This window comes from Alistipes sp. (genome assembly GCF_048465575.1).
Lineage (GTDB): Bacteria > Bacteroidota > Bacteroidia > Bacteroidales > Rikenellaceae > Alistipes.
In genome coordinates this window covers 114,205-170,402 of sequence record NZ_DBFWLG010000013.1, presented here as the reverse complement: position 1 = coordinate 170,402, position 56,198 = coordinate 114,205, and the positions used below count along the sequence as shown (strand labels likewise).

Below are 56,198 nucleotides of genomic sequence, written 5' to 3'. Positions count from 1 at the left end.
GGCTTCGAGCTGTTTGAGCGCGGTGGTGGGGTCCTCGCCAAAGAGCAGCCGGCTGTTGACGTAAGTGCGTTCGACCTTTTCGCCGAAAATGGTCACACTGCCGCTTTCCGAGACCTCTACACCTGGCATTTGGCGCATGATTTCGAGCGCCTTTTCACCCTCCATCGTCTTGACCGCCTTGGGAATGTAGACGATGGTGTCCCCCTTCATTTCGTACATTTTCAGGCGGCTGCGGACCACCACGGCGTCGATCCCCGTAGGGTCTTCGGCCAACCAGACATCGCCCAGATCCCGTTCCGGCGCGTCGGTCTTGAGGTAAACCGTGCGGATGCTGTGGCCCAGGTGGTTGATCTCCATGCGGTTGCTGGGCCCGACACCGCATGTGAACCGGAAGCGGCCCTCCTTGTCGGCGACATACTGCCTGACGGCAGTCCGGTCCAGATATCCCTTACCCACTACCGATATGACGGCAGACGGCAAGGGTTGCCGCGTTAGCGAATCGACGATGCGGCCCCGGAAAACCGTTTCGTAAAAATATTTTCCGGTTACGGGATCTCTTGCCGATTCGATGCCCTCGAATAATATCTGAGCCATAGCCCCCGCGTGGAGGGCTATGGCGAGGAGGATAACAATTAAGATGCGTTTCATCAAGAAAGAAAGTCTCTTCTACAACTTTTCTACAGTTAACTTAACTGTCTGAGAAGCTGTTCCTGCTGCATTAGTCAATACAAATGTGTAATCTCCTTCATCTTCTGGATAAACTACGATAATCCTAAAGGTTACTAATGGATATTTATATAATAGTTCAAACCTATCACTAATATCTATTGGGTCACCATTTTTTAGAACAGACACACTTGGCACTGGATTTCCAGAAATTTCAAAAGTCCATACAGCTTTTTGACCTTCTTTTACTGTTAAATTAGTGGGCTTACGAACGAACTCAGGAGGGGAGGGGCTTCCTACTGTTGCCGATCCGTTTGCTTCAAGGGCTCCTATCGTAAGGAACCCGATTGCCAGCACGAATGCGTAAAATTTTTTCATAAGGCTTATGTTTTAGTGGTTTAACCTTTTGCAAGATAGGAATATTTCTCCGATAAACCAATACTGAATTTCAGACTTTTAGCTTCCATTTCGTCACTTGAATGAGCCTTAGACTTATGGAATGGAATATTCGGTTCACCCAGCGGTTACCTGCGTCGGTTGAACTTGTACTCGAATGCAAAGGTGAAATAGCTGCTGTAAAGGCGTTCTCGTGTGACGGAGACTCCGGTCGGACCTTGGCCGATGCGGATGCCCGTCTGGCGGTTGAGAATGTCGTAGGCGTTGAAAGCGAGTGAGGCGTTGCGGTCCCAGAAGCGGCAGCCGAGGGAGAGGTTGAGCTGGTGGCTGTCGTTGTCGGCGGCGTTGAATGTATCGTTGCGCTCGATCCAGAGGTTGTAGCTTGCCAAAGCGAAAAAACGGTCCACATCCCAGCGCAGGGTGGCTCCGGCGCGCTCCGAGAGGGTGCGGTTGGAATAGCCGTCGGGATTGCGATCCCAGAAAAGATTGGTCTCGCTGTCAAGGGTAATGCGAAATTTCGACGAAAAATTGGTGGTGAATTTGGCTTCGAAATTGGCCGAGTGATTCTGCGAACGCTTGGGTCCCTGCCCCTGGTCTTCCAGGGGGTTTTCAAAATTGTAGGACGCTTCGAATTCGGTGAAACAACGCAGGGGTGCGATGCGCGTTTTGTAGGATGCGAACAGATGAATGGCTGCCTTATTGCCACGGTTTTCGGGTCTTGTGAGCCAGGCTCCCGCCGGGACGAGGTAGTCGTCGTACTCCGCAAGGCGGGTCTCCTTTTCGAAATAGGTACGGGTGAGGATCACGGCGTCGGTGGTCAGGGCGATGCTGCCGGAGATTCTCATTGAACCTTGCTGACCGATCATCCCGTCGTGGGAGATGTTTATTTCGTACTTTTTTTCGGGGTCGAGACCCGGATTTCCGGCCGAAAGGTTCAGCGGGTTGGCATCGTTGAGACGTGATGAGTAATACTGCATTTGCAGGATCGGTTGTGTCTTTTGCAATCCGATTTGAGTTGTTCCTCGTGCATGGTCGTAGTTGTAATTCATGGATGCAAGGAACTGATGGAAAAGCCGGTCGCCGGGAGATGCCCGCAGACGGTCCCGGCGGGAGAGGGACAGGAGCTGGTAGTCGGTGTTTAAGATGAGATAATGTTTGTTGTTTCTCAGTGTATAACCAATCCCTGTATTCACCGAGAGCGTGCGGTCTTTTGCCAGTTCGGATAGGGCCGGGTCGAGTTCTTGTGTGGCAGCGTCGATAACTCTGATTCGCTGGTCGGTTCCCTCATATTTGATTCCGGTGCTGAATCCGATAGTACCTGCCCGCTCGAAATCGAAGCCGTATGAGACCGAACCGCGGGTTTCGATAGTGGGCCCGGGAGCGGCATTGCGGAAAATATGTTGAGTAGCTGTTTCCTTTTCGTTCTCCGTTTGGGTTTCGTTTCGGATGCGGTTGTTTTCGACGTCTCTGTAATCAAAATGAATCGATGCTCCGAAATTCTGGTTTTCATTCACCCGTGTATTCACCTGTCCCGACCATTTGAAACCGGAGCTGTTTCCCCAAGATTCCCCGGTGCGCATCAGATCCAATAACTGAGCATTATCCTGCATCGTCCTCTGGCGGAAGAGATCGGTCCCGGATTGGTTGGAAAACCCTCCTCCGATCGAGGCCGAGAGATTGGTTTTTTTACCGGAAAAGGAATAATTGGCATTGAAAGTATGGCTCCCGCTTTCCCGTTTTGTCCGGGTTGTATCGGCTTGGTGGCGCGAGGTAAAGTATTCGGTAGGGTAGTAATTTCGCTCTGCCGTCTGGTATTGTTCGTTGGTGCTTGTGTTGTAACTGTAAGAGGCTCTGTAGCTATGTATCTGGTTGGCTGTACCCGACACGGAAACGTTAGCATCGGATCGGCGCTTCAGTCCCGGCTGCGGTTTGCCGAAAGTATACCCGGTGAGGTTGCTGCTCTGCCCGCTTAGGGCGATTTGGAGGGCTTGGCTGTAATAACCGGCATCGGCATTTGCATTGTAGCGTGTCGGACGGTTGCTCTCCACGTCCGGCTCGAATCCGGTGCCGGCTTCGGCATGGGAATTGGCCGCGAGGGATTTGGAAAAGTCCTTGAACGTGACGACATTGAGCACTTTGCGCTTGCGGGCGTTTTTGCCGTGGATCGCTGCTTCCTTTTCATCGATCTCGTCGTAGGCCTGGATGGAGGCGACCTCTTCGGCTTCGAGTTGCTTGAGGGCCACGGAGGGGTCTTCCCCGAATAGTAGCCGGCTGTTGACATAGGTACGCGAGACGGGCTCGCCGAAAATCGTTACTCCGCCTGTGTCGAAGACCTCCACACCCGGCATATTGCGCAGGATTTCGAGCGCCTTTTCGCCCTCCATCGTCTTGACGGCCTTGGGAATGTAGACGATGGTGTCCCCTTTCATTTCGTACATCCGGATGCGGCTTTTGACGACCACGGCGTCGATCTGCTTGGGGTCTTCGGCCAGCCAGACGTCGCCCAGATCGCGCTCCGGTGCGTCGGTTTTCAGATAGACCGTGCGGATGCTGTGCCCCAAATGGCTGATCTCCACTCGGTTGTTAGGGCTGACACGACATGTGAACCGGAAACGGCCCTCCTTGTCGGCGAGGTACTGCCGGACGGCGGTCTTGTCGACATAGCCCAAGCCCACCACGGAAATAACGGCTGCGGGCAGCGGCTGCCGTGTCAGCGAGTCGACGACGCGGCCCGTGAAGACGGTTTCGCTGAAATACTTTCCGGTGACAATATCTCTCGTCTGCGCCATAGCCCCCGCGTAGAGGGCTATGGTGAAGAGAAGAAAAAGGATACGCTTCATCAAAAATAATAGTTATCGTTCTCTTTTTCCGTTACTTTTAAGGACACTTTCATGGTTTCCGTCCCAAGATAATTTGTTATTTTAAAAGAATACACACCTGAATCTTCGGGTTGGGCATCATTTATTATAAATGTTATATATCCGAACTCGTTATAGAGGCGATATCTTGTTTGGTTCTCAAAATCTATCTCTGTTTCGTTGAAATAAACCTTAATCTCAGGTACTGGGGTGCCCCTAATTCTAAATGAAAATTGGACTGTTGTACCGGCTTCTACCGTGCCATCTTTAAGTAGTGTGACGAATTTAGGCGGTGCGGGTTCATTTTTGGGTTCGGTACTTTTCGCTTCGATGGCTCCCATCGTGAGGAATCCGATTGCCAGCACGATTGCGTAAAATTTTTTCATAAGGCAAAGGTTTAAGGTGGCAGGTGGTAAGGTAAGTAATGGCGGCTCGATGAAATTAGATCAATTCCAATCTAAGACTTTTAGCTTGACGGTTTTGGATGCCATTCCAACAATATTGGTCAATACAAAAGTATATTCCCCTTCGTCTTCTGGATAAACTTCGATAATTTGGAAAGTTACTATTCTGTTCCTGTAAGAGAGTTTATACTTTGCGTTGAGTTGTATGGCATTTCCATCTTTTAAAACCTGAATAGTTGGCTCTGGATTACCCAAAACTCCAAAAGACCATATAGCAGTTTGGCCCTCTTTCACTGCTAAATCCCTGGGAACAGGATTGAACGCTGGTTGCTTAAACTCTGTGTTAGCGGACCCGTTCACATGGATGGCTCCCATCGTAAGGAAGCCGACTGCCAGCACGATTGCGTAAAACTTTTTCATAAGGCTAAAGGGTTAGAGGCTTAACATATTGCAAGGTAAGTATAATTACTCAATAAAACAATTCTGAAAATGAGGCAATTAACTTGCGGTTTGTAATTTGATTCGACTATTGGCTTGTAAAAATGACACAAATGGTCACTGGCGGATGTTGAAGCGGAATTCGAACGAGACGGTAAAGTAGTTCGACCCCATGCGGGTCCAGTAGTAGCTGACGCTTTGAAGGCTCTGCGAGGAGGTGACCGCCGCGTAACGGTTCAGAAGGTCGTAGGCGTTCAGCGCGATGCGGCCTCGCTCTTTGAGGATGCGGTAACCGAGCGAGAGGTTCAACAGGTGGCTGTCCGTATCGCCCAATGTGGGGGAGGCGATATGCAGCCACGTATAATCCGTTGCGAAGAAGAGTCCGGGGGTGATGTCCCACTGGAGGTTGGCCTTCACGTGCTGGTTTAACAGACGGCTCCGAATGCCCAGGCCGCGCTCCCATTGGGCCGAGGTGACGCTATGCAGTCCGATGCGCAGTTGGGGCGAGAAGTTGGTCGTAAGCCCCACCTCCAGGTCGGCGGCATGGTTGTGAGCACGGCCCGAGCGGTCGTAAAGGAGGGTTTGCGGGTTGGCGTAACGGTAGCCGCCCTCGGCGGTGAAGAAAAGCCGCAGGGGAGCGATGCGCGTCTTGTATTTGACCGAAGCGTGTGCACTCAGGTATTTGGGACCGTTCTCGGGCGTTCGGAGCGTCGAGCCGGCAGGTGCTTCGAAATCGTCGTAGCGGGGCAGCGGGGTCGCCTGCTCGAAATAGGTGCGGCGGTAGATGACCGGATCGTCGTGCAGGGTGCATCCGAGGCTTGCGCCGAACGAGGTGGAGCGGTGTATCTGCTCGAATTCCAGACGCAGGTCGTGGGTTTTCTCGGGTCTGAGCAACGGATTTCCGGCCTTGAGATTCAGCGGAGCGGTGTCGTCGATGCGCGAGGAGAAATCCTGGGCCCACAGCGGCTTGTACATTGTGGAAGCATAGACGTCGAAGCTGGACCGTGCCTGCCTGAGAGTGTATCTCAGGGCGCCCGTAAGGTGATGGAAGAGCCTGTCGTAGGCTATGTTGCGTTGCCGATCGGCGTAGTCGCGCTGCTCGAGGACGTATTCGAACATGGCCGAGAGTTGATGGCGACCGTGCTGGAGGAAATAGCTCGCTTTGGGGCTCCAGGTGGTCGTGTTGTCGAGGGCATTCTCCGAGCGGGCCGCATCCACCGCACCGGTCAGCCGATCGGTGACGAGCCTGCGTTTGGTCCAACCCGTGTAGTTCGCTGCGGCGCTGAACGAAAGGTTTCCGGCATCGCCCAGAGAAAAACCGTAGCTCAACTCTCCCCAGAAATTTCGGTCGGGAGCGGGTGCGAACGTAGACTGATCCAGTAAGGTGGTGCCCTCTTCGCTCCTCCGGCTTTCGTAGCTGAGGCCACGGGATTGGCGGTCGGTGTACGAGAGCCCGCCGAAGAGGCTCAGCCTGTTGTCGTTCGGGAGTGTCCGGGAGGCGGACAACTGCCATCGAATCGTATGCGAATCCGATTTGCTGCGGCTGCTGCGCCGGGTGGCCGAAAGGGGGGCTCCGTCGCGGTCCGTGGCCTGGAGCAGCTCTTCGAAATCGCTGCCGTTCGAAATTGCTCCTGTCAGCGAGGTGACCAGGAGCGTTTTTTCGGTCTGGTAGGTGTAGTTGCCCTGGAAGGAGTGCTCGTCGGAACGGTTATCCCGGCGAGTAGTGTCTCTCTCCCGCTGCGAGGTGAAATAGCTGGTCGGAAAATAGTCGCTTTGCGAATGACGGAGCTGTTCGGAAACAAAACCCGCATATCGGTAGCTGGCGCCGTATTTGTGGGCGTCTTTCTTCCCCGATACCGAGGCGTCGGCATTGGATGCGCGGTAGGTCGCGTAGGGCGTGCTCCCGGGCTGCGTGAGGTTGTTCGTCTGACCGCTGGCAGCGATCTGCAAGGCTTCGCTGTACGAACCCGCTTCACCCGATACCCGGTAACGGGCCGGGAGATCACCGTCGACGTTGCGGCGCAGATCGCTCCCGGCAGCGACGAGCCCCTTGGCCGTGAGCGACTTGGCGAACTTTTTGAATGTGACGACGTTGAGTACCTTGCGTTTTCGGGCGTTCTTGCCGTGTTTGACGGCATCCGCTTCGTCTACCTCGTCGTAGGCTTCGATCGAGGCGACCTCCCTGGCCTCCAGCTGCCGGATAGCCACCGCAGGGTCCTCGCCGAAGAGGAGTTTTTGGTTGACATAGGTGCGTTCGACGGGCTGGCCCAAGATCGTGACGTTGCCATCTTCGGTCACCTCCACGCCGGGCATGTGGCGCAGGATTTCGATCATCTTGTCGTCCTTCATGGTGTTGACGGCCCGCGGCAGGTAGATCGTCGTGTCGCCCTTCATGCGGTACATCTGTAACCGCGCCCTGACCACCACCTCATCGATCTTCTCGACGCTTTGAGCCATCGGTATGTCGCCCAGGTTGCGCTCCGGCTCATCGGTCGCAAGGTAGACAGTCTTGGGCCTATACCCCAGAAAGGTCGCCTCGATCCGGTTGTGGGGTCCTGCCGGGCATTCGAAGCGGAAATAGCCGAGCGTGTCTGTCACGAAATTACGCACGGTGGTCTGGTCGAAGCTGTTTTTTGACACTAGGGAGATCACGGCTGCGGGCAGCGGTTCGCGCGTGAGGGAATCGACGATCCGGCCCCGGAATAGGGTCTCGGAGTGTCCCTGCACAAAGACGACCTGCTGCGCACCGGCCCCTGTTGCGAGGGTCAGCGCACAGAGCAGGGAAAACCATCTTATGCTTCGCCTCCGCTTCACGGTTGCTCTTTCCGGGGTTTGCGGACGGAGATAGTCCAGCGGGATTTCATCAGTTCGGGGTTGCAGGTCATCGCCAAAAACGCTTCGTCGTACGCGACGACCTCATATGTACCGGATTCATCGAGAGTGATGCGTACGACCGTATAGCCGTTTATGTTGGTCGATGCCCGTTTCCAAGCCATCCGTTTGGGCCGTTTGCCTCTTAGATCGTACAGTTCGAAAGTCGCTTCATTGCCCTTCGTCGTTCCGAAATGCACGTCGAACGGCTCCCCCGCGTAGAGCGTATCCGGGAAGATATCCATTCCGTCTTTGCTTTCCGCGTTGTCGGTTTGGATCGGCATCCTTTCGCCCAGTTTTATTGGTCTAAGTTTGGCTTCGAAATGCTCTGCGCGTTGCTTCGGAGATAGTCGGCTCTTAAACGTTTGGTCGTAGGAGGTCAACTCTTCCATGCTCTGAGCCGAAGCCGCACAAGAAAGAGTTGCGGCAAAAAGGGACAGTAGTAGTCTTTTCATTCTTGTTGCGGTTTTTCATCCCTTTGCGTATGGATCTCGAATACCCAGCGGGATTTCATCAGTTCGGGTTGGGATGCAAGTTGCAATATCTCCTCATCATAAGCGACGACCTCGTAGGTGCCGGGTTCGTCGATGACAATACGGACGACGGTATAGCCGTTTATGCTGGTCGACGCCCGTTCCCAGGCCATCCGTTTGGGCCGCTTTCCGCGACGGTCGTAGAGTTCGAAGGTCGCTTCATGCCCCTCCATCGTTCCGTAATGTACGTCGAACGGCTCCCCTACATAGAGCGTATCCGGAAAAACATCCATTCCGTCTTTGCCCTTCGGCTCGTAATTCATATTTAACGTTATGGTTGTTTGGTTGCCGTGTCGAGCTTCGTAACGTGTCTTACGCTGCTCGTGGGAGATTTTACTGAGGAGAGTCTGGTCGTAGGAGGTCAACTCCTCCATGCTCTGAGCCGAAGCCGCACAAGGAAGAGTTGCGGCAAAAAGCAGAATGGCAATATGTTTCATTATTTCGGGGCTTTGACTTTGATTACAGCTAACTCGTTGATCGAACCATAATTGTTTTTTATTTCAATTGCAAAGACAATCGTATTAGGGCCATCACCGACATCTATAATCGTGTTAGTAATAACACCAAAATGATTAGAATAAAAAACGTTATCTGAACCGCCTACTCCTCCTCCCATCAGAGTAATCTTCACCTCACATGGCTCGCTTCCAGCATATCTGCAAACCACAGCCGCAGCCATTCCCGATTCAACTATGGTCTCTGCAGGACGTTGTACGAAGTAAGGTGGTTGCGCATCATTTGTTCCTGCTGCAAATGCTCCCAACAACAAGGTGATGGTCAGCACGAAAGTAAATAGTTTTTTCATAATACAAAATTTTAAGGGTAAACTTGTATGGCTCTTGCAAGGTAACGAAAAATTCTCTAACATTCAATTGCGGAACCAACGGGTGCGAACAAATAAGTGTCGATCAAGCCTTATCTGTAAAACCGGAGTTCAGACCACGGAATGTAACGATTTGCGCTGGTTCCTCCAATTTACGGTCGCACTTTGCGAGGCTCGCGGACGGAGATGGTCCAGCGGGATTTCTTCAGTTCGGGGTCGGATGCAAGTTGTAGGTATTCTTCGTCATAGGCGACGACCTCATAAGTTCCGGGTTCATCGATGACAATACGGACAACGGTTCTTCCGCGTATGTTTTTCGAAGCCCGTTTCCATCCTATCCGCTTGGGTCGTTTACCTCTCAGATCGTAAAGCTCGAAAGTCGCTTCATGCCCTTCGTCTGTAATATAATGTACGTCGAACGGTTCTCGGGCATAGAGCGTGTCCGGGAAAATATCCAGCCCGCTCCTGCCCATCGGCTGATCGGGCAGTATCATCGTAACGGATAACTTGTTTCCGTGACGTGCTATGAATCGGTCTGCATATTGTTCGTCTGACAGCTGACTGATAAACGTCTGTTCGTATGAACTCAGTTCTTCGATGGTTTGGGCTGAAGCCGTCGAATAGATAAAAGCGATAAGAATGAAACAAATAATGTTTTTCATATTCAAGATCTTCTAATATCAATTCGAACTGTTGTGCTTACTGTTCCACATCTGTTGGAAAGTTGGAATCTTAATAAAATGGAAGTGTCGGTATCACCGACATCCTTGATCATGAAAAAAATATCGGAGTTGCTTACCATCATGATTGTATTATCCAAAGTGATGACATCCCATGGAGCTGTAAGTACGTCGAAGCGTACATCGATCGGTTGGGAACCACTGTAAAGAAGTGAAAAAGAGACCGGATCACGAGGTTTTACAACGATAGGGTCCTTAATTGTTCGGACAAACCTCGGAGGATAGCAGACATCAGATCTGTCGATGCTTCCTGAGGCTGTTGCCCCCAGCATCAATGCGATTGCCAAGGTGGCTGTGACGAGCTTTTTCATAATACAAACTTTTAAGGGTTGTAAAACATTTGTATGGCTCCTGCAATATATGAAAAAAACTCCTGAAAACCAATTTTTCCGTAACCAAAATCCCCGCTTTCAGTTGCAGTTGTTATAATATAAAGGCGGGTTGATTACAATCTGAAAAATACGGGCCGGAACCTGAATGGTTCCGGCCCGCGGGCTGTGTGAAGCGCGTGGACGGTCAGACCGTCATGATCTCTTTCTCCTTTTTAGCCAGGGCTTCGTCCAGCAGTTTGGAGAACTTTTCGAGCAGTTTTTGCGACCGGGTTTCGCCGTCCTTCGACTCGTCCTCGGGCATGCCCTCTTTCTGGGCGCGCTTGAACGATTCGACCGCGTCGCGGCGGGCGTTGCGCAGGCTGATGCGGGCGGTTTCGGCCTCGCCGCGCACCTGCTTGACCAGCTCCTTGCGGCGCTCTTCGGTAAGGGGCGGAATCGACAGGCGGATCGTCTCGCCGTTGTTCGAGGGCGTCAGTCCGATGTTGGAGTCGATGATGGCCTTTTCCAGAGGACGCAGCATGTTCTTGTCCCAGGGTTGGATCAGGATGGTCTTGGCGTCGGGAACGGTGACGCTGGCGGCGCCCGATACGGGCACCTGCGAACCGAAATAGTCGACCATCACCCCGTTCAGGGCGTTGGGCGACGCTTTGCCGGCGCGGACGTTCAGCAGCTCCTCCTCGAGGTGGTCGAGGGCTTTCTGCATGCGGGCGGTGGCTTCGTTGAGAATCGTCGTGGTATCCATACTGTATTTGAGTTTAGTTTGTGTCGCGGGGTGGAAGCGCGCGTTCGATGGCGGCGATCAGCTCCTCGAACTCCTGCTCGTCGAAGCCCACCGTGGCCAGGAGGACCTTGCCGTCGGTGCCGATCAGAAAGTTGCGCGGGATGAAATTGGAGGCATAGCGGTCGTAGATCGTGCGCGAGGGGTCGAGCCCCATCGCAAACGTGTAGCCCGTCTTCTCGCGGAACGCGGCGACTGCGTCGCGCTGCTCGCCGCGCGAAACGGGCAGAAAGAGGAACGGCCGGCCGGCGAAGCGGTCGATGATCTCTTTCTGGACGTGGGTGAGCTCCTCGCGGCAGGGCGGGCACCACGTAGCCCAGAAATTGAGCAGCACGACCTTGCCGCGCAGGTCCGAGAGGGTGATCCGGCTGCCGTCAAACATCTCGACCGTGAAATCGGGGGCCTCTTCGCCGACCTCAACCAGGGTCGTGGCGTCGGGTGCGGCTTTCTTGGCCTGGCGGTTGCCGCAGGAGGGCAGCAGGAGGATGACCAGCACGATCAGGACGATCAGCGCCAGCATGATCCAAAGCGAGCGGTTGCTTTTTCGGGTTGCCATGTTGCTTAGTTGTTTACAAGGGTTCCGATGGGCTCTCCGGCAAGAACCTTGCCCAGATTGCCGGGGGTGTCCATGTCGAAAACGATGATCGGCAGGCCGTTCTCGCGGCAGAGGGTGAATGCCGTCAGGTCCATGATCTTCAGGTGGCGGGCGTAAACCTCGTCGAAAGCGATCCGGTCGAATTTCACGGCCGCCGGGTCCTTCTCGGGGTCGGCCGTGTAGACGCCGTCGACGCGCGTCCCTTTCAAAAGCACGTCGGCCTCGATCTCGATGCCGCGCAGGGCCGAGGCCGAGTCGGTGGTGAAATAGGGGTTGGAGGTTCCGCCGCCGATGATGACCACCTCGCCCCTTTCGAGGTATTCGGTGGCACGGGCCTTGGAGTAGTATTCGCCGATGGGTTCCATGCGGATCGAGGTCAGCACGCGGGCCCGCACGCCGTTGTCCTCGAGTGCCGATTGGAGTGCCAGCGAGTTTATGACGGTGGCGAGCATGCCCATCTGGTCGCCCTTAACGCGGTCGAAACCCCGTTTTGCGCCCGTCAGCCCGCGGAAGATATTGCCGCCTCCGATGACGATACCGATCTGGACGCCCGAAGCGGCCACATCGCGGATTTGCTCGGCATAGGATTGGAGCACCTCGGGCGAGAGGCCGTATTTCTGGGTTCCCTGGAGCGATTCGCCGCTCAGTTTGAGTAGTATTCGCTTGTAGTTCATCGCGTGTTGGGGTTTATCGTTACGCGAAGATAGGTATTTTTTCGAAAAATAATTGCATTTATTGACTATCTTTGCACGACCATGACGACGGACGGATACAGACTGCTCGGCAAAATCGACTCTCCGCGGGACCTCAAGCGGCTCACGCAGGAGGAGTTGCGCAGCTACTGCGACGAACTGCGGCATTACATCATCGAGGAGTGTTCGGTCCGTCCGGGCCACCTCGCGTCGAGTCTGGGAGCCGTTGAACTCGCTGCCGCCCTGCACTATGTCTTCGATACGCCCGACGACAGGATCGTCTGGGACGTGGGGCACCAGACCTATGCCCACAAGATCATCACCGGGCGCCGCGAAGCGTTCCGCACCAAGCGCCAATTGGGCGGTATCAGCGGCTTTCCGCGTATGGCCGAGAGCGAGTACGACGCATTCGGAGGCGGCCACGCCTCGGTGTCGATCTCCGCGGCGTTCGGCATGGCCAAGGCGGCCGAACTGCGGGGCGAAAAGCGGCAGATCGTGGCCGTGATCGGCGACGGTTCGATGACCGGGGGGCTGGCGTTCGAGGGGCTGAACAACGCCGGAGCGAGCAAGGCCACGAACCTGCTGGTCATACTGAACGACAACAACATGGCCATCGACCAGGCGACAGGTGCGCTCAAAAATTACCTGCTGAAAATCTCCACCTCGGTCCACTACAACCGCTTCAAGCAGCGGCTGTGGGGCGTGCTGTCGCATACGCCGCGCCTCTTGCGGCTCTGCCAGAAAGCGGGCAACGCTGTCAAGCAGGGGCTGCTGAACAACTCCAACCTCTTCGAGAGCCTCAATTTCCGCTATTTCGGTCCCGTGGACGGGCACAACCTTTCGGAACTGGTGCGCACGCTGCGCGCGCTGCGCGACATGCGGGGCCCCAAGCTGCTGCACGTTATGACGGTCAAGGGCAAGGGCTACCTCCCGGCCGAGAGGAACCAGCCCGCGTGGCACGCACCGGGGCGGTTCAATCCCGACACGGGCGAGCGGATCGCTTCGAAAGGCTCCGCGGCCCGCTACCAGGATGTGTTCGGCCAGACGCTCGTCGAGCTGGCGCGGCTGGACGAACGTGTGGTGGGCGTGACGCCCGCCATGACGTCGGGCTGCTCGATGAATCTCCTGCAAGAGACCCTGCCCGGCCGGTGTTTCGACGTGGGCATCGCCGAGGGCCATGCCGTGACTTTCTCGGCAGGACTGGCCGCGGCGGGCATGGTGCCGTTCTGCAATATCTATTCGACATTCATGCAGCGCGCCTACGACAACGTGATTCACGACGTGGCGATCCAGCAACTGCCGGTGGTGCTGTGTCTCGACCGTGCGGGGCTGGTGGGCGAGGACGGCGTGACGCACCACGGGGTCTTCGATCTGGCGGCTTTCGCGGCCGTGCCGGGGCTGACCGTCGCCGCGCCGATGGACGAAAGGGAGCTGCGCAACATGATGTATTCGGCCCTCCGGTCGGGATGTCCCTACATGATCCGCTACCCGCGCGGCAACGGCGCGGGAGCGGCGTGGCGCAACGAGCCTTTCGAGGAGCTGCCCCGGGGTCGTGGCCGGATGCTGCGCGAGGGCGAGGACGTGGCGCTGCTGACCATCGGTACGACGGGCAACGAGGCGGCACGGGCTGCGGCACGGGCCGCCCGGGAGGGGCTTTCGGTGGCCCATTACGACCTGCGTTTCGCCAAACCCCTGGACGAGGAGCTGCTGCACGCGGTCGGACGCCGCTTCCGCCATGCGGTGACGGTCGAGGACGGGTGCCTCCGAGGCGGCGTGGGCGAGGCCGCAGCGGCTTTCTTCAACCAGCACGGCTATCGCATCGCGGTCCGCCGGCTGGGTATCGGCGACCGGTGGGTCGAGCACGGCACTCCGGCCGAACTGCATGCCGCCTGCGGTTACGACGAGGAGGCGATTCTCGCGGCGCTCCTCGCCTCCGGGGAGCCGGACGGCCGCTGACCCTGTTTCATCCTGTCCGGAAAATAGTGCTTCCGGACCTTTTCCGTGGCATAAAATCTGCGTGCCCCCTTCCGATAATCGGTCGGGAAATGAAAATCGGGATACTCCTGTCGGTCTTCGTGCCGCTTTTGTTCGGCGTCGTCTCCGCTTGGGCGGACAACGGTGCCGAAAGCGCGCGTGCGGGGGTGCCTCAGCTGGAGCGTTTCATGGGAACGTGGTATGAGATCGCACGCTTCGACCACCGTTTCGAGCGGGGACTGTGGCAGGTGCAACTGCACTGCCGGATGCTCTCGGACGGGCTTGTTGACGTGGAGAGCCGGGGCGTGCACTACCGTACGGGAGCGCAGCGCCGGGTGAAAGGCCGGGTCCGCGTGGCGGGTCCGGGGCGGCTGCGGGTTTCGTTCCGGTGGTTTTTCTACCGCGACTGCGTCGTGCTGGAGCTGGACGAAGCGGGTCGGTGGGCGCTGATCGGCGGACGCAAGGCCGACTGCCTGTGGATTCTCTCGCGCAGTCCCGAGCTTTCGGGCCGCACGCTCAACCGCATCCTGCGAATGGCCCGGCGGCGCGGATACGCTACGCGGAAACTCCTCTATGTGGGGAGTGAGTGAGGATGGTTCGCCCCGGCGGGAGGGCGCTCACACGGTAAAGACCCATTCGTCGCCTCGGCTCAGGACGGGGTCCCAGGCAAAACCCTGCCAGTCGAAATCCTTGAGATGGTCCGGATCGGAGATACGCCGCAGGAGGACTTGGCGCGCCATTTCGCCCCGGCACATCTTTGTGTAAACCACCACCGTGCGGAGTCGGTCGCCCTCGCGGACGCGGAATTCGGGCGTGATGACCCGCACCTCGCGGCGGATGCGCGGCCAGTCGAACAGCCGCTTCATCTCGCCGCTCGCCAGGTTCACGAGCACGCCGTCGTCCGAGCGGATTCGGTCGAGAAAGGTCTCCGTCAGCCTCTCCCGCCAATAGTCGTAGAGCGTTCGGTCGTCGTTCCCGACCCGGGCGTCGCCCTCGAGCCGGTAGGGCCGGATGGCGTCGAGCGGACGCAGCAGACCGTAGAGGAACGAGGTGATGAGGAGGTGCTGCTGCGCGTATTCGAAATCGGCGGGCGTGAATGTAGCCGGAGCGAGGTGCTTGAAAACGATACCCGTATAGGCCGTGATGGCCGCCAGGGCCGATTCTTCGGGATCGAGGAACCGGTGGTAGCGCAGGCGGTTTTCGGCCGCGATGCGGGGGTTGATGCGCAGCATCCGGGCCAGCTCATCGGTTCCGAGCGCAGCCATCCGCAGAGCCAGCTGTTCGGCCTCCCGCAGGTAGAGGGGCTGCGTGGTGCGCGGCGGTCGCACGGAGGAGGCCGACGCCATTGTCTTGGCACAGGAGAGAAGCAGCTGCATGGTCAGCGGAACGGGGTGAAAGGGACGAACGGAGAGATGGTGAACTCGGTCGAGAGCAGCCAGTCGCGCCGCGGATGCTCGGCATAGACCGCTTTCGAGACGCGGTAGCGGCCGTAGGGAGCCGGAAAGAGTTTCGGTGCGAGCCAGACCTCGAAATCATGGGTATAGCCCTCGGGCGGCACCGGCCGCTGCGGTCCGGGCGGCGGCGGATCGGGACGCCCCAGGCCGGTCAGCAGGGCGTTCCAGACCTCGCAGACGGGGATGATCTCCCAGCGACCGTGCTGGAAGCGGCTCAGGGTGTAGTCCGAGCCGAACCAGACCGCCTCGTCGCCGCGGTAGCGGATTGTCAGCGTGACGTTTTCCGTCCCGGGCGGGTAGAAAGCGTGCGCGGCCGTCATTGTCAGACAGTCGGGCGGTGCGGCACCGCGGGGAGCCTCCTGCCAAGGCATCGTGTCGGGGTCGAAGCCGCCGAGGCGGATCAGCGGGCAGTCGTGGACGCGGCGGCGGAAAGCGGAGCGGGCCGCGGTGTCGGCGCGCAGCAGCCGCACCTCGACCCGGCCGTTCACGTCGTCGGTCCACCACGACGAGAGGTTTTGGGCGACCGGGTCGCCGGGGTTGGCCCGGCACCAGCGGGTGATGCTGTCCGAGGTTTCACGCAGGAAGAGTTCCATCGTCTTTCGGGCGGCGGGGCGGGGCTGTGCGGCGGCCGTACCGCCCAGCGCGGCGCAGAGTAGCAGAAGCGGCAGGGTTTTCATGGCGGTCAGGCGACGGAACAGGGAATGCCCAGCGCCTCGACGCGGGCGGCGATGCGCTGCAACTCCTCGCGCGGGACCTTTTCGAGGGTCCGGCAGGGCGTGTCGCGGTCGAGCGAGTAGACCATCACCTGCCGCGGTGCGATCTCGCGGACCAGGTCCAGCCACGCCGCAACCTCCTCTTCCGTCGTGTTGTCGATCCGTTCGCCGCCGCATTCGCCCCGAAGAAACATGGTTTGGAGAATCATGCCGTCCAGCCCTTTCAGCTGCTCCGCGACCCGGCGCACCGAGTAGGCGGGATTCTGCGGATTGTTCATGCGCCGCACGGTGGCGTCGAATGCCGAGTCGAGTTTGAGGATCGGGTTGTCCACGCGCCCGAGCGCCCGGCGGACCTCCTCGCGGTGGAGCTGCGTGGCGTTCGAAAGCACCGAAACCCGCGCGGAGGGGCACAGCGCGTCGCGCAGCGCGAGGGTGTCGCCGATGATCGTTTCGAAATCGGGGTGCAGGGTCGGCTCGCCGTTGCCGGCAAAGGTGATCACGTCGGGCGGGGTGCCGGCAGAGACCAGGCGGCGGAGGGCCGCTTCGAGCTGCGTGCGCACCTCCTGCCGGGCGTTGAAGCGGCGCGGACTGGGATGGTCGGCATTCCAGCCGCACTCGCAGTAGATGCAGTCGAACGAGCAGAGTTTCGATTCCGCGGGCAGCAGGTTGACCCCCAGCGAGAGCCCCAGCCGCCGCGAACGGACCGGGCCGAAGATGATGTCGTGGTAGAGGCTTGTCATGCGACAAAATTAAAAAATTAAAATGAAGAATTGAAAATTAAAATTCGGGTATGGAAAATTATGCCTACCTTTAGAAGATCCAAAACCGGACGTTTATGAAATTTCGTATCGGACTCCTGCCGCGCGTCGTGCTGGCCATCGGGCTGGGCGTCGGCTGCGGGTTTTTCCTGCCCGATTGGGCAGTACGTGTCTTTCTGACTTTCAATGCGTTGTTCGGGCAGCTGCTCGGCTTTGTCATTCCGCTGCTGATCCTCGGACTGGTGGCCCCGGGGATCGCCCAGCTGGGCCGCAGTGCCGGCCGTCTCCTGGTCCTGACGGCGGCGCTGGCCTACGGCTTCACCCTCGTATCGGGTTTCGGGACCTATTTCGCGGGCCGCGCGCTCTTTCCCGCCCTGCTGCGGGGTGGCGCCGAGGTGCTGCCCGAAGCGGGCGGCGATGCGCTCGCGCCCTGGTTCACGGTCGAGATGCCGCCCGTGATGGGGGTCATGTCGGCGCTGATCCTCGCTTTCGTGCTCGGGCTGGGCATGGCCTACATCCGCTCCGAGCGGCTCAAGGGCGTCATGGACGAGTTCAAGTCGATCATCGACCTCACGATCGGCCGGGTCATCATCCCGCTGCTGCCGCTCTATATCTTCGGCATCTTCCTCCAGATGACCCGTTCGGGGCAGGTGGCCGGAGTGCTGGGCGTTTTTTTGAAACTCATCGTCGTGATCTTCGCCATGACCGTGGTGCTGCTGCTGTTCCAGTTCACGGTGGCGGGACTTGCGGCGCGGAAAAACCCGCTGCGGATGCTGCGGACGATGATGACGGCCTACCTCACGGCCCTCGGAACGCAATCTTCGGCCGCGACGATCCCCGTGACGCTGGCGCAGACCGTAAAGCTGGGCGTGCGCCCCTCGCTGGCCTCGTTCGTCGTGCCGCTCGCGGCGACGATCCACCTATCGGGCTCGATGATGAAAATCACGGCCTGTGCGCTGGCCGTGTCGATGATCGCGGGGCTGGACATTCCCACGGCGACTTTCGCGGGGTTCATCCTGCTGCTGGCCGTGACGATGATCGCGGCGCCAGGCGTGCCGGGAGGGGCCATCATGGCGGCGCTGGGGCTGCTCGAATCGATGCTCGGATTCGATGAGACGCTCGCGGCGCTGATGATCGCCACCTACATCGCCATGGACAGCTTCGGCACGGCCACCAACGTCACCGGAGACGGCGCCGTGGCCGTCATCGTCGATGCGATCGACCGTCGCAGCGGACCCGATCCCGAAAAATAGGTATAAATGCTTATCCGTAAGGAATAAAAAACGGCTAATTTTGACCGTTAATTTCGTTTTATTTATACTTTTGTGCGTCCGAAACGGAATAAACGGGACATAAAACTCAAATTACAAGCTAAATATGGTTGATATTTTTGCACGCCTCGAGAAAAACGCCGGCGGACCCATCGGTCAGTACATGTCGTATGCGCACGGCTATTTCGCATTTCCCAAGCTGGAGGGCGAGATCGGTCCCCACATGGTTTTCCGGGGTAAGAAGATGCTCAACTGGAGTCTGAACAACTACCTGGGGCTGGCCAACCACCCCGAGGTTCGCAAGGCCGACGCCGAGGGCGCTGCCCAGTTCGGCATGGCGGCTCCGATGGGTGCCCGCATGATGAGCGGCCAGACCGTCTACCACGAACGGCTGGAGCGCGAACTGGCCGAATTCGTCGGCAAGGAGGATGCGTTCCTGCTGAATTTCGGCTACCAGGGCATGATCTCGATTATCGACTGCCTCCTGACCCCGCGCGACGTGGTGGTCTACGACGCCGAGGCCCACGCCTGCATCATCGACGGCCTGCGCCTGCACAAGGGCAAGCGTTTCGTTTACGGCCACAACGACATGGAGTCGCTGCGCCTTCAGTTGCAGCACGCCACGGACCTGGTCGAGGAGCAGAACGGCGGCGTGCTCGTCATTACCGAGGGCGTGTTCGGCATGAAAGGCGACTTGGGTAAACTCGACGAAATCGTCGCGCTGAAAAAGGATTTCCAGTTCCGCCTGCTGGTCGACGACGCCCACGGCTTCGGCACAATGGGCGAGGGCGGCCGCGGCACGGCGTCGCATTTCGGCGTAGTGGACGGAGTGGACGTGCTGTTCAACACCTTTGCCAAGTCGATGGCAGGCATCGGTGCGTTCGTCTGCGGTCCCCGCTGGCTGATCAACCTGTTCCGTTACAACATGCGTTCGCAGCTCTACGCCAAGTCGCTCCCCATGCCGATGGTGATCGGTGCGCTGAAGCGGCTGGAGCTGATCCGCAACCACCCCGAATACCAGCAGCAGCTTTGGGAGATCGTGCGCGCGCTCCAGAGCGGGCTGAAAGAGAACGGTTTCGAGATCGGCGTCACCAATTCGCCCGTTACGCCCGTCTTTATGAAAGGCGGCATTCCCGAGGCGACGAACCTGATCGTCGACCTGCGCGAGAACCACGGTCTGTTCTGCTCGATCGTTGTATACCCGGTGATCCCCAAGGGCGAGATCATTCTGCGCGTCATTCCGACGGCTGCTCACACGCTCGAGGATGTACGCTACACCATCGAAGCGTTCAAGTCGGTGCGCGACAAACTCGAAAGCGGCGTCTACGCCTCGATGCCCATTCCGGTACGCGCCGACGAGGGGTTCAAGGTGCGATAGCAGGTGTTGATCGGAGAGCCTGACAAACCTTCATTCTTTAAATCCCGGACCCTGTCCGGGATTTTTTGTCAGCGGATTTTAACCCGGAAATTTTGCGGAATTGATTTTTCGACTTATATTTGCAATTCCGAAACCGTGGATTTGGTAGTGCTTGTCCCGGTCTGTGGCGGCATTTTGCGAATGGAGACGGCAGTTGCAACACATGCGGAAATAGCTCAGTTGGTAGAGCGCAACCTTGCCAAGGTTGAGGTCGCGGGTCCGAGTCCCGTTTTCCGCTCTTGGGGCCTTGAGAAAGAAGCGGAATTTAGGAGTAAAAACCTTATGTATCAATGATATGTAAGGTTTTTTCGTTTTCAGTCCGAAGCCGTAAAAAGCAACGAAAAGCAGGTTTCGACGACCTTATCGATGACCTGTTTTGCTCGCACCGAAAATAGGTCACTAATGTAAGTTATTGCATTAATTATCAGCTTTTGCCCCGCAACAATTCTATGCTGTAAACGTATTACTAACAAATCATTTACAGCAGTATGGAAAGAAAGACTTTCAGCGTAGTTTTCTTCTGCAAGAAAACCAAAGTAACGAAAAAGGGTAAGGCCCCGATCTATGTGCGCATCAAGACGTGCGGCACGGCAACGGAGATTTATACGCGATGCCAAATCGAGCCGGAGCGTTGGAATCAACGGCTTGAACGGTCACTCTATAAGGACGAGATAGACCAACAGATCAACAGCATCGTCGCCAGCTACCGGGCCAATATCCTTGCCGCATACGACCAGCTTATCCGCGAGGGCAAAGAGCCGACGTGCTTTGCTATCAAACACCGTCTTGAAAACCCGGCGGGCCATGCACGGCTGTTCCTCGCGGAGTTTTCGAAGTATTGCGACAAACGGCAGAAAGAGGTCGGTGTACGCCTTACCCAACTCACGGCAAACAAGTACCACCGCCTGCTGCGCTACCTGAAAGAGTATATGCAGGCCCAATACAAAAAGGAAGATTTGCCGCTGGATATGGTGAATTACGAATACCTCGACGGACTGAACACCTTTATCCAGACGGCCCACAACTGCAAGACCAACGGCGCGGTCAACCTGCTGTGCTGCCTCAAGAACTTTATGCTGTACGCGATCCGCAACGAGTGGATCGAAAAAAATCCGTTTCAGTACTACAAACTGAAACCCGAACACAACAAGTCGAAAGACCATCTGACAAAGGGGGAGTTAGACACCCTTATTCGCAAGCAAATGCCCAACGAACGGATCGAACGCATCCGCGACGTGTTCGCCTTCTGCTGTTTCACGGGCCTTGCCTTTACGGATGCCGACCACCTGCGCCCGGAACATATCGGCGCGGACGAGAGCGGGCAGTTGTGGATTCACAAACCGAGAGAGAAAACCGCCGTCATGAGCCGCATCCCCTTGCTGCCGCACCCGGTAAAACTCCTGCAAAAATACGAGCACGACCCGAATTGCCGACAGCGCGGAAAGATGCTGCCCGTCCCGTCCAACAGCAAGATGAACGCCTATCTGAATGAGCTTGCGGGCATCTGCAATATCGACAAAACACTGACGACGCATGTCGCCCGGCATACTTTCGCCTGCCTTGCTGTGGAGTACGGAACCTATTGACGTACTGGCGAAGATTCTGGGACACTCCAATACCAACATGACCCGGCATTAGAGGGTGGCTAATGATAGGCACCCACATTTCATATCTTTCAGTTAATTCAACTTTCGCATGATGCAGTCGTCTGCGTTTCCATGATTAATTATCCACATTCTTTAGCTGATGAACCAACGTATGTTTTTTCAGCTGTTTGCATGAAATCGGTTTACTTGGCTTATACCTGTGTCATCTTTGATGGCTGAACAATATTAAGTTGGTGAAAAGGTCGGCTACTCGCGTGACATCATCGTCTCGAACTCGTGCCGGGCTGTGGGAATGAAAACCGCACACCGTTAAGCGCCTTCTGACCGCATCCGCATTCCTCTTGATCCAGAACCCGCCAAAAATTCCTATCTTGTGCCGGGAAAAGAGAGAGTATGGCAAAAATTCTGATTATTGACGACGAGGTGCAGCTGCGCGGACTGCTGGCGCGGATCATCGCGCTGGAGGGGTATGAAATCGTGCAGGCGGCGGATTGCGCTTCGGGGTTGAGGGCCTTGGAGCGCGAAGCGCCCGAGGTGGTGTTGTGCGACGTGAAACTGCCGGACGGCAACGGGGTCGACCTGGTTGCGAAGCTCAAAGCCGCTTCGCCGGACTGCGAGGTTATTTTGCTGACCGCTTACGGCAATATCCCCGACGGGGTGCAGGCCATTAAGAATGGTGCTTTCGACTACATTACAAAAGGCGACGACAACAACAAAATCCTGCCGCTGGTAGCCCGTGCCGTCGAGAAAGCGAAGATGCAGCTACGTCTGCGCAGGCTCGGAAAGCAGGTGGAGGGCGATTTCTCATTCGAGCGGGTGGTCGGGAAATCGGCTTCGATGCGCGAGGCGGTGGCGCTGGCCCGCAAAGTGGCTGCGACGGACGCCTCGGTGCTGCTGACGGGCGAGACCGGGACGGGCAAGGATGTTTTCGCCCGGGCGATCCACGGGGCAAGCAGGCGCGCCAGGGAAAATTTCGTGGCGGTGAACTGTGCGGCCTTCACCAAGGAAATACTCGAGAGCGAGTTGTTCGGCCACAAGGCCGGGTCGTTCACCGGAGCCCTGAAAGACAAAAAGGGGCTGCTGGACGAGGCGGATAGCGGAACGCTCTTTTTGGACGAGATCGGCGAGATGGCTCCCGAGTTGCAGGCCAAATTGCTGCGCGTGCTCGAAAACGGCGAGTTCATCCGCGTGGGTGAAACCAAACCCACGAAAACCGACATACGTATCATTGCCGCCACCAACCGCAACCTCGAGCGGGAGATCGCCGAGGGCCGTTTCCGCGAAGACCTCTTCTATCGGCTCTCCGTTTTCACGATCCGCCTGCCGTCGCTGGCCGAGCGACCCGAAGACATCGAAGAATATATCCGGCATTTCATCGGCTATTTCTCGGCACGCATGGCGCGACCCGGCATGCAACCCGGGGCCGAATACCTGCGCCTGATGCGTCTGCATCCGTGGCACGGAAACGTGCGCGAATTGCGCAACGTCGTCGAACGCAGCATGATCCTCGCCGAGAAAGAGACGCTGCGCCCCGAGGATCTGCCGTCCGATTTCCGGCCCGGCGGCGCCCCTGCGGAGCCGAACGATCCGCTTTTGTTAAGCGACATGGAGCGCATCCATATCCAGAAAATCCTGAAATATACCTGCGGCAACAAGGCCGAGGCTGCCCGTCTGCTGGGCATCGGCATCGCCACGCTCTATCGCAAACTGGAGGTTTACGGGATAAAATAGCCGCCCTGTCCTATCATTTTGAGACGGCCGCCCTATCGTTTTGATAGGGCGGCTGCATTTTCAGGAATCTGTCCTGAATTATCAATTACTTGTGTTACAGGTTGATGCAAGCCAAATTAATGGGCTGGCACACCCTTCGTATGCTTGTGCGGCAGAAACCCGAAAAACCGTCCGTCATGGCAATCGTGATACTGATAGCGCTTTTTTGCGGAGCCATGTACCTGCTCTGCCGGATGGTAAACGGGTTCACGCAAATGTTGTCTAACGCAAAAAAAAGAAGAAATGAATGAAATCATCCTGTTCGTGCTGCTCTCCTTGTCGGGGGCGCTCTGTTACTGGTTCTATTTCAAATGTGTGGATTGGTTCGAAAAAATCTGATCGAAATGTTTACCGGACTTTTGTTATTAAGCATCCTGGGGTTTGTCTACCTGTTGTACGTATTGCTCAAACCCGAAAAATTCTGATTGTCTGACTCGTAAAACCCGAACAAATGAATACGGAAATTTTAGGCGTACTGCTGCAATGGGTGCTTCTGGTGGCGTTGAGCTATCCGCTGGGCCGATACATTGCCCGGGTCTACCGCGGGGAGCGGACGTGGCTCGATTTTCTCGCCCCCGTGGAACGCGGCATCTACAAGGTCTGCGGCATCGATCCCCGCGAGGAGATGAACTGGAAGCAGTTTCTCAAGGCCCTCTTGACGGTCAACCTCTTCTGGCTCTTCTGGGGCATGCTGCTGCTGGTCTTTCAGGGATGGCTGCCGCTCAACCCCGACGGCAATCCCGGACAGACGCCCGACCTGGCGTTCAACACCTGCATCTCGTTCATGGTCAACTGCAACCTGCAACATTACAGCGGCGAAACGGGCCTTACCTATTTCACGCAGCTGTTCGTCATCATGCTCTTCCAGTTCGTCACGGCCGCCTGCGGCATGGCCGCCATGGCCGGAATCATGCGGGCGCTGGCGGGGAAGACCACCCGAACCATCGGTAATTTCTGGGTCTTTCTCACCCGGAGCGTCACGCGCATTCTCATGCCGCTGTCGCTCGTAGTGGGCATCCTGCTCATCGTCAACGGCACCCCCATGTCTTTCGACGGCAAGCAGACGCTTCAGACGCTCGAGGGCGGCGAACAGGTCATTTCGCAGGGACCCACGGCGGCCATCGTGCCGATCAAACAACTGGGAACCAATGGCGGCGGCTATTTTGGCGTCAACTCGGCGCATCCGCTCGAAAATCCCAACGCCTTTACGAACATCCTCGAATGCTGGTCGATTCTGATCCTTCCGATGGCCATGGTCTTTGCTTTCGGGTGCTACACGCGCCGCCGCAAACTCGCCGCCTGGATCTTCACCGTCATGCTTTTCGCCTATTCGGCCAGCGTGATCTTCTCGGTCTGGCAGGAGATGGGCGGCAGCCGGGAGATCGACCGGATGGGCATCGTGCAGGATCGGGGCTCGATGGAGGGCAAGGAGGTCCGCATCGGATCGGCCGCATCGGCCATGTGGGGCATGACCACCACGGTTACCTCGAACGGCTCGGTCAACTCGATGCACGACTCGCAGACGCCCCTGAGCGGGATGCTCCAGCTACTCAACATGCAGATCAACTGCTGGTTCGGGGGTGTCGGCGTGGGGTGGATGAACTACTTCGCTTTCCTCATCATCGCGGTCTTCATCAGCGGACTGATGGTGGGGCGGACGCCCGAATTCCTCGGACACAAGGTCGAAGCCCGCGAGATGAAGATCGCCACGCTGGTGGTGCTGCTGCATCCTTTCCTTATTCTGGTCGGCACGGGCGTTGCTGCCGCCGTCGCCGCCGCAAACCCGGAGACCGGTTGGCTGAACAACCCCTCGTTCCACGGTTTGAGCGAGATGCTCTACGAGTACACCTCGGCAGCGGCCAACAACGGTTCGGGCTTCGAGGGGCTCGCGGACAATACGCCGTTCTGGAACATCTCGACCGGCATCGTGCTCATCATGGGCCGCTATTTCCCCATCATCGGCCAGGTCGCAATCGCCGGACTGCTGGCCTCGAAGAAATACATTCCCCAGAGCGCCGGAACGCTCAGGACCGACACGGGTACCTTTTCGCTGATGACCTTTGCCGTCATCGTCATCGTGGCCGCCCTCTCGTTCTTCCCCGCGCTTACACTCGGTCCGATTGCCGATTACCTGACTTTCTAAATCGCAAAAACCATGAAAAGAAACCGAAACAATACCCTCTTCGACCCGACGCTGCTCAGGCAAAGCCTGCTCGCTTCGGTGCTCAAACTCGATCCGCGCACGATGATCAAGAACCCGATCATGTTTACCGTCGAGGCCGTCACTTTCGCCATGCTGCTGCTCATTGGCTGGATCGCCGTGACGGGTAATACGTCGCAAGGGTCGCTCGGCTACAACGTCGTTCTCTTTGCGGTGCTGCTGGCCACGGTGCTCTTCGCCAATTTCGCCGAAGCTATCGCCGAGGCGCGCGGCAAGGCCCAGGCCGACAGCCTGCGCAAGACCCGCGAGGAGACCCCCACCAAGCGCATCGAGGCGGACGGACAGTCGCACATCGTGAGCAGTTCCGACCTCCGTCCGGGCGATTTGTTCGAATGCGTCGCGGGCGACACGGTGCCGGCCGACGGCGAGATCGTCGAGGGGCTCGCCTCGATCGACGAGAGCGCCATTACGGGCGAATCGGCCCCGGTGATCCGCGAAGCGGGCGGCGACAAGAGTTCGGTCACGGGCGGTACGAAGGTCCTCTCCGACCGCATCCGGGTTCGGGTGACCGCACGGCCCGGCGAGAGCTTTCTCGATCGGATGATCGCTTTGGTGGAGGGGTCCACGCGCCAGAAGACGCCCAACGAGATCGCGCTCACGATCCTGCTGGCCGGATTTACCCTGGTCTTCGTGATCGTCTGCGCCACGCTCAAGCCCTTTGCGGACTACGTGGGTGCGAACATTACGGTCGCAGCGTTCATTTCGCTCTTCGTCTGCCTGATCCCGACCACCATCGGCGGTCTTTTGTCCGCCATCGGCATCGCCGGCATGGACCGTGCCCTGCGGGCCAACGTCATCACCAAGTCGGGCCGGGCGGTCGAGACGGCGGGCGACATCGATACGCTGCTGCTGGACAAAACGGGCACGATCACCATCGGCAACCGCAAAGCCACGGCATTCCATCCGGCCGACGGGATCGACCCAAACGAGTTCACGCGCCTGTGCATGCTCTCGTCGGTGGCTGATGAGACGCCCGAAGGCAAATCAATCGTCGAATTGTGCGTGGAAAAGGGCTTCAAGAGCCCCGATCCGCTCCAAGCGGTGGGCCTGCGGATGGTGAAATTCTCGGCTGAGACCAAGTGCTCGGGCGTGGACCTGCCCGACGGCACCCGCATCCGCAAGGGGGCGTCCGAGGCGATCATCCACCTTGCCGATCAGGCCGGGAACGGGTGCTCGCAGGCGGTGGAGCGGACCGTCCGGCGCATCTCAGAGAACGGCGGAACGCCGCTTGTCGTCTGCCGCAACGAACGGATCGCAGGTGTGATCGAGTTGCAGGACATCATCAAAACGGGCATCCGCGAACGCTTCGAGCGCCTGCGCAAGATGGGCGTCAAGACCGTCATGGTCACCGGGGACAATCCGTTGACAGCCAAGTATATTGCCGAAAAGGCCGGAGTCGATGACTTCATCGCCGAGGCCCGTCCCGAGGACAAACTCGAATACATCCGCCGCGAGCAGCGTGCAGGGAAGCTGGTGGCCATGATGGGCGACGGCACCAACGACGCGCCGGCGCTGGCGCAGGCCGACGTGGGCGTGGCGATGAACAGCGGCACGCAGGCCGCCAAGGAGGCGGGCAACATGGTCGATCTGGACAACGACCCCACCAAACTGATCGAGATCGTCGAGATCGGCAAGCAGCTGCTGATGACGCGCGGCACTTTGACCACTTTCTCCATCGCCAACGACGTGGCCAAATATTTCGCCATCGTTCCGGCCTTGTTCATCGCCTCCGTCCCCTCGTTGCAGGCGCTGAACATCATGCACCTCTATTCGCCCGAAAGCGCCATCCTGTCGGCGGTCATCTTCAACGCGATCATCATTCCGCTGCTCATCCCGCTGGCGCTGCGCGGCGTAAAGTACAAACCCATCGGCGCCTCGGCGCTGCTGCGGCGCAACCTGTTCATCTACGGACTGGGCGGCGTCATCGTTCCGTTCATCGGCATCAAACTCATAGACATGCTGGTAAGTGTATTCTTTTAATGTATTGCAACCATGAAAAACTTTTGGATTTCCATCAAGATCACGCTGGCAATGTGTCTGTTGCTCGGCGTAGGATATGTGCTGGTGCTGCGCGGCGTCTCGGCCGTGGCAGGTCCCAACGGCGGCCAGGCCGAAACGGTCATGCTCGACGGCAAGGTCGTCGGAGCGGCCCATGTCGGGCAGGCTTTTACCCGGAGCGGCTATTTCTGGGGCCGTCCCTCGGCCGTGGACTACAACGGCGGCGGCTCGGGCGGCAGCAACAAGGCCACGACCAACCCGGAATATCTGGCCGATGTGGAGCGGCGCGTGCAGGATTTTCTCGCGGCGCATCCCTATCTCTCCCGTGAGGAGGTGCCCTCCGAGATGGTAACGGCAAGCGGCTCGGGGCTCGATCCCGACATCTCGCCCCGCGGCGCGGCGGTGCAGGTGCGCCGCGTGGCCGGGGCCCGCGGGCTGGATACGGCCCTCGTGCAGCACCTGGTCGATTCGCTGACGCAGAGACCGTGGCTGGGCCTTTTCGGCACCGAAAAGGTCAACGTGCTCCGCTTGAATATTGCGTTGGAAGAGTTGAGCGAAAACTGATAGCAAACCATGAAGACGGATAAATCGATGAAACGCTGGCTTTTTATTCTGATTGCCGCTCTGGCGATCTTTCTGACTGCGGACCTTTGCGCCCGGGAGCGCGGTGTAAAATTCTCGGGCGGCACCGACCTCGTAAGCACTTACGTGTGGCGCGGCGTCTACGAAAGCGGTCCGGCTTTCCAACCTGTGCTTACCCTTGCGGCCGGGAATTTCTCGGCGACGGCCTGGGGCTCGGTCGATTTCGACAACAACTACAAGGAGATGGACCTCACGCTGGCCTATCGACTGGGGCCCGTCACCCTCTCGCTGGCCGATCTCTACTGGACGGGCCATGCCGACGACCGCTATTGGGTCGTGGACAACCGCTCGCCCCACCGGATCGAGGTGGGGGCCAGCTGGGTCGTCTCGCAGCAGGTTCCCCTCACGCTGTCGTGGTACACGGTGCTCTTCGGCGCGGCCGATCGGAACGACAAGGGCGAACGCGCCTATGCCTCCTATTTCGAAGCGGCCTACCCCTTTGCGGTAAAGGGCGTCGACCTGAAAGCCGGCATCGGCATCGTACCCTGGAACGCCGCTGCGACCTATTACAGCGGCAGCCGGAATTTCTATGTGCAGAACGTCTTTCTTAATGCCGGCAAGGCGTGGAGCATCCGGGGTGCCGATGGGATGCGGATCGGAATTTTCACACAACTGATCTGGGACCCCGCGCTCGAAGATGTGAACTTTGTGGGAGGCGTTTCTTTCCGCATGTGATTCGATGGAGACACACGACAGCATACAACGGTTTCTGGAGCTGATCCGCCGCTCGCACCGCGGCAAGTTCAAAGTCTATATCGGCATGAGCGCCGGGGTGGGCAAGACCTACCGCATGCTCCAGGAGGCGCACCAGCTGCTCGATGCGGGGGTGGACGTGCGAATCGGCTATGTCGAAACGCACGGCCGCGCGGAGACGGAGGCCCTCACCCGGGGGCTTCCGTTCGTGCCGCGCCGCAAGCTCTTCTACAAGGGCAAGGAGCTCGAGGAGATGGACACGCAGGCCATCCTGAATCTGCATCCCGAAATCGTCGTCGTCGACGAGCTGGCCCACACCAACATCGAGGGGAGCGGGAACGCCAAACGGTGGCAGGACGTGATGCAGCTCCTCGACGCGGGGGTGAGTGTCATTACGGCGGTCAATATCCAGCATATCGAGGGGCTCAACGAAGCCGTGGAGGAGATCACCGGAATCGAGGTCCGCGAACGGGTGCCCGACAGCGTGCTGGCGCTGGCCGACGAGGTGGTGAATATCGACCTGACGGCGGATGATCTGATCGACCGGCTGAAAGCCGGAAAGATCTACCGCCCGGACAAGATCGCGGCAGCGCTGGGCAATTTCTTCACGCAGGACAACCTGCTGCAACTGCGCGAACTGGCTCTGAAGGAGGTGGCGCTGCGTGTGGGCAAGAAAGTCGAAAACGCGGTGGCCGATGCCGAAAAGGTGCGGCACGACAAGTTGCTGGCCGTAATCGATTCGTCCGAGAAGCGGGCCCGGCGCGTCATTCGCAAGACGGCGCGCATGGCCACCCACCTCAATGCCGCGTTCGTCGTACTCTACGTCCAGCCCGACCGCGAGGCTGCCGACCGGATTCCGCTCTCGCGGCAGCGCTACCTGATAAACAACCTCAATCTGGCCACGGAACTCGGCGGCGAGGTGCGCCGTGTGCGGTCGAATGCACTCGTCGGTAGCGTCATCGGGGTGTGCCGCGAGCAAAAAATCAACATCGTTTGCATCGGGCGACCGGAATTATCGTTATTTTCGCTGTTGAAAAGCGCTTTTAACCTGTGGCGGCTTGCCGGAAGGCTCTCGCGCCTGAATATCGATCTATTCGTTTTGTCATGAAACTGCGGTACAGACTCACACTTGGGATCGGCGTGCTGTTCGCCATGATCCTGCTGCTCGGCATCCAATCCGTCGGCTACGTCCGGCAGTTGTCGGCCGCCTCGGGGCAGATACTCTCCGACAACTACAATTCGCTGCACTACGCCGAGGAGATGCTGCGCTCGCTCGACCGCCTGTCGCAGGACTCGACCTCGCGTGCGGCGCTCATCGCCAGTCTGTCGCTTCAGCGGCAGAACATCACCGAGGTCAACGAGCGCGAAGCGACCGCCTCGCTCACGGCCCGGATCGCCGCGCTGACCGATTCGGCTACCCGGCCCGAGATTCAGCTCATCCGCGACGACCTCTACCGGATCATGGAACTGAACATGGCTTCGATCCGCGCCAAAACCTCCGACATGGAGTCGCGGGCGGCCGATGCGGTGTTGTGGCTGACCGTCGTCTCGATTCTCTGCGCGCTGCTGGCCGCCCTTTTTCTGGTGCGCTTTCCCGCGGTCATCCTGCGACCGATCGACCGGCTCAAGGAGGGCATCACCCAGATTGCCAACCACAACTACCGGCAGCGGCTCGATTTCTCGGGCAACCGCGAGTTCGAATCGGTGGCCGCGTCGTTCAACGACATGGCGGCCAAGCTCGACGAGTACCGGCGTAGTTCGCTCGACGAACTGCTCACGGCAAAAAAACGCATCGAGGGGATCGTCAACACGCTCCACGAACCGATCATCGGACTGGGAGCCGACCGCAAGATTCTCTTCATGAACCGCGAAGCCCTCTCGGTGCTCAATTTGAGCGAGGAGGCGGTGGGCCGGAACGCTGCCGAGGTGGCTCTGTCGAACGACCTGCTGCGGCGGCTGGTGCGGGGGCTCTACGACCCCAAGAGCGAAGGCGGGCAGGAGCCGCTGAAAATCTACGCCGACGACAAGGAGAGCTATTTTCAGGTCGAAAACACCCCGCTCTACATTACTCCCGTCGGCGGCAGCGGGCGGCAGTTCGTGGGCAACCTCATTATCCTGAACAACATCACCCGCTACAAGGAGCTCGATTCGGCTAAGACCAACTTCATCTCGACCGTTTCCCACGAGATGAAGACGCCCATATCGTCGATCCTGATGAGCCTGCAACTGTTGGGCGACGACCGGCTGGGCGCGCTCAACGGCGAGCAGAAACAGTTGGTGGAGAGCATCCGGGAGAGCAGCGACCGCTTGCTGTCTATCACGGGCGAACTGCTCAACATGACGCAGATCGAGACGGGCAAACTCAAATTAATGCCCAAGGTCACCAAGCCCATCGAACTGATCGACTATGCGGTCCGGGCGACGCGGGTGCTTGCCGAGCGGTTCTGCTGCTTCGTCGAGGTGGAGTACCCCGAAAAAATTTCCAAACTCTTCGTCGACAACGAAAAGATCGCGTGGGTCGTCACCAATCTGTTGTCGAACGCCATCCACCACTCTCCCGAAAGGTCGCGGATCATAATCGGCGCCGCACAGCGCGGCAAGACGGTCGACATTTTCGTGCAGGATTTCGGCCGCGGCATCGATCCGCGCTACCACAAAAGCATCTTCGAACGCTATTTCCGCGTGCCGGGCACCAAGGTGCAGGGCAGCGGCCTGGGCCTTGCGATCTCCAAAGAGTTCGTCGAGGCGCACGGCGGCACGATCTCGGTCGAGAGCCAGATCGGCAAGGGCAGCCGGTTCACCGTCTCGCTGCCCGTCTGACCGCCTTTTCCATCAAACTGTCATCAAACAGGAGCCCAAAAATCATCCTTTCGAGTAATAATCGCCGATCGGACAGACGGGACCCGCAAAACGAAACCCCGCTCCAGATAGGTTTGGAGCGGGGTTTGGCATCTTGCCGAAGAGCTGTTTACGAGACTTGAACTCGTGACCTCTTCCTTACCAAGGAAGTGCTCTACCACTGAGCTAAAACAGCAATGTTCTCTCGAAGAGTGGTGCAAAAGTACACAACAAAATTGAAATGACCAAAAAATTGCGCATAATTCACAATTATTTTCTATCTTTACTGACAAATTATAACCCTGAATAGATGAAACGTATATTGATCGTAGGCGCCGGAGGCCAGATCGGTTCCGAGCTGACAGTTTATCTGCGCAAGATTTACGGCGACCGCAACGTCGTCGCCACCGACATGCGCGAGTGCCGGGCACTGGGCGAGGCAGGTCCTTTCGAGGTGCTCAACGCTCTGGATGCTACGGCGATGGCGTCGGTGGTGGCTCGCTACCACATCGACACGATCTTCAACTTGGTGGCTCTGCTTTCGGCCGTCGGCGAGCGCAACCCTCAGATGGCCTGGTCGGTCAACATGGGGGCGCTGAACAATTCGCTCGAGGTGGCCCGCCAGCACCACTGTGCGCTGTTCACCCCCTCGTCCATCGGGGCTTTCGGCCCCACCTCGCCCAAGGACTGCACCCCGCAGGACACGATCATGCAGCCCACGACCATCTACGGTATCTGCAAGGTCACGGGCGAGATGCTGGGCAACTACTACCACCACAAATACGGCGTCGATACCCGTTCGGTCCGCTTTCCGGGCATCATCTCGAGTGTCACGCTGCCAGGCGGCGGCACCACGGACTATGCGGTCGAGATCTACTACGAGGCCATCCGCAGCGGCCGGTTCACCTGCCCCGTTCCCGCGGACGTCTACATGGATATGATCTACATGCCCGATGCGCTCAGAGCCTGCGTCGAACTGATGGAGGCCGATCCCGCCAAACTGGTCCACCGCAACAGTTTCAACATCGCCTCGATGAGCTTCACGCCCGAGATCATCTATGCCGAGATCCGGAAGCGCCTGCCGGAATTTACGATGGATTACCAGGTCGATCCCGTGAAAAAGGAAATTGCCGAGAGCTGGCCCAATTCGCTCGACGACACGTGTGCCCGCGAGGAGTGGGGCTGGAAACCCGAGTGGAACCTCTCGCGCATGACCGACGACATGCTCTCCCACATCCGCGCCAAACTCGAAAAGGAGTGAGGAGCGCCATGACCACCCTGATCGACGCGACGGCCAGTTGGGACGGTACGCCGCTTCCGTCCTATCCCGCAGGCGCTCCGCGCGTTACGATCCTGCGGGCCGTGATCGCTCCGCAGGAGAGGCTGGACCTGCACTGTCACCCGGTCATCAATGCCGGCGTAGTGCTGCGCGGCGCGCTGACGGTGGTGGCGGCCGGCGGCGCCGAGCGCACGTTCCGCGCAGGCGAAGCGCTCGTAGAACTGGTCAATACGCCGCACTACGGTGAAAACCGGGGCGACGAAGAGGTCGAGCTCGTGATGTTTTATGCCGGAGCCGGCGAGCTGCCGCTCTCGGAAAACCCCGACCCATGAAAAAATTTCTTCGCATTCTCGCCTGGGCCGTTCCCTCCGCGCTCGTGCTGACGGTCGTGGCCGTTATCTGGGGCAGCTTCTACCTGGTGTCGTTCGCGCTGACCCCGGCCGAGACGGTGGCGGCCAAATACGCGACCTCATGGACGGATGTCTGCGCCGAGTCGCCGCTGCTGCGGTCGTGGATTTACAACATGCGCGAAGAGGGGACCCTGCGCGATACGGTGGTCGTCAACCCGGCAGGCGTGCGGCTCCATGCACTCTACGCCGCGGCTGCGGAGCCGACCGCGCGCACAGCAGTGATCGTCCACGGCTATACCGACTGCGCGCAGCTGATGCTGATGATCGGCTACCTATACCACCACGACCTGGGCTGCAACATCCTGCTGCCCGACCTGCAATACCACGGCGCGAGCGGCGGCCGGGCGATAAGGATGGGGTGGCGCGACCGCGACGACCTGCTGCTGTGGATGGAGGTGGCCGACAAACTCTTCGGCGGCGATACGCAAATGGTCGTCCACGGCCTCTCGATGGGAGCCGCAACGGTGATGATGGCCTCGGGCGAGGAGCAGCAGCCCTATGTGAAATGTTTTGTCGAAGACTGCGGCTATACCAGCGTGAGGGAGCAGTTCGCCAAGGAGCTGCGCGAGCGCTTCTACCTGCCGCCGTTCCCGGTGCTCGACCTGGCGGACTGCATCTGCCGCTGGAAATACGGCTGGTCGTTCGGCGAGGCTTCAGCGCTCGAACAGGTGCGCAAATGCACGCTGCCGATGCTCTTCATCCACGGCGATTCCGACCGCTACGTCCCTACGCGGATGGTCTATCCGCTCTACGAGGCCAAGCCGGGCGAGAAAGAGATATGGGTAGTGCCGGGCGTGTCGCACGCCATGTCCTACCGCAACGACCCGCAGGAATATACCCGGCGCGTTGCACAGTTCGTGGAGAAATATATCGAATAGAATGGAAAATTTGGAACATGAAAAGGCATCCTACCGGGTGCTGGAGGAGGAGATCGGCCGGCTTCCGGCCGAGGTGCGCGCCAGGCTCTATCGGCCTGTGGCGGAGCGGTGCGTGAAGCAGTATGTACTCGGGGAGCTGCGCCGGCAGTTCGAGGAGTGCGGCTGCGATCTGGACCGGCAGTATGCCAAATACGGCCGCACGGAGTACTTTTTCGCGGATGTGATCGAGCCGGGACGCGTCTACGAAATAGGCTATCCGTGTTGTGTCTGCCCGATGGTCACCTCGGGCTTCGTCACCGCCGCAGCGCATTGCGAATGCTCGCGCCAGAGCATCCTCTATGTCTACGAGCAACTGCTGCCCGGCCGCACCGTCCGCGTCGAGACGCTCCGCACCGTGCTTTCGGGCGGTCACGAGTGCCGCTTCCGGGTCGAGGTCGAATAGACCGGAGCGGAAACGATAAAAAAAACGGAGGCGCAAACCTCCGTTTTTCGTTGTCGGGAATTTCCCTTTCAGTTATGCCTTGCCGGCCGATCCGAGGACGCTCTCGCACTTGTGCTTGTAGAGCTTCTTCAGCTCGTCGCGGGCCGGACCCAGGTATTTGCGGGGGTCGAACTCCGCCGGCTGGTCGACGAAGATCTTGCGCACGGCGGCGGTCATCGCCAGACGGCCGTCGGAGTCGATGTTGATCTTGCACACGGCGCTCTTGGCGGCCTTGCGCAGCTGCTCCTCGGGAATGCCGACGGCATCTTTCAGGGCACCGCCGTGGGTGTTGATGATCTTCACGTACTCCTGCGGTACGGACGACGAGCCGTGCAGCACGATGGGGAATCCGGGGAGTTTCTGCTCGATCTCGGCCAGAATGTCGAAGCGCAGTTCGGGCGGCACGAGAATGCCCTCGGCGTTGCGCGTGCACTGCTCGGGCTTGAACTTGTTGGCGCCGTGCGAGGTGCCGATCGAGATGGCCAGCGAATCGACGCCGGTCTTCTGCACGAAATCGATCACGTCGGCCGGATCGGTGTAGGTGTGGTGCTCGGCCGAAACCTCGTCCTCGACGCCGGCCAGCACGCCCAGCTCTCCCTCGACCGTCACGTCGAACTGGTGGGCGTAGTCGACGACCTGCTTCGTCAGGGCGACGTTCTCGTCGTAGGGGAGGTGCGAACCGTCGATCATCACCGACGAGAAGCCCATGTCGATGCAGCTCTTGCACAGTTCGAACGAGTTGCCGTGGTCGAGGTGCAGCGTGATGGGGATGTTCTTTCCGAGCTCCTTGGCATACTCCACGGCGCCCTGTGCCATGTAGCGCAGCAGCGTCTGGTTGGCGTATTTGCGGGCGCCGGCCGACACCTGGAGAATCACCGGCGACGACGCCTCGACGCAAGCCTGGATGATGGCCTGCATCTGCTCCATGTTGTTTAAATTGAACGCGGGAATGGCATAGCCTCCCTTGATTGCCTTGGCGAACATCTCGCGGGTGTTCACAAGGCCCAGCTCTTTGTAAGATACCATAATGTAGAATTTATGCAGTGAATTTGTCTGTCGTCTAAAAAACCGCACAAATTTACTAAAAAATCTGCATAACGGGCGCTTTTTGTGAAAAAAATAACAGACGCGGGGAAATTGTTGCTGAATCCCGATTGTTTTTCGTAAATTTGCGGGGATAAAAACTCGGGACTCAAACACAATAAAATAAAGAAAAAGATCATGGCTGATTTCATCTATCAGGAACCGTACCCCCTGGGGGAGGACAAAACGCAGTATCGTCTGCTGACCTCGGACTACGTGAAAGTCGTCGAGTGCGACGGCCGCAAAATCCTCAAAGTGGACCCCGCGGGGCTCGAACTCCTCTCCCGGGAGGCCTACACCGACGTGTCGTTCTACCTGCGCCCGGCGCATCTGGAGAAGCTGCGCGCGATCCTCGACGACCCCGAAGCCACCGACAACGACAAGTTCGTGGCCTATACGATGCTCATGAACCAGGTGGTCTCGGCCGAGGGCGAGCTTCCGACCTGCCAGGACACGGGTACGGCCATCTGCATCGGCCACAAGGGCGAGGACGTTTACACCGGAGCCGACGACGCCGAGCACATCGCGCGCGGGGTCTACGAGACCTACCGGGAGCGCAACCTGCGCTATTCGCAGGTCGTGCCGTTCACCATGACCGAGGAGAAGAATTCGGGCACCAACCTCCCGGCCCAGATCGACATCTACGGTGGCAAGCCCGGCATGGAGTACGAATTCCTCTTCATCACCAAGGGAGGCGGCTCGGCCAACAAGACGTTCCTCTACCAGCAGACCAAGGCTCTCTTGAACGAGGAGTCGCTGACCAAGTTCATCCAGCAGCACATCTACGACCTCGGCACGTCGGCCTGTCCGCCCTACCACCTGGCCATCTGCATCGGCGGCACCTCGGCCGAAATGTGCCTGTCGACGGTCAAGAAAGCCTCGGCCGGATACCTCGACGAGCTGCCCAACTCGGGAAACGAGGGAGGCCGCTGCTTCCGCGACCTGGAGTGGGAGCAGAAAGTGCTCGAAATCTGCCGGAAGAGCGGCGTGGGCGCCCAGTTCGGCGGCAAATACCTCGTGCACGACGTGCGCGTCATCCGCGCCCCGCGCCATGCAGCCTCGTGCCCGGTGGCTATCGGCGTGAGCTGCTCGGCCGACCGCAACATCCGGGCGAAGATCACCCCCGAGGGCATCTTCCTCGAGGAGCTCGAGAAGAACCCCGCGCGCTTCCTGCCGGCCCAGGCGCCCGCCATGTCGCCCGCCGTGGACATCGATCTGGACGAGGGGATGGACAAGGTGCGGGCGATTTTGACCAAATACCCGATCAAAACCCGTCTCAATCTGAAAGGTACGCTTATTGTAGCCCGCGACATCGCGCACGCCCGCATCAAGCAGATGCTCGACGAGGGAAAACCCATGCCCGACTATTTCAAAAAGCATCCGGTCTACTACGCCGGTCCGGCCAAGACGCCCGCAGGAATGGCCTCCGGCTCGTTCGGTCCGACGACGGCCGGCCGCATGGACCCCTACGTCAACCTCTTCCAGGAGCACGGCGGTTCGCTGGTGATGGTGGCCAAGGGCAACCGCACGCAGCAGGTCACGGATGCCTGCAAGGCCCACGGGGGCTTCTACCTCGGCTCGATCGGCGGTCCGGCCGCCATCCTGGCCCGCAACTCGATCAAGTCGGTCGAGGTGGTCGATTTCCCCGAGCTGGGCATGGAGGCCGTGCGCAAGATTTACGTCGAAAATTTCCCGGCTTTCATCATCGTCGATGACAAGGGGAACGACTTTTTTGCGGATTTCAAACACTAAAACGCAGGCGGTTGCGTTGTAAAATCTGACAGCGGATTTTATCGCACGATCCATGAGACAGACAGTTGGCAAAATAACCTTTACGGCGCTCCTCGTGCTGGCGGCCCTCGCGGCCCTGGCGGCGGAAAAGATCACTTTCGTGGCCGACTCCCCGCTGACGGTGGCCGCGGGCGAGCCGTTCCGCGTGGAGTTCACCCTCAGCGCCGACCCCGACGAGGGGACGTTCAAGGCCCCGTCGTTCGAGGGCTTCGACGTGCTGGCGGGACCCTCCCGATCGACGGGTACGTCGATTCAGATCGTCAACGGCTCCATGTCCAAGAGCTACAAGGTCACGCTCACCTACGTGCTGCTCGCGCAGCAGGCGGGCAACGTGACCATCGGCTCGGCCGAGGTGGCGGTGGACGGAACCACGTACCGTACCAAGCCGCTGCCCGTGGAGGTGGTGGACGAGGGGGGCGGCTCCGCGCAGCAGGCCGCAGGGGCTGCCGCACGGCAGCGGCAGGCCCAGTCGGGCGCCGAGGCGCAGAACCAGCTCTCGAAAGACGATATCCTGCTGCGGGCCGTCGTCTCGCGCACCTCGGTCTACAAGGGGGAGCCGCTCAGGGTGACGTTCAAGCTCTACGAGCGGGTCAACGTGGTGGGGTACGAGGACGTGAAATTCCCCTCGTTCAACGGTTTCTGGGCCCAGGAGCTCAATGCCGACAACGCCCGCCGCCAGCGCGAAACCTACGACGGCAAGGTCTACGAAACGCTCGTGGCCCGGGAATTCCTGCTCTACCCGCAGCAGGCCGGGACGCTCACGATCGACCCCGCCGAGCTGACCGCCGTGGCGCAGGTAGTGGTGCAGAGCCGCCGCAACGCCGATCCTTTCTTCGGGTCCGGACACGAGATCTACAACGTGCCGCGCAAGGTGCAGAGCCAGCGGATCAACGTGACGGTCAAGCCGCTGCCGGCCGGCGCCCCCGAGAGCTTCAGCGGCGCCGTGGGCAGCTTTACGATGGAGGCGACGCCCCCCTCGGAGCGCATCGCGGCCAACTCGGGTGCCACCTACACGATCCGCATCTCCGGCTCGGGCAACCTGACGTTCGTGCAGGCGCCCAAGCTGACGCTCCCCGCTTCGTTCGAACAGTACAACGTCAAGACCACCGAGTCGATCAACGCCTCGGCCGCGGGCATTTCGGGTTACCGCCAGTTCGAATACCCCTTCATCGCCCGCGCCGAGGGGAGCTACGACGTGGAACCCGTCGAATTCAGCTATTTCGATCCCGGCCGAATGCAGTACACCACGCTGCAAACCAAACCCCTCCAGCTCGAAGTCACGCCCGACGCCCAGGGGGGCGGCGATGCCGTGGTGATGCAGGGCCGCGGCATGTCCAAGGAGGAGGTCAAACTGCTCGGGCAGGACATCCGGTTCATCAAACTGGGATCGGCTCAGCTGCGCTCGGTGCGCCAGCCGTTCCTCTTCTCGGCGGCCTACTGGATTCTGTTCGGGGGTATCCTCCTGATCTTCCTGATGGCCTACGTGGCCCTGCGCAGGCAGATCCGCGAGTCGCAGAACGCGGCGCTCGTGCGCGGCAAGCGCGCCAACAAGGTCGCCGTGCAGCGCTTCCGGGCCGCCAGGCGCTACATGGAGGAGCAGAACCGCCACGCTTTCTACGAAGAGATGCTGCGCGCCCTGTGGGGCTACATGAGCGACAAGTTCAACATCCCGGTGGCCAACCTTACCAAAGAGAACGTGCGCGAGGAGCTTTCGAAGCGCGGCGTCTCGGCCGAGGAGGCGCAGCGCTTCACGGCCATCATCACCAAGTGCGACGAGGCGCAGTATTCGCCCGCGGCTTCGGCGCAGATGAGCGACGTCTATGCCGAGGGGCTCGACCTCCTCTCGCGCATCGAATCGGTCATAAAACGATAGTGCCATGAAGCGATTTGCATTCATTCTCCTCATTCTCCTCACGGCGCTGGGTCCCCTTGCGGCCCAGGAGCCGGCCGATACGGCGGCTTTGGCCGAACGGAGCAACCTCCCGGCCGCCGAACCGTCACCCGACCAGTTGTGGGATCGGGCCAACACGGCCTATATCAACGGCGACTACCGCACGGCCGCGGAGGTCTACGAGCAGCTTCTCTCCCGCGGCCTGGGCTCGGTGAAGCTCTACTACAACCTGGGCAACGCCTATTTCAAGGAGGAGCGGCTGGGCAAGGCCATCCTCTTCTACAACCGGGCCCTGAGGGAGGCGCCCGGCAACGACGACATCCGCTACAACCTCAGCGTCGCCGAAGCCCGCACCAAGGACAACATCGAGCGGATTCCCGAGTTCTTCCTCACGACCTGGCTGCGCGGCGTGCGTCATACGATGGGCTGCACGGCCTGGAGCCTCCTCTCGCTGGGGCTGCTGGCGACAATGCTCGCGCTGTTTCTCGTATTTCTCCTTTCGCAGCGGCTGTCGCTGCGCAAGGCCGGATTCTACGGCACGGTGGTGGCCGGATTTCTGTTCCTCTGCACGTCGTGGTTCGCCCTGGGCGAGCGGCGCGAGATGCTCGACCGCACGCGGGCCGTGGTCATGCCGGCGTCGGTGGCCGTGAAGAGCTCGCCCGACAAATCGTCCACGGACCTCTTCGTGCTGCACGAGGGAACGGTGGTCGGGATCGCCGACCGCCTCGACGGCTGGTGCGAGATCGTGATTGCCGACGGCAAGAAAGGGTGGGTCGAGCAGCGCAAAATCGAGGTGATCTGAATGTCGAAACTCTTACAGGACGTGGTGGGCGAACTCTCGAAATTGCCCGGGGTGGGACGCCGCACGGCGTTGCGCCTGGCCATCCACATGCTGCGCATGGAGCCCGATTCGGTGGGTGAAATGACCCGCAGCATCGACCGTTTCCGCACCGACATCAAGTACTGCTCGCAGTGCAACAACCTCTCGGACGAGGCCGTTTGTCCGATCTGCGCGGACCGCGAGCGCGACCACGGCACGATCTGTGTCGTCGAACAGGTCGCCGACGTGCTCTCGGTCGAGAACACCCGCCAGTACAAGGGTCTTTATCACGTCTTGGGCGGGGTGATTTCGCCCATGCAGGGCATCTCGCCCTCTGACCTCAAGATCGACCTCCTGTGCAGCCGCATCGCCGCCGGCGGAGTCCGCGAGGTGATCCTGGCCATCTCGACCTCGGTCGAGGGCGAAACGACGCTCTTCTACCTGATGAACCGGCTGCGGCAGTTCGAGGGGCTGAAAATCACCTCCATCGCCCGCGGCATCGGCTTCGGCGACGAACTCGAATACGTAGATGAACTGACCATCACCCACGCGCTGATGAACCGGCGCGAGATCGAGTAAAACCGTTTCTCTAAAACAAATAAGACATGGATTTCGCAACCAATGAAAAACTCGTCATCGTGGGCGCCGCCGGCATGATCGGCTCCAACATGGCACAGACGGCGCTGATGCTGCGCCTCACGCCCAACATCTGCCTCTACGACCCCTACGCTCCGGCGCTGGAGGGCGTGGCCGAAGAGATGCGCCACTGCGCGTTCGAGGGGGTGAACATCACCTGGACCTCCGACATCCGCGAGGCGCTGACCGGCGCAGCCTATAACGTCTCGTCGGGCGGTGCGGCCCGCAAGGCCGGCATGACGCGCGAAGACCTCCTGAAAGGCAACGCCCAGATCGCGGCCCAGCTGGGCAAGGACATCAAGGCCTACTGCCCCGACGTAAAACACGTGGTGGTGGTCTTCAACCCCGCCGACATCACGGGGCTGGTTACGCTCATCCACGCCGGCATCCGGCCGCAGCGGCTCTCGACCCTTGCGGCGCTCGACTCCACGCGCCTCAGATCGGAGCTGGCCAAGTATTTCCGCATCTCGCCCGACGAAATCCGCAACTGCCGCACCTACGGCGGCCACGGCGAGCAAATGGCTGTCTTCGCTTCGACCACGCTGGTGGCCGGGCGTCCCCTCTCGGAACTGATCGGCCGCGAAATGCCCGAGGGCGACTGGCACGACCTCCAGCAGCGCGTGATCCAGGGCGGCAAGCACATCATCGACCTCAGGGGCCGCTCGTCGTTCCAGAGCCCGGCCTACCTCTCGGTGCTGATGATCGCCGCAGCCATGGGCGGTGCGCCGTTCTGCTATCCGGCCGGCGTGTTCGTCCACAGCGACCGTTTCAAGCACATCCTCATGGCGATGGAGACCACCATCTCGAAAGAGGGCGTTGCGTACAAGAACGTCGAGGGCACGGCCGAGGAGAACGAAAAACTGGCTGAAAGCTACAAGCACCTTTCGAAGCTGCGCGACGAGGTGATCTCGATGGGCATCATCCCGCCCGTGGAGGAGTGGCGCAGGCTCAATCCCCACCTGATTTAAGGCGTCGTTTCCATATGAAAGACCCCGGTTTGAAAGCCGGGGTCTTTTCGTATTGCCCGCCGCGCCCGCCTGCTACTGTCCCGGCGCCTGCTTTCGCCCGGGCACCTACCGCCGTCCGCTGTCGGCGATCATTGCTCGCAGCGCCTCGTTGAAACTTTCGGCCCGTAGCAGTTGTTCGAGCGTGAGGTGGAGGCGGTAGCGCCAGTGGAAGCGGGGAAAGGCCGGAATGTTGATCCGCTCGCGGTGGGGGTCCTCCGCGCGCAGGCCGCCGTCCATGGCCAGCAGGTCCTGCAACGGCAGGATCGCCAGCATCGACGGCGATTGGAGGTGCATTTCGACGATCCGGCGGCAGATCGCGGGCTCGCAAGTCGCGGGCGCTTCGCCCCGGCCGCCGAGCACCTCGCGGTAGAACCGCTGGGTCAGCGCCCGGTCCTCCTCCCACCACGCCCGCAGCGGATTCATGTCGTGGGTCGAGGTGGTGCAGACCGAATGGTAGGGGTAGCGGGCCGGATCGGCGAACGTTTCACCGAGCGTCTTGGACATGCGCTGGATTTCGAGCGACAGGATTTGAAGCATCCGCATCGTCTCCGGTACGCTGCGCGGGATCATCCCCAGGTCCTCGCCGCAGGCGAGCATCCCGGTGGCTGCGATCACTGCCGGGAGTTTTCGTAGGGCCGACTCCTGCCAGAAGCGGTCGTGGCGGCGGTAGAAAAAGTCGTCGTGCAGGCGGTCGAACGCCTGCTGCCGCGCGGGGTCGAGCATCCGGTAGGCAAAGGTCGTGCGGGCCCCGATCCGGGGGTGGTAAAAGCCCTTGCGGCGCGGGTCCCCGATGAAGAGCACGTCGTCCAAGAGGGTCAGCAGCCCCTCGCGCATCCGGCTTTCGCGCGGGTCGTTTCCCGGGAAGCGTTCGGCGACCCGACGCTGCGTGGCATATTCCGCTTTCACGCGCCCCTCCTCGATGCACTCTGCGGCCACCTCGTCCGCCAGGTCGCCGAACAGCCTGTCGAGCACCTCGGCGGTCGCTTCGGGCTCCGTATAGCGCCCCTCCGTCGTGTCGAAACCCGCCTCGCGCAGCTCCTCGGCCGCGTAGGGCAGGGCGGGGTTGAAACAGCCTAACAGTCCGTGGATGGCGTGGGTCGGAATCTCCCAGATACGGAAAAACCCGAGGATGTGGTCGATGCGGTAGGCGTCGAAATAGTCGGCCATCTTCCCGAGCCGGGCCCGCCACCAGGCGTAGCCGTCGCGGGCCATGCGCTCCCAGTCGTAGGTCGGAAAGCCCCAGTTCTGGCCCGAAGCCGAAAAGGCGTCGGGCGGGGCCCCGGCCTGTGCATCCATGTGGAACAGTTCGGGCCGCTGCCACGCATCGGCGCTGGTGCGGCTGATGCCGATCGGCAGGTCGCCTTTCAGAACCACGCCGCGGCTGCGGGCGTAAGCGGTCATCTCGCTAAGCTGGCGGTGGAGGTGGTACTGCACGAAGCAGTGGAAAGCCGCCTCCTCCGATTGGTTGTGCAGATACTCTTCGATACGCTTTTCGTCGTAGCGGGCGTGCTCTCCCCACTGCGTGAAATCGGCCGTGCCGTGCTCGTCGCGCAGACAGCAGTAGGCCGCATAGGGCCGAAGCCAGTGGCGGTTTTCGTCGACGAACTCCCGGTAACCGGTGCTCGAGGCGGTGCTGTCGCCGTGCCGGGCGAAAGCCTCGCGCAGCAGTTGCAGTTTCGTGCGGTTGACCCGCTCGTAATCCACCTCCGGGAGGGCGTTCAGCTCTTCGCGCAGACGCCGGTATTCATCGCTCTCTTCGACCCCGGCCGCCGTCAGGCGGATGAACTGCGGATGGAGGGCAAAGGTCGAATTGGCGTTGTAGGGGTAGGAATCCTCCCACGTGCCGGTCATCGAGGTGTCGTTGATCGGAAGCAGCTGGATGACGCGCTGCCCCGTGGCTGCGGCCCAGTCGATCAACAGCCGCAGGTCGTAGAACTCCCCGACTCCGAAATCCTCCTCCGTGCGGAGCGAGAAGAGCGGTATGGCCGTCCCGGCGCTCCGCCACGGCCGCTCGGGAAAGCGCGGCACGGCCGAGGCGTCGACAAGCAGTTCGTTCGCGGCCGGCAGGTCGTTCCAAACGCGGTTGGGCCCCTCCTCCCAACGGATCGGGGCAAGGGTTCGGCGGTCGGCGATCAGAAACTTGTATTCGAAGCGCTCCGTGCCCGAAAGGGGGAGCGTCCACTCGGGAAATGCGTCGTCGTCGAGCGGCACGATGCGCTGCCAGTCGCCCAGCTCCCGTCCGCTGCCGGAGAGAGCCAACACCTCGTCTCTTGCGACCGACGGCATCGAGACGCGCAGCCGAATCCCCCCTGCGGTCGCCGTTTCGCGGGCGGCCGCCTGCGGCCCGCGGGCGAGGATGCCCTGCGTAAAGGCCGCCGACCAGAGCGGCGCATCGGCAGGCATTTCGAGCCAGCGGTCGCGGATGCGGAGGGTGTCGACCGCACAGTCGGCGGGCAGCCGCAGCACGTGCGGCCGCCATTCGCTGCGGGTTACACGCCCATCGACTTCGACCTGGTAGCCGTATTCCGCCGGGGCCTCCGGGTCGTAATCGGGAATCTCGGCGGACCAGATTCCCTCTTGCGCGTAGCGCATAGCGATCCGGCGGGAACCGATCCCGAGAACGAGTCGTTCACCCCAGCGGGTGCGGTATTCGATACTGAAAATCAGTTTCATGAATGCCCTTTGTCAGGGAACTGCCTGGAACACGGCCCGCAGTTCGCCGTCCGCGAGCAGCAGGAGCATCGGGCCGTCCATGTCGTAGTGCGTGGTCTGTTCGAGCGCCCGGATGAACGCCTGCTCGCGCGCCATGTCGGGGCAGGCCATGCGCGTCGAGGCCACGGGGCCGATCTTCAGCGCGCGTTTGGCATCGGTCTCGAACGACCCCGTGAGGCGGTTGCAGGCGCCCACGCCCGCGAGACGGTTTCCTTCGGCGAGGAGGGTCAGGGTGAAGCGCCCCTCTTCGGGCTGAACCGTCTGGCCGCCCAGCTGGATGAGCTGCCACTCGGTGCCCGTGAGCGGGCGCCGGGTCTTTTTCTGGTAGGAGCGGCAGTGGCAGCAACCGGCCGCAAGGGCCGCTACGCCCGCCAGAAAGGCGATCTTGGTGATGAGTTTCATGTCGAAAGGATATTTTTGCAAAGATAGCAATAAAAAACGTATCTTTGTACAGCCGTCCGCGGCAGTGCTGACACGCAATCATTATACCGATATATTATGAAAAAGATCATCGCTTCGCCCCATGCGCCCAAGGCCGTGGGACCCTATTCGCAGGCCGTGGAGACTCCCGGCGCCCTCTATGTTTCGGGCCAGTTGCCCATCGACGGCGCCACGGGACGGATGGCCGAAAGCATCGAGGAGCAGACGCGCCAGTCGCTCGTGAACCTGGGCCACATCCTCCGCGAGGCCGGCTACGACTACAACGACGTGGTCAAGACCACCGTGCTCTTGCAGCACATCTCCGATTTCGGGGCCATGAACGCCGTCTATGCGGAGTTTTTCACCTCCGACATGCCCGCCCGCATCTGTTACCAGGTGGCCGCGCTGCCGATGGGCGCGCTGGTGGAGATCGACGCCGTGGCGGCCCGATAGACCGAATTTTGCACGGAGGTGTGTCCCAGCTTGTTGGGATGCACCCCGTGTTTTTTGTAGATAATTTGTGGATAAGTTTGGCCCTCGAGGCTGGGTTTTTCCGCGTAAAAGCCGCATTTTTGTAGAACGGGTTTTTCCCCGTACGGACGCTAAAATTCTGAAAAATAGATACACGCATGTCAAAAGTCGCAACTCCCGAAAAGCCGCAAAAGGTCAACTACAACGACGCCGTCGCCGAATCGAAGGTCTATTTCGACGGGGACGATCTGGCCGCGACGGTCTGGGTGAGCAAGTATGCCCTCAAGGATTCGTTCGGTAACATTTACGAGAAATCGCCCCGCGAGATGCACCGCCGGATCGCCCGCGAGATCGAGCGCATCGAGCTCAAATACCCCAACCCCCTTTCGGAGGAGGAGATCTTCGAATTGCTCGACCATTTCCGCTATGTCATTCCGCAAGGCGGACCCATGACCGGCATCGGCAACAATTTCCAGGTGGCGTCGCTCTCGAACTGCTTCGTCATCGGCCACAAGAACCCGGCCGACTCCTACGGCGGCATCTTCCGCATGGACGAGGAGCAGGTGCAGCTGATGAAGCGGCGCGGCGGCGTGGGCCACGACCTGTCGCATATCCGGCCCACGGGCAGCCCCGTCCTGAACTCGGCGCTCACCTCGACGGGCATCGTGCCTTTCATGGAGCGTTATTCGAACTCAACGCGCGAGGTGGCGCAGGACGGCCGCCGCGGTGCGCTGATGCTCTCGCTGTCGATCAAACACCCCGACGCCGAGCGCTTCATCGACGCCAAGGTCGACACGGGCAAGGTGACCGGCGCCAACGTCTCGATCAAGATCGACGACGAGTTCATGCGCGCCGCCATCGCGGGCAAAAAGTACCACCAGCAATTTCCCATCAAGTCCGACAATCCCCGCTACAAGCAGGACATCGACGCCAAAAAGTTGTGGGAGAAGATCATCCACAATGCCTGGAAATCGGCCGAGCCGGGCGTGCTTTTCTGGGATACGATCATCCGCGAGAGCGTGCCCGACTGCTACGCCGACCAGGGCTTCGTCACGGTCTCGACCAACCCCTGCGGCGAGATTCCGCTCTGCCCCTATGACTCGTGCCGCCTCCTGGCCCTGAACCTGCTCAGTTATGTGAACAACCCCTTCAAGGACGATGCGGCATTCGATTTCCCCAAGTTCCGCGCACACGTCTCGAAGGCCATGCGCATGATGGACGACATCATCGACCTGGAGCTGGAGAAGGTGGAGCAGATCATCGAGAAGATCGCCGCCGATCCAGAGGACATGGACGTGCGGCGCGTGGAGCTGGAGCTGTGGAAGAAGATCCGCGAGATGGCCCGCAAGGGACGCCGCACGGGGCTGGGCATTACGGCCGAGGGCGACATGCTCGCGGCCTTGGGGCTGCGCTACGGCTCGGACGAAGCGATCGCCTTTGCCGTCGAGGTGCAGAAGACGCTGGCCGTCGAGGCCTATCGCGCTTCGGTCCGTATGGCCGCCGAGCGCGGGGCGTTCCCGGTCTACGACGCGGCCAAGGAGGCCGGCAACCCGATGATCGCCCGCATCCGCGAAGCCGATCCCGCGTTGTACGAGGAGATGACGCGCACGGGCCGCCGCAACATCGCCATGCTGACCATCGCCCCCACCGGCACCACGTCGCTCATGTCGCAGACCACCTCGGGCATCGAGCCGGTGTTCCGTACGGTTTACAAGCGCCGCCGCAAGATCAACCCTTCGGACCAGGACACGCACGTCGATTACGAGGACGAAACGGGCGAAAAGTTCCAGGAGTACAACGTCTACCACCACAATTTCGTCAAGTGGCTCGCGGCCAACGGATACGACACGTCGAAGCTGGCCACGATCTCCGACGCCGAGCTGGAGTCGTGGGTGGCCGCATCGCCCTACTACAAGGCCACGGCCAACGACATCGACTGGGTGGCCAAGGTCAAGATGCAGGGTGCCATCCAGAAATGGGTGGACCACTCGATCTCGGTGACCGTCAACCTTCCGAACAACGTTTCGGAATCGCTCGTGGCGGAGGTCTACCGCACGGCCTGGGAGTGCGGCTGCAAGGGCGTGACGGTCTACCGCGACGGCTGCCGCGACGGCGTGCTTTTGGAAAAGGGCTCCAAGTCCTCGAAGCGGTGCGAGGAGCATCCCGGCGAGGCGCGCAAACGCCCCCGTTCGATCCCGGCCGACATCGTGCGCTTCAAGAACGGCGCCGAGGACTGGATCGCATTCGTGGGGTTGCAGGACGGACGACCCTACGAGGTCTTCACCGGAAAGATCGAGGAGGATGCCATGTTCATCCCGCCGAAGATCAAAAAGGGATTTATCATCAAGGTCCGCGAGCAGGACGGCACCAAGCGCTACGATTTCCAGTATACCGACCGCTACGGCTATACGAACACCATCGGCGGCATTTCGCGTCTGTTCGACGAGGAGTTCTGGAACTACGCCAAGCTCATTTCGGGCGTCCTGCGACACGGTATGCCCATCGAGAAGACCGTGTCGCTGATCGAGTCGCTGCACCTCGACAGCGAGTCGATCAACACCTGGAAGACGGGCGTCTGCCGCGCCCTGAAGCAGTATATCGTCGACGGTACCCGCTCCAAGGGCAAGTGCCCGAGCTGCGGCCAGGAGAACATGGCCTACCAGAACGGCTGCCTGACGTGCATGGCGTGCGGTTACTCCAAGTGCGGATGATGCCCCCAAACGGCTGATTCTTGCCCGAATAAGGCCCGGAGTTCCAATCCGGGCCTTTTTTTGACTGTTTCGGCCGCCTATTTGTATTTTTTTTGCGTCAAAGCGCTTCAATTAAAGGAAATTTACTTACTTTTACAACGTATTATTCCCCTGTTAGCAATAAGAATGAAAGATAGACTATGAAAAAATTTCTCCTGACTTTTGCGCTGGCGCTCTCGGCGATGGCGGTTTTGGCGGAAGGAACGCCCAAGAAACCCAGTTGCGCAGGCTTCGTTTCGAACGGATTCTGGGACAACTGGGAGATTTCGGCCGGTCTCGGCGCCGGTACGTCGCTCTCCAACGGCAGGGATCTGGGCAGTTTCGGCGACCGGATCAATTTCGAGGGCAATTTTTCGGTTACCAAGTGGGTGCACCCCGTAGCCGGTGTGCGTCTCCAGTTGCAGGGCGGCCGCTTCTCCAATTTCGATTCCGAGGCCGGGAAGATGACCTGGCCCTACCTGTTCGGACACATGGACTTCATGGCCAACCTTTCGAACTGGATCGGCGGCTACCGTGCCGACCGCGCCTACTACGCCGTGCCGTTCGTCGGCTTCGGCTACATGGCCTCCAATTTTTCGGACAAGGCCCAGCGTGACAACGGTTCGGGTTCCAAGCAGAATTTCGCATTCGCCTACGGCATTCTCAACAAGTTCCGCATGTCGCCGTCGGTGGATTTCAACATCGAGCTGAAGGGCCTGCTGGTCCCCTCGCGCATGTCGCCCGCCGAGATGGGCGGTTCGTATCTGTTCGGATTCAGCGCCACGGCCGGCTTTACCTACCGCTTCAACAAGCGTGGCTGGGAGCGCGGCGTGCCGGGCTATACGGCCGATGACATCCGTGCATTCCAGGATGCCGTGGCCGAACGTACGGCTGCGCTGGAGTCGGCAGAGGCCGAAAAGGCGCGTCTCGAGGAGCAGCTGAAAGCCGCCCGGGAAGAGGCTGCGAAGGTTGCAGCGGCCAAGGCCGCCGCCGAGCAGGCCGCCGCCGAAGCCCGCAAGGTGCAGACCCCCTGCCCCACGTCGGTGATCCTCTACGATTACAGCATGTCGAAACTCACGCCCAAGGAGAAGACCCGTCTGGAACTGATGGCCGACCTGATCAAGAGCGGCCCGAAAGATCGGGTCTACAAGATCGAGGGACATGCCGACAAGCAGACCGGTACGGCCGCGGGCAACGAGCGGGTGGCGCTCAACCGTGCCCGGAGCGTCTACGATTTCCTGGTCTCGAAAGGGGTGAATCCCAAACAGCTGACCTACGAGGGCAAGGGCGCTACGGACAATCCGTTCGAGAAAGTACAGAAAGCCAACCGTGCGGTGATTATCAAATAATTTCCGCTGCGGAACGACAGACAAAAGATGCGACCCGAGGGTCGCATCTTTTCTTTTCGCCGTCCCCGAAGCAGGGCGATTGAGAATTCACAATTCATAATCGGTCATTCCGAGCGTCAGCGAGAAATCTTCCGCTGAATGTCTTGGCGCCGCAGAGGCGGCGGCAGTCCGCAGCCACCCCGGGCGGAGGCCTGCGTGCGTGTTACCGGATGATCACCGCGTTCACCAGGCGTACGCCCGAGCGGCTGTTGATCTGGTCGCGGAGCGCTTCGCGCTGGTAGAAGAGCTCCTGGCGCAGGACGCTCGACTGGATGCGGACGTGCAGAATGTGCTTTTCGAGCCGCAGTTCGGTGGTGAAATCGGCCGCGCGGTCGCCGACAATCTCGCGCCACGTCTCCGGCAGCCGTCCCTCGGCGACCTTGGCGGCGACGTAGGGGCGCTTGAAGAACTCCTCCAGCAGGTCGCCCATCAGCATGGTTTTAGTCCTCCTCATAACAACTCGGCGTTGGGTCTATCGGCTTCGTCGTCCGGGGAGTCTGCGGCGTCGGACAACTCCGTGCCGGGCTCTGCGTCCGCCGCTGGCATGCCCGGTGAGTCCGCTTCGTCCGACGTATCTTTCGGGCCCGGCGCGCGCTCATGCTCCGTGCCGGGTACTCCGTTCTCCTGCGGTCCGTGAACGGCCCCGTCTGCGACCGTGAAAAGGCGGTACTCGCCGCCCGCCTTGTCGAGGATCGACTTGAGCCGCGTGGGGTTGCAGTCGGTGATGAGGATCTGCCCGAACCGCTCGTCGGAGACCAGCCGGATCAGTTGTTCGACCCGCCCGGCGTCGAGCTTGTCGAACAGATCGTCCAGCAGCAGGATGGGCTTTTCGCCCCGCTCGGCGGCGACGATGGCGTACTGCGCCAGTTTCAGGGAGATCAGAAATGATTTCTGCTGCCCCTGCGAGCCGTATTTGCGCAAGGGGTAGCCGCCGATGCGCAGCACCAGGTCGTCGCGGTGAATGCCCGAGGTGGTGAATTCGTTCACGAGGTCTTTCTGCCGCGCGTCGCGCAGTATCTCGGCCAGCGGACGCTCGTTCAGCTCCGACTTGTAGTCGAGTTCGACCTGCTCGCGGTCGCCGGAGAGCGTGCGGTAGAACTCCGCGACGGCCGGCTGCAACCGTTGGGCGAACTCCTGCCGCCGCGTGTGGATCGTCTGGCCGTGTTCGCTGAGCTGCCGGTCGTAGATCTGGAGCATGGTCTCGTCGGGCCCGCTTTTGAGCAGGCGGTTGCGCTCGGCCAATACCGCATTGTAGCGCATCAGGGAGGTCATGTAGGCGCGGTCGAGCTGCGAAATGAACGCGTTGAGGTAGCGGCGGCGTTCGTCCGCGGCGTCCGAAATGAGCGCGCTGTCGGCCGGGGAGACGATCACCGCAGGGATCAGCCCGACGTGGTCCGAGAGCCGCTCGTACTCCTTGCCGTTGCGTTTGAGGAGCTTGCCGCCCTTGCGCGCGAATGAGCATACGACGGTCTCGCTCTTCCGCTCCGAGGTGACGTAACGCCCCTCGACGAGAAAGAAATCGGCTCCGTGGCGGATGCTCTGGCCGTCGGTCATGCCCAGCGCCGACTTGCACATCGAGAGGTAATGGACCGCATCGACGACGTTGGTTTTGCCCGCACCGTTGTCCCCCACCAGGCAGTTGATACCCGGGCAGAGGGCCAGCTCCTCCTGCGCGATATTCTTGAAATTGATGAGCGACAGTTTCTTCAGATACATGCCTCAAAGATACAAAAAAACCGAAAGCCTCCTTGTACATTGTGAATAGTTTTGTATCTTTGCTGCCTGTTGTACGCTAATTATAAACCAAAAACACGATACTTTCTATGGCAAAGAAGAACGTCGCCGAACCGGAAACGCTCGGCGAAGCAATGAACAAGACCGAGCTTTTCCTCCAGAACAACGGCCGCAAGCTGGCCTGGATCTTCCTGGCGCTGCTCGTCGTAGCCGCTGCCGTCTGGGGTTATCGCGCGCTCATTACGCTGCCGCGGGCCGAGAAAGCCGCCGAGATGATCGCCCAGGCACAGGCGCGTTTCGATGGCCAGACACCCGATTTCGAACTGGCTTTGGAGGGCGACGCCAACGGCGCCGGATTCCTCGAGGTGATCGATCGGTACGGCTCGACCCCCTCGGGCAACCTGGCGCGCCACTACGCCGGTATCTGCTACCTGCGTACGGGCGACCTGGAGAATGCCGCCAAATACCTGGCACAATACTCCCCGGTCAAAGGCATTCCGGGAGCGATCGTGAACGCTCAGAATCTGGGATTGCAGGGCGACGTGGCCGTCGAGCGGCAGGATTACGCCCGGGCGGTGAAACTCTATGAGAAAGCCGTCAAGGCCGCCGACAACAACCTGACGGCCCCGATGTACCTGCGCAAGGCGGGTCTTGCCGCCCGTGCCGCAGGCAATGCGGCCCAGGCTACGGCCTTTTTCGAGCAGGTCCTGACCGAATATCCCGCCTCGATGGACGCCCGCGAGGCCGAGAAACTGCTGGGAACGGTAAACTAATCCCGCAAAATGGCAACCCGCAATCACAACCTCTCCAAATTCGACTCCCCGCTGCCGTCGGCCGCCGACATGCGCTTCGGCATCGTCGTGGCCGAGTGGAACCGCGAGGTGACGGAAGCCTTGCTCGAGGGCGCCGTGCGGACGCTCCGCGCGGCAGGGTGTCCCGATCTGAACATCCAGATCAAGTACGTGCCGGGCACGTTCGAGCTGGCGCTGGGCGTGCAGTTCTTCGCCGAATACACCGACGTGGACGCCGTGATCGCCCTCGGGTGCGTCATTCAGGGCGATACGCGCCATTTCGATTTCATCTGTCAGGGCGTGACGCAGGGCATTACGCAGTTGCAGATCCAATGGAACATGCCCATCGCATTCGGCGTGCTGACCGTGAACGACATGCAGCAGGCGCTCGACCGCTGCGGCGGCCGCCTGGGAAACAAGGGCGACGAAGCGGCCGCAACGGCCATCAACATGGTCAAGTTGCAGATCGACATGGAGGCCGCCTCGCCCGACCACGAACCCGACCGCCGCAATATCAATTGACGCGGGAACAGTAGATTTTCCGTTATTCCATTCTACGGGACAAGAGGCTACAATACGACCTTTTGTCCCGTTTTCATCTGAAATCGCATGATAACCGAAAACGATGCCGTCGCTTTGCTGACCGCTGCCCGGGAGGCCGGAATCAGTCTCTTTCTGGACGGCGGCTGGGGCGTGGATGCGTTGCTGGGGCGGCAAACCCGCGCGCATGAGGACATCGATCTGTTCGCCGGGCGGCAGGAGGGGTTGCGCTTCATCGATTTGCTGCGGCAGCGCGGCTTCGAGGAGGTCGCTCGTCCCTACACCACCGCCTCGCACACCGTATGGGAGGATGCCGAGGGGCGGCTCGTCGATCTGCATCTGTTCGATTATGCTGCGGACGGTGGTATTCGGTTCGAAAATGCGCTCTATCCCGCCGGTGTATTCGCAGCCACGGGTCGGATCGGCACCGAGACGGTGCGCTGCATCCCGCCCGCGGAGCAGGTGGAGTTCCACCGGGGCTATGATTTCGATGAAAACGACCTGCACGACGTGCGGTTGCTGTGCGCCCGTTTCGGAATCCCCGAGCCCGAAGAGTATGCCGTGAGGTAACGGTCAGAACACCCCCAGATTATCCAGGAAGATCAGCAGCAGGACGGCCGGACAGACGTAACGCAGCAGGAAGATAAAGAGACCGTAGATGCGGAACCGCAGCGTGCCGTCGTTGGTGATTTGTGCCCGGAGGATCCGCCGGTCGAGCCGCCAGCCGACGAAGACGCAGGTGAAGAAACCGCCTGCGGGCAGCAGGATGTTGGCCGTGAGGTAGTCGAGCGAATCGAAGAGGTTCATCCCGGCCACGGTCCAGCGGCCCAGCACACCCAGCGACAACGAGGCCGCGGCGGCCAGCACGGCTGTGGCTGCGGTCGTGGCCCAGGCGGCCGCGCGACGGCTCAGGTGCCACTCTTCGTGTACGTAGGCCGTGATGACCTCGTGCAGCGAAATGGTCGACGTGAGGGCCGCGACGACCAGCAGCAGGAAGAAGACCGACGACCAGACCATGCTCCACGGCATGCCGTTGAAGATGCTCGGCAGGGTGATGAAGACCAGCGAGGGTCCCGATTCGGGGGCGATGCCGACGCTGAAAACCGCCGGGAAGATCACCACGCCCGCCAAAACGGCCACCAGTGTGTCGAGGATCGTGACATTCAGGGCCGTGTGGCGCAGGTTGGTGTCGGGTTTGAAATAGGAGGCGTAGGTGACCATCGTGCCGATGCCGATCGAGAGCGAGAAGAAAGCCTGCCCGAGGGCCACCAGCACGGTCGAGGGGGTCACTTTCGAGAAATCGGGCCGGAAGAAGAATCGCAGGCCGTCGCCGCCGTGCGGCATGAGCAGCGAGTGGATCGAGAGGGCGATCAAAATGACGAACAGCAGGGGCATAAGTACCTTGGCCGACCGTTCGATGCCTTTCTGGACGCCGAGCGCGATCACGAAATGGGTCGCCAGTACGAACAGCGAGGTGTAGAGCACGGGCCGCCAGGGGTTGCGGATAAAGTTGTCGAAGATGCTTTTGTACTCCTCGGCGGTCGAGTAGCGGGCCAGTTCGCCCGTGAGGGAGTGGACCATGTATTCGGCGGTCCAGCCGGAGACCACGAAATAGAAACCCAGGATCAGAAAGGCAGCTACGACGCCGTTGTAACCCAGAAAACTCCACCGGCGGTCCAGTGCCCGGTAGGCTCCCACGGCGTTGCGGTGGGTCGCGCGCCCGACCGAGAACTCGGCCACCATGAGCGGCAGCCCCAGCAGCAGCACGCAGAGGATATAGATCACCAGAAAGGCGCCTCCGCCGTTGTCGCCGGCGACATAGGGGAAACGCCAGATGTTTCCCAGTCCCACGGAGCTGCCGGCTGCGACCAGCACGGCGCTCAATTTACCACCCAGGGTGGCTCGATGCTGCGAATGTTTCATAATCCGAATTTGATCCGACACCGAATTCGAAATTCATAATTCATCATTCAGAATCACAATTATTTTCTTGCGTTCCCAATTTTCGTTCCCCGAACTGTGTCGAGAGGCGTTCCCCGAGCAACGCCAAGGAGTCGCCCATCCATCTTTTTTCATTCCGAACCGTATGCGAGGAATCTTCCGCTACCTGTTTTTGCGGCTCGTAGTTGGCAGGGACTTTCCCAACTGCTTGTCACCTTGGTACAACCCCGGGCCTGCGTCAAGGGGTGCTCGAAGCCTTGGGGCTGAAGAGCAGCCCGTCGTCGGGCAAGGCTTCGGGCTGCCGCTTCCAACCGTAGGCCGGAAGCGAACCATTCCCGGTACTTTCACCTATCATCTTGCCCTGCGACCCCTCGACGATGCTCGGGAACGAACGGGTTCTAGGATCGAGAACACTTTCCACCTTTGTCCTTTAACCCGCCTTTGGCGGCTTGACTTTGCTCACGCTCGGCATAGTCCGCCCGGCGGCCTCTGCTCTCGCTCAATCGCAAAGTTCACCTTTCATCCGCCTGCGGCACCTACCGCTCCAGCACGACGCTCACCCGGTCGAGTTTGCCGCCCAGCGGGGGCGCCAGTTTCGAGACGGTACACTTTACGTGCCTGATCTGCGGGAACACGGCATAGAGCCTCTCGATGATGTTCATGGCCACGCGCTCGATCGTGTGCTGCGTGACGCGCATCTCGGCCCGCACGACCTCGTAGACCGTGAGGTAGTTGACCGTCAACTGGACGTTGTCCTCGGCAGCCGCCTCGCCCAGCTCGGCCGTGATCTCGAGGTCGACCGTGAAGCGGTTACCCACCCGGCGCTCCATCTCGTAGCAGCCGTGCAGCGCCCGGAACTCCATGCGTTCCAGAACGATCCGGTACTCCATTCTATTCGGCGATCACCAGGTAGTAGTTCTTCTTGCCGCGCTGCACCAACAGGTATTTTCCGGCGATCAGGTCGTCGGCCGTCACCGTGCGCGCGGGGTCGGCGACTTTCTCGCGGTTGAGCGACACGCCGCCGCCCTGCACCAGCTTGCGGCACTCGCCTTTCGAGGAGAATATCTGCGTCTTTTCGGCGCAGAGGTCGACGAACGGCAGGCCCAGCTCCGAACGGGCGATGCGGAATTGCGGCACGCCCTCGAAAACCTGCAACAGCGTCTCTTCGTCGAGCCGGTGCAGCGCGTCGGAGGTGGCTCCGCCGAAGAGGATCGCCGAGGCCTCGACGGCTTTCTCCCACTCCTCGCGCGAGTGGATCATGCAGGTGATTTCCTGCGCGAGCCGCTTTTGCAGCGTGCGCAGGTGGGGCGCGGCGTCGTGCTCGGCGATCAGCGAGTCGATCGTCGGACGGTCGAGCAGCGTGAATATCTTGATGTAACGCTTGGCGTCCTCGTCCGAGACGTTGAGCCAGAACTGGTAGAATTTGTAGGGCGAGGTGTAGCGCGCATCGAGCCAGACGTTGCCGCTCTCGGTCTTGCCGAATTTGGTGCCGTCGGCCTTGGTGATCAGCGGGCAGGTGATGCCGAACGCTTCGGCTTCGGCGCCCAGTTTGCGTCGGATCAGCTCCGTGCCGGTGGTGATGTTGCCCCACTGGTCTGCGCCGCCCAGCTGCACCTTGCAGTTCATCGTCTCGTAGAGATGCAGGAAATCGAACCCCTGCACCAGCTGGTAGGTAAATTCGGTGAACGACATGCCGTCGCCCTCGCCGCTGAAG

Annotated in this window: 54 protein-coding genes and 2 tRNA genes (2 of these 56 only partly in view); 29 read left to right on the top strand and 27 right to left on the bottom strand. The window is 60.0% G+C overall.

Annotation, left to right across the window (positions count from 1 at the left end):
- From ACMQ11_RS05145 to pyrH, 14 genes are all read right to left on the bottom strand, one after another.
- Positions 1-648, bottom strand: partial view of an outer membrane beta-barrel protein gene (locus tag ACMQ11_RS05145; protein ID WP_418991696.1) — the beginning only. The gene continues 2,094 nt to the left of window position 1, outside the view; only the first 648 of its 2,742 coding nucleotides appear in the window; the start codon lies at positions 646-648; its stop codon lies off the left edge, out of view.
- An 18-nt stretch (positions 649-666) separates the two neighbouring features.
- Entirely contained in the window at positions 667-1,044 is a 378-nt protein-coding gene (locus tag ACMQ11_RS05140) for an immunoglobulin domain-containing protein (protein WP_418991695.1), read from the bottom strand.
- Between the two features lie 146 nt (positions 1,045-1,190).
- Positions 1,191-3,902, bottom strand: coding sequence for an outer membrane beta-barrel protein (locus ACMQ11_RS05135; protein ID WP_418991694.1), 2,712 nt, complete (start codon positions 3,900-3,902; stop codon positions 1,191-1,193).
- The gene (locus ACMQ11_RS05130) at positions 3,902-4,306 is read right to left on the bottom strand and encodes an immunoglobulin domain-containing protein (RefSeq protein ID WP_418991693.1); all 405 of its coding nucleotides are present in this window, start codon (positions 4,304-4,306) and stop codon (positions 3,902-3,904) included. The genes ACMQ11_RS05135 and ACMQ11_RS05130 overlap by 1 nt, the downstream gene beginning before the upstream one ends.
- 60 nt (positions 4,307-4,366) lie before the next feature.
- On the bottom strand, positions 4,367-4,744 hold the full coding sequence (locus ACMQ11_RS05125) for an immunoglobulin domain-containing protein (protein ID WP_418991692.1): 378 nt from the start codon (positions 4,742-4,744) through the stop codon (positions 4,367-4,369).
- A gap of 135 nt (positions 4,745-4,879) precedes the next feature.
- Positions 4,880-7,576 carry an outer membrane beta-barrel protein gene (locus tag ACMQ11_RS05120; protein WP_418991691.1) on the bottom strand — a complete coding sequence of 899 codons (2,697 nt, stop codon included), beginning with the start codon at positions 7,574-7,576 and terminating at the stop codon, positions 4,880-4,882.
- Positions 7,573-8,088 carry a hypothetical protein gene (locus tag ACMQ11_RS05115; RefSeq protein WP_418991690.1) on the bottom strand — a complete coding sequence of 172 codons (516 nt, stop codon included), beginning with the start codon at positions 8,086-8,088 and terminating at the stop codon, positions 7,573-7,575. The genes ACMQ11_RS05120 and ACMQ11_RS05115 overlap by 4 nt, the downstream gene beginning before the upstream one ends.
- Positions 8,085-8,603 carry a hypothetical protein gene (locus ACMQ11_RS05110; RefSeq protein ID WP_418991689.1) on the bottom strand — a complete coding sequence of 173 codons (519 nt, stop codon included), beginning with the start codon at positions 8,601-8,603 and terminating at the stop codon, positions 8,085-8,087. The genes ACMQ11_RS05115 and ACMQ11_RS05110 overlap by 4 nt, the downstream gene beginning before the upstream one ends.
- Complete coding sequence (locus ACMQ11_RS05105) at positions 8,603-8,971, bottom strand: hypothetical protein (RefSeq protein ID WP_418991688.1); 369 nt, start codon at positions 8,969-8,971, stop codon at positions 8,603-8,605. The genes ACMQ11_RS05110 and ACMQ11_RS05105 overlap by 1 nt, the downstream gene beginning before the upstream one ends.
- 170 nt (positions 8,972-9,141) lie before the next feature.
- Complete coding sequence (locus ACMQ11_RS05100; protein WP_418991687.1) at positions 9,142-9,651, bottom strand: hypothetical protein; 510 nt, start codon at positions 9,649-9,651, stop codon at positions 9,142-9,144.
- 2 nt (positions 9,652-9,653) lie between these two features.
- Positions 9,654-10,040, bottom strand: coding sequence for a hypothetical protein (locus tag ACMQ11_RS05095; RefSeq protein WP_418991686.1), 387 nt, complete (start codon positions 10,038-10,040; stop codon positions 9,654-9,656).
- A 205-nt stretch (positions 10,041-10,245) separates the two neighbouring features.
- Positions 10,246-10,803, bottom strand: coding sequence for a ribosome recycling factor (gene frr, locus ACMQ11_RS05090; RefSeq protein ID WP_418991685.1), 558 nt, complete (start codon positions 10,801-10,803; stop codon positions 10,246-10,248).
- 13 nt (positions 10,804-10,816) lie between these two features.
- A complete protein-coding gene (locus tag ACMQ11_RS05085; RefSeq protein ID WP_418991683.1) occupies positions 10,817-11,395 on the bottom strand; it encodes a TlpA family protein disulfide reductase in 579 nt (192 codons plus the stop codon).
- A gap of 5 nt (positions 11,396-11,400) precedes the next feature.
- The gene (gene pyrH, locus ACMQ11_RS05080; protein ID WP_418991681.1) at positions 11,401-12,108 is read right to left on the bottom strand and encodes a UMP kinase; all 708 of its coding nucleotides are present in this window, start codon (positions 12,106-12,108) and stop codon (positions 11,401-11,403) included.
- A gap of 81 nt (positions 12,109-12,189) precedes the next feature.
- Between pyrH and dxs the strand changes: the two genes are divergently transcribed.
- On the top strand, positions 12,190-14,082 hold the full coding sequence (dxs, locus tag ACMQ11_RS05075; RefSeq protein WP_418991679.1) for a 1-deoxy-D-xylulose-5-phosphate synthase: 1,893 nt from the start codon (positions 12,190-12,192) through the stop codon (positions 14,080-14,082).
- A gap of 89 nt (positions 14,083-14,171) precedes the next feature.
- Positions 14,172-14,690 carry a lipocalin family protein gene (locus ACMQ11_RS05070; protein WP_418991678.1) on the top strand — a complete coding sequence of 173 codons (519 nt, stop codon included), beginning with the start codon at positions 14,172-14,174 and terminating at the stop codon, positions 14,688-14,690.
- Positions 14,691-14,717: 27 nt separating this feature from the next.
- On the opposite strand, the gene ACMQ11_RS05065 is transcribed toward ACMQ11_RS05070, so the two are convergent.
- From ACMQ11_RS05065 to ACMQ11_RS05055, 3 genes are read right to left on the bottom strand one after another with little or no spacing between them, the layout of a single operon-like run.
- Positions 14,718-15,476, bottom strand: coding sequence for a YaaA family protein (locus ACMQ11_RS05065; RefSeq protein ID WP_418991676.1), 759 nt, complete (start codon positions 15,474-15,476; stop codon positions 14,718-14,720).
- Positions 15,477-15,478: 2 nt separating this feature from the next.
- The gene (locus ACMQ11_RS05060; RefSeq protein WP_418991675.1) at positions 15,479-16,231 is read right to left on the bottom strand and encodes a hypothetical protein; all 753 of its coding nucleotides are present in this window, start codon (positions 16,229-16,231) and stop codon (positions 15,479-15,481) included.
- A gap of 5 nt (positions 16,232-16,236) precedes the next feature.
- Positions 16,237-17,007, bottom strand: coding sequence for a radical SAM protein (locus tag ACMQ11_RS05055; protein WP_418991673.1), 771 nt, complete (start codon positions 17,005-17,007; stop codon positions 16,237-16,239).
- Between the two features lie 95 nt (positions 17,008-17,102).
- On the opposite strand from ACMQ11_RS05055, the gene ACMQ11_RS05050 reads away from it, so the two are divergent.
- From ACMQ11_RS05050 to ACMQ11_RS04995, 12 genes are all read left to right on the top strand, one after another.
- Positions 17,103-18,278 carry a dicarboxylate/amino acid:cation symporter gene (locus ACMQ11_RS05050; RefSeq protein WP_418991671.1) on the top strand — a complete coding sequence of 392 codons (1,176 nt, stop codon included), beginning with the start codon at positions 17,103-17,105 and terminating at the stop codon, positions 18,276-18,278.
- A gap of 124 nt (positions 18,279-18,402) precedes the next feature.
- Positions 18,403-19,674, top strand: a complete 1,272-nt coding sequence (locus tag ACMQ11_RS05045; protein ID WP_418991670.1) for an aminotransferase class I/II-fold pyridoxal phosphate-dependent enzyme — start codon at positions 18,403-18,405, stop codon at positions 19,672-19,674.
- A gap of 204 nt (positions 19,675-19,878) precedes the next feature.
- Positions 19,879-19,951 (top strand) — tRNA-Gly (locus ACMQ11_RS05040).
- A gap of 250 nt (positions 19,952-20,201) precedes the next feature.
- Positions 20,202-21,299 (top strand): site-specific integrase, encoded by a 1,098-nt coding sequence (locus ACMQ11_RS05035; protein ID WP_418991669.1) that lies wholly within the window; start codon positions 20,202-20,204, stop codon positions 21,297-21,299.
- A gap of 414 nt (positions 21,300-21,713) precedes the next feature.
- Positions 21,714-23,051: a sigma-54-dependent transcriptional regulator gene (locus ACMQ11_RS05030; RefSeq protein WP_418991668.1), complete on the top strand. Its 1,338-nt coding sequence runs from the start codon at positions 21,714-21,716 to the stop codon at positions 23,049-23,051.
- 350 nt (positions 23,052-23,401) lie between these two features.
- Positions 23,402-23,515 carry a K(+)-transporting ATPase subunit F gene (gene kdpF / locus ACMQ11_RS05025; protein WP_418991667.1) on the top strand — a complete coding sequence of 38 codons (114 nt, stop codon included), beginning with the start codon at positions 23,402-23,404 and terminating at the stop codon, positions 23,513-23,515.
- A 26-nt stretch (positions 23,516-23,541) separates the two neighbouring features.
- On the top strand, positions 23,542-25,233 hold the full coding sequence (kdpA, locus tag ACMQ11_RS05020) for a potassium-transporting ATPase subunit KdpA (protein ID WP_418991666.1): 1,692 nt from the start codon (positions 23,542-23,544) through the stop codon (positions 25,231-25,233).
- A gap of 12 nt (positions 25,234-25,245) precedes the next feature.
- Positions 25,246-27,291, top strand: a complete 2,046-nt coding sequence (kdpB, locus tag ACMQ11_RS05015) for a potassium-transporting ATPase subunit KdpB (RefSeq protein ID WP_418991665.1) — start codon at positions 25,246-25,248, stop codon at positions 27,289-27,291.
- Positions 27,292-27,303: 12 nt separating this feature from the next.
- Entirely contained in the window at positions 27,304-27,873 is a 570-nt protein-coding gene (kdpC, locus tag ACMQ11_RS05010; protein WP_418991664.1) for a potassium-transporting ATPase subunit KdpC, read from the top strand.
- A 9-nt stretch (positions 27,874-27,882) separates the two neighbouring features.
- The gene (locus ACMQ11_RS05005) at positions 27,883-28,626 is read left to right on the top strand and encodes a hypothetical protein (protein ID WP_418991663.1); all 744 of its coding nucleotides are present in this window, start codon (positions 27,883-27,885) and stop codon (positions 28,624-28,626) included.
- Between the two features lie 4 nt (positions 28,627-28,630).
- Positions 28,631-29,752, top strand: coding sequence for a sensor protein KdpD (locus ACMQ11_RS05000; RefSeq protein ID WP_418991661.1), 1,122 nt, complete (start codon positions 28,631-28,633; stop codon positions 29,750-29,752).
- Positions 29,749-31,464: an ATP-binding protein gene (locus ACMQ11_RS04995; RefSeq protein WP_418991660.1), complete on the top strand. Its 1,716-nt coding sequence runs from the start codon at positions 29,749-29,751 to the stop codon at positions 31,462-31,464. Before ACMQ11_RS05000 ends, ACMQ11_RS04995 begins: the two co-directional genes overlap by 4 nt.
- 142 nt (positions 31,465-31,606) lie before the next feature.
- On the opposite strand, the gene ACMQ11_RS04990 is transcribed toward ACMQ11_RS04995, so the two are convergent.
- Positions 31,607-31,678: transfer RNA gene (locus tag ACMQ11_RS04990), tRNA-Thr, on the bottom strand.
- 114 nt (positions 31,679-31,792) lie between these two features.
- Between ACMQ11_RS04990 and ACMQ11_RS04985 the strand changes: the two genes are divergently transcribed.
- Genes ACMQ11_RS04985 through ACMQ11_RS04970 form a run of 4 tightly spaced genes read left to right on the top strand, consistent with a single transcriptional unit; the run spans position 31,793 to position 34,491 of the window.
- Positions 31,793-32,743, top strand: coding sequence for an NAD-dependent epimerase/dehydratase family protein (locus ACMQ11_RS04985; protein WP_418991659.1), 951 nt, complete (start codon positions 31,793-31,795; stop codon positions 32,741-32,743).
- 8 nt (positions 32,744-32,751) lie between these two features.
- The gene (locus ACMQ11_RS04980; RefSeq protein ID WP_418991658.1) at positions 32,752-33,093 is read left to right on the top strand and encodes a cupin domain-containing protein; all 342 of its coding nucleotides are present in this window, start codon (positions 32,752-32,754) and stop codon (positions 33,091-33,093) included.
- Entirely contained in the window at positions 33,090-34,049 is a 960-nt protein-coding gene (locus tag ACMQ11_RS04975; RefSeq protein WP_418991657.1) for an alpha/beta hydrolase, read from the top strand. The genes ACMQ11_RS04980 and ACMQ11_RS04975 overlap by 4 nt, the downstream gene beginning before the upstream one ends.
- Position 34,050: 1 nt before the next feature.
- The gene (locus ACMQ11_RS04970) at positions 34,051-34,491 is read left to right on the top strand and encodes a hypothetical protein (RefSeq protein WP_418991656.1); all 441 of its coding nucleotides are present in this window, start codon (positions 34,051-34,053) and stop codon (positions 34,489-34,491) included.
- Between the two features lie 72 nt (positions 34,492-34,563).
- Here the strand turns inward: ACMQ11_RS04970 and ACMQ11_RS04965 are convergent, their stop codons facing one another.
- A complete protein-coding gene (locus ACMQ11_RS04965) occupies positions 34,564-35,556 on the bottom strand; it encodes a class II fructose-bisphosphate aldolase (protein WP_418991655.1) in 993 nt (330 codons plus the stop codon).
- A gap of 195 nt (positions 35,557-35,751) precedes the next feature.
- Between ACMQ11_RS04965 and ACMQ11_RS04960 the strand changes: the two genes are divergently transcribed.
- The 5 genes from ACMQ11_RS04960 to ACMQ11_RS04940 are packed head-to-tail and all read left to right on the top strand — an operon-like array spanning position 35,752 to position 41,719.
- On the top strand, positions 35,752-37,365 hold the full coding sequence (locus ACMQ11_RS04960; protein ID WP_418991654.1) for a fumarate hydratase: 1,614 nt from the start codon (positions 35,752-35,754) through the stop codon (positions 37,363-37,365).
- Positions 37,366-37,417: 52 nt separating this feature from the next.
- Positions 37,418-39,277 carry a BatD family protein gene (locus ACMQ11_RS04955; RefSeq protein WP_418991653.1) on the top strand — a complete coding sequence of 620 codons (1,860 nt, stop codon included), beginning with the start codon at positions 37,418-37,420 and terminating at the stop codon, positions 39,275-39,277.
- Between the two features lie 4 nt (positions 39,278-39,281).
- Positions 39,282-40,097, top strand: coding sequence for a tetratricopeptide repeat protein (locus ACMQ11_RS04950; RefSeq protein WP_418991652.1), 816 nt, complete (start codon positions 39,282-39,284; stop codon positions 40,095-40,097).
- Positions 40,098-40,694 carry a recombination mediator RecR gene (recR, locus tag ACMQ11_RS04945; RefSeq protein ID WP_418991650.1) on the top strand — a complete coding sequence of 199 codons (597 nt, stop codon included), beginning with the start codon at positions 40,098-40,100 and terminating at the stop codon, positions 40,692-40,694. It begins immediately after the preceding gene.
- A gap of 26 nt (positions 40,695-40,720) precedes the next feature.
- Positions 40,721-41,719, top strand: coding sequence for a malate dehydrogenase (locus ACMQ11_RS04940; protein WP_418991649.1), 999 nt, complete (start codon positions 40,721-40,723; stop codon positions 41,717-41,719).
- 105 nt (positions 41,720-41,824) lie between these two features.
- On the opposite strand, the gene ACMQ11_RS04935 is transcribed toward ACMQ11_RS04940, so the two are convergent.
- Positions 41,825-44,431 carry a 4-alpha-glucanotransferase gene (locus ACMQ11_RS04935; RefSeq protein WP_418991648.1) on the bottom strand — a complete coding sequence of 869 codons (2,607 nt, stop codon included), beginning with the start codon at positions 44,429-44,431 and terminating at the stop codon, positions 41,825-41,827.
- Between the two features lie 12 nt (positions 44,432-44,443).
- Positions 44,444-44,872: an META domain-containing protein gene (locus tag ACMQ11_RS04930; protein ID WP_418991646.1), complete on the bottom strand. Its 429-nt coding sequence runs from the start codon at positions 44,870-44,872 to the stop codon at positions 44,444-44,446.
- Between the two features lie 96 nt (positions 44,873-44,968).
- Between ACMQ11_RS04930 and ACMQ11_RS04925 the strand changes: the two genes are divergently transcribed.
- From ACMQ11_RS04925 to ACMQ11_RS04915, 3 genes are all read left to right on the top strand, one after another.
- A complete protein-coding gene (locus ACMQ11_RS04925) occupies positions 44,969-45,343 on the top strand; it encodes a RidA family protein (RefSeq protein ID WP_418991645.1) in 375 nt (124 codons plus the stop codon).
- A 176-nt stretch (positions 45,344-45,519) separates the two neighbouring features.
- On the top strand, positions 45,520-48,072 hold the full coding sequence (locus ACMQ11_RS04920; protein ID WP_418991644.1) for an adenosylcobalamin-dependent ribonucleoside-diphosphate reductase: 2,553 nt from the start codon (positions 45,520-45,522) through the stop codon (positions 48,070-48,072).
- A gap of 179 nt (positions 48,073-48,251) precedes the next feature.
- Positions 48,252-49,439 (top strand): OmpA family protein, encoded by a 1,188-nt coding sequence (locus ACMQ11_RS04915; RefSeq protein ID WP_418991643.1) that lies wholly within the window; start codon positions 48,252-48,254, stop codon positions 49,437-49,439.
- Between the two features lie 202 nt (positions 49,440-49,641).
- Here ACMQ11_RS04915 and ACMQ11_RS04910 read toward each other — a convergent pair whose 3' ends face one another.
- Together ACMQ11_RS04910 and recF are read right to left on the bottom strand one after the other, a co-directional pair.
- Positions 49,642-49,914 (bottom strand): DUF721 domain-containing protein, encoded by a 273-nt coding sequence (locus ACMQ11_RS04910; protein ID WP_418991706.1) that lies wholly within the window; start codon positions 49,912-49,914, stop codon positions 49,642-49,644.
- Between the two features lie 14 nt (positions 49,915-49,928).
- Positions 49,929-51,194, bottom strand: a complete 1,266-nt coding sequence (gene recF / locus ACMQ11_RS04905) for a DNA replication/repair protein RecF (protein WP_418991642.1) — start codon at positions 51,192-51,194, stop codon at positions 49,929-49,931.
- A gap of 107 nt (positions 51,195-51,301) precedes the next feature.
- Between recF and ACMQ11_RS04900 the strand changes: the two genes are divergently transcribed.
- The 3 genes from ACMQ11_RS04900 to ACMQ11_RS04890 all read left to right on the top strand — a co-directional run bounded on the left by ACMQ11_RS04900 (position 51,302) and on the right by ACMQ11_RS04890 (position 53,113).
- Positions 51,302-51,985 carry a tetratricopeptide repeat protein gene (locus ACMQ11_RS04900; protein ID WP_418991641.1) on the top strand — a complete coding sequence of 228 codons (684 nt, stop codon included), beginning with the start codon at positions 51,302-51,304 and terminating at the stop codon, positions 51,983-51,985.
- A 9-nt stretch (positions 51,986-51,994) separates the two neighbouring features.
- Positions 51,995-52,525: a 6,7-dimethyl-8-ribityllumazine synthase gene (gene ribH, locus ACMQ11_RS04895; RefSeq protein ID WP_418991640.1), complete on the top strand. Its 531-nt coding sequence runs from the start codon at positions 51,995-51,997 to the stop codon at positions 52,523-52,525.
- 87 nt (positions 52,526-52,612) lie between these two features.
- Entirely contained in the window at positions 52,613-53,113 is a 501-nt protein-coding gene (locus ACMQ11_RS04890) for a nucleotidyltransferase domain-containing protein (RefSeq protein ID WP_418991639.1), read from the top strand.
- Positions 53,114-53,116: 3 nt separating this feature from the next.
- Here ACMQ11_RS04890 and ACMQ11_RS04885 read toward each other — a convergent pair whose 3' ends face one another.
- The 4 genes from ACMQ11_RS04885 to tyrS form a co-directional block, all read right to left on the bottom strand.
- On the bottom strand, positions 53,117-54,466 hold the full coding sequence (locus ACMQ11_RS04885) for a sodium-dependent transporter (protein WP_418991638.1): 1,350 nt from the start codon (positions 54,464-54,466) through the stop codon (positions 53,117-53,119).
- Positions 54,467-54,722: 256 nt separating this feature from the next.
- Entirely contained in the window at positions 54,723-54,905 is a 183-nt protein-coding gene (locus ACMQ11_RS04880; protein ID WP_418991637.1) for a hypothetical protein, read from the bottom strand.
- A 115-nt stretch (positions 54,906-55,020) separates the two neighbouring features.
- Complete coding sequence (gene folB, locus ACMQ11_RS04875) at positions 55,021-55,374, bottom strand: dihydroneopterin aldolase (RefSeq protein ID WP_418991636.1); 354 nt, start codon at positions 55,372-55,374, stop codon at positions 55,021-55,023.
- A gap of 1 nt (position 55,375) precedes the next feature.
- Positions 55,376-56,198, bottom strand: partial view of a tyrosine--tRNA ligase gene (tyrS, locus tag ACMQ11_RS04870; protein WP_418991635.1) — the 3' portion only. Its footprint extends 476 nt past the window's final position; only the last 823 of its 1,299 coding nucleotides appear in the window; the start codon falls outside the window, past its right edge; it ends in the stop codon at positions 55,376-55,378.

Bases quoted from the DNA above. Each gene is read 5' to 3' on its own strand.
- ACMQ11_RS04995 (WP_418991660.1), top strand. From the start codon at position 29,749: ATGAAACTGCGGTACAGACTCACACTTGGGATCGGCGTGCTGTTCGCC.
- ACMQ11_RS04980 (WP_418991658.1), top strand. From the start codon at position 32,752: ATGACCACCCTGATCGACGCGACGGCCAGTTGGGACGGTACGCCGCTT.
- ACMQ11_RS04910 (WP_418991706.1), bottom strand. From the start codon at position 49,914: ATGCTGATGGGCGACCTGCTGGAGGAGTTCTTCAAGCGCCCCTACGTC.
- ACMQ11_RS05050 (WP_418991671.1), top strand. From the start codon at position 17,103: ATGAAATTTCGTATCGGACTCCTGCCGCGCGTCGTGCTGGCCATCGGG.
- ACMQ11_RS05005 (WP_418991663.1), top strand. From the start codon at position 27,883: ATGAAGACGGATAAATCGATGAAACGCTGGCTTTTTATTCTGATTGCC.
- recF (WP_418991642.1), bottom strand. From the start codon at position 51,194: ATGTATCTGAAGAAACTGTCGCTCATCAATTTCAAGAATATCGCGCAG.
- folB (WP_418991636.1), bottom strand. From the start codon at position 55,374: ATGGAGTACCGGATCGTTCTGGAACGCATGGAGTTCCGGGCGCTGCAC.
- ribH (WP_418991640.1), top strand. From the start codon at position 51,995: ATGGCAACCCGCAATCACAACCTCTCCAAATTCGACTCCCCGCTGCCG.
- dxs (WP_418991679.1), top strand. From the start codon at position 12,190: ATGACGACGGACGGATACAGACTGCTCGGCAAAATCGACTCTCCGCGG.
- ACMQ11_RS05140 (WP_418991695.1), bottom strand. From the start codon at position 1,044: ATGAAAAAATTTTACGCATTCGTGCTGGCAATCGGGTTCCTTACGATA.
- ACMQ11_RS04890 (WP_418991639.1), top strand. From the start codon at position 52,613: ATGATAACCGAAAACGATGCCGTCGCTTTGCTGACCGCTGCCCGGGAG.
- ACMQ11_RS04940 (WP_418991649.1), top strand. From the start codon at position 40,721: ATGGATTTCGCAACCAATGAAAAACTCGTCATCGTGGGCGCCGCCGGC.
- ACMQ11_RS05065 (WP_418991676.1), bottom strand. From the start codon at position 15,476: ATGCAGCTGCTTCTCTCCTGTGCCAAGACAATGGCGTCGGCCTCCTCC.
- ACMQ11_RS05105 (WP_418991688.1), bottom strand. From the start codon at position 8,971: ATGAAAAAACTATTTACTTTCGTGCTGACCATCACCTTGTTGTTGGGA.
- ACMQ11_RS04925 (WP_418991645.1), top strand. From the start codon at position 44,969: ATGAAAAAGATCATCGCTTCGCCCCATGCGCCCAAGGCCGTGGGACCC.
- pyrH (WP_418991681.1), bottom strand. From the start codon at position 12,108: ATGAACTACAAGCGAATACTACTCAAACTGAGCGGCGAATCGCTCCAG.
- ACMQ11_RS04960 (WP_418991654.1), top strand. From the start codon at position 35,752: ATGGCTGATTTCATCTATCAGGAACCGTACCCCCTGGGGGAGGACAAA.
- ACMQ11_RS05030 (WP_418991668.1), top strand. From the start codon at position 21,714: ATGGCAAAAATTCTGATTATTGACGACGAGGTGCAGCTGCGCGGACTG.
- ACMQ11_RS05130 (WP_418991693.1), bottom strand. From the start codon at position 4,306: ATGAAAAAATTTTACGCAATCGTGCTGGCAATCGGATTCCTCACGATG.
- kdpA (WP_418991666.1), top strand. From the start codon at position 23,542: ATGAATACGGAAATTTTAGGCGTACTGCTGCAATGGGTGCTTCTGGTG.
- ACMQ11_RS04985 (WP_418991659.1), top strand. From the start codon at position 31,793: ATGAAACGTATATTGATCGTAGGCGCCGGAGGCCAGATCGGTTCCGAG.
- ACMQ11_RS05135 (WP_418991694.1), bottom strand. From the start codon at position 3,902: ATGAAGCGTATCCTTTTTCTTCTCTTCACCATAGCCCTCTACGCGGGG.
- ACMQ11_RS05000 (WP_418991661.1), top strand. From the start codon at position 28,631: ATGGAGACACACGACAGCATACAACGGTTTCTGGAGCTGATCCGCCGC.
- ACMQ11_RS05045 (WP_418991670.1), top strand. From the start codon at position 18,403: ATGGTTGATATTTTTGCACGCCTCGAGAAAAACGCCGGCGGACCCATC.
- ACMQ11_RS05060 (WP_418991675.1), bottom strand. From the start codon at position 16,231: ATGAAAACCCTGCCGCTTCTGCTACTCTGCGCCGCGCTGGGCGGTACG.
- ACMQ11_RS05110 (WP_418991689.1), bottom strand. From the start codon at position 8,603: ATGAAACATATTGCCATTCTGCTTTTTGCCGCAACTCTTCCTTGTGCG.
- ACMQ11_RS04935 (WP_418991648.1), bottom strand. From the start codon at position 44,431: ATGAAACTGATTTTCAGTATCGAATACCGCACCCGCTGGGGTGAACGA.
- ACMQ11_RS05125 (WP_418991692.1), bottom strand. From the start codon at position 4,744: ATGAAAAAGTTTTACGCAATCGTGCTGGCAGTCGGCTTCCTTACGATG.
- ACMQ11_RS04970 (WP_418991656.1), top strand. From the start codon at position 34,051: ATGGAAAATTTGGAACATGAAAAGGCATCCTACCGGGTGCTGGAGGAG.
- kdpB (WP_418991665.1), top strand. From the start codon at position 25,246: ATGAAAAGAAACCGAAACAATACCCTCTTCGACCCGACGCTGCTCAGG.
- ACMQ11_RS04885 (WP_418991638.1), bottom strand. From the start codon at position 54,466: ATGAAACATTCGCAGCATCGAGCCACCCTGGGTGGTAAATTGAGCGCC.
- ACMQ11_RS04930 (WP_418991646.1), bottom strand. From the start codon at position 44,872: ATGAAACTCATCACCAAGATCGCCTTTCTGGCGGGCGTAGCGGCCCTT.
- ACMQ11_RS04950 (WP_418991652.1), top strand. From the start codon at position 39,282: ATGAAGCGATTTGCATTCATTCTCCTCATTCTCCTCACGGCGCTGGGT.
- ACMQ11_RS04955 (WP_418991653.1), top strand. From the start codon at position 37,418: ATGAGACAGACAGTTGGCAAAATAACCTTTACGGCGCTCCTCGTGCTG.
- ACMQ11_RS05035 (WP_418991669.1), top strand. From the start codon at position 20,202: ATGGAAAGAAAGACTTTCAGCGTAGTTTTCTTCTGCAAGAAAACCAAA.
- ACMQ11_RS05115 (WP_418991690.1), bottom strand. From the start codon at position 8,088: ATGAAAAGACTACTACTGTCCCTTTTTGCCGCAACTCTTTCTTGTGCG.
- ACMQ11_RS05095 (WP_418991686.1), bottom strand. From the start codon at position 10,040: ATGAAAAAGCTCGTCACAGCCACCTTGGCAATCGCATTGATGCTGGGG.
- ACMQ11_RS05100 (WP_418991687.1), bottom strand. From the start codon at position 9,651: ATGAAAAACATTATTTGTTTCATTCTTATCGCTTTTATCTATTCGACG.
- kdpF (WP_418991667.1), top strand. From the start codon at position 23,402: ATGTGTGGATTGGTTCGAAAAAATCTGATCGAAATGTTTACCGGACTT.
- ACMQ11_RS05085 (WP_418991683.1), bottom strand. From the start codon at position 11,395: ATGGCAACCCGAAAAAGCAACCGCTCGCTTTGGATCATGCTGGCGCTG.
- recR (WP_418991650.1), top strand. From the start codon at position 40,098: ATGTCGAAACTCTTACAGGACGTGGTGGGCGAACTCTCGAAATTGCCC.
- ACMQ11_RS04920 (WP_418991644.1), top strand. From the start codon at position 45,520: ATGTCAAAAGTCGCAACTCCCGAAAAGCCGCAAAAGGTCAACTACAAC.
- ACMQ11_RS04915 (WP_418991643.1), top strand. From the start codon at position 48,252: ATGAAAAAATTTCTCCTGACTTTTGCGCTGGCGCTCTCGGCGATGGCG.
- ACMQ11_RS04965 (WP_418991655.1), bottom strand. From the start codon at position 35,556: ATGGTATCTTACAAAGAGCTGGGCCTTGTGAACACCCGCGAGATGTTC.
- ACMQ11_RS04975 (WP_418991657.1), top strand. From the start codon at position 33,090: ATGAAAAAATTTCTTCGCATTCTCGCCTGGGCCGTTCCCTCCGCGCTC.
- ACMQ11_RS04900 (WP_418991641.1), top strand. From the start codon at position 51,302: ATGGCAAAGAAGAACGTCGCCGAACCGGAAACGCTCGGCGAAGCAATG.
- ACMQ11_RS05070 (WP_418991678.1), top strand. From the start codon at position 14,172: ATGAAAATCGGGATACTCCTGTCGGTCTTCGTGCCGCTTTTGTTCGGC.
- frr (WP_418991685.1), bottom strand. From the start codon at position 10,803: ATGGATACCACGACGATTCTCAACGAAGCCACCGCCCGCATGCAGAAA.
- ACMQ11_RS05055 (WP_418991673.1), bottom strand. From the start codon at position 17,007: ATGACAAGCCTCTACCACGACATCATCTTCGGCCCGGTCCGTTCGCGG.
- kdpC (WP_418991664.1), top strand. From the start codon at position 27,304: ATGAAAAACTTTTGGATTTCCATCAAGATCACGCTGGCAATGTGTCTG.